This window comes from Mesorhizobium ventifaucium (genome assembly GCF_935822925.1).
GTDB lineage: Bacteria > Pseudomonadota > Alphaproteobacteria > Rhizobiales > Rhizobiaceae > Mesorhizobium > Mesorhizobium ventifaucium.
This window is the reverse complement of sequence record NZ_CAKXZS010000029.1, coordinates 1-54,674: the sequence shown is the minus strand read 5'-3', so window position 1 is coordinate 54,674 and position 54,674 is coordinate 1. Positions and strand designations below refer to the sequence as shown.

The following is a 54,674-nucleotide window of genomic DNA, read 5'->3' as shown; positions in this document are numbered from 1 at the left end:
CAAGCGGCAACTGGGCGATGCTCGGCAAGGGCGTCTGCGATACCCAGACAGTGATCGATATCGCCAGCACGGCGCCACGCTTCAACGGCTGGCTGGTGCTGGAAGAGGAATCCGAGACCGCCGCCGCCGACCCGGCAGCCGCGGTCAAGACCAACCGCCAGACCATGCGCGGCTACGGCGCGTGAGGAAGAGACCATGATCCGCAAGCAAGACCGTCGTCTTCGTGTCGGTGTCCTCGGCTGCGGGCCGATCGCGCAATTCGCCCATCTGGAATCCTGCGTGAAAGCCAGCAACGCCGACCTCTATGCGATCTGCGATGCCGCCCCCGATCTCCTGGCCCGCATGGGCGCAACCTATGAGCCTGAGAAAATGTATGGCGACTACGACGCCATGCTGGCCGATCCGCAGTTGGAGGCGGTGATCGTCGCCACCTCGGACGCCTATCACGTTCCGATGTCGATCAAGGCACTGGAGGCCGGCAAGCACGTGCTGTGCGAAAAGCCGATCGGCGTCTCGGTCGAAGAGGGTCAGAAACTCGCCGATGCCGTCAAGCGCTCCGGCAAGGTGCTGCAGGTCGGCCATATGAAGCGCTTCGACCCGGCGCTGGAAGCGGCGCGCGATTTCGTCCGCGACGAGATGGGCGAGATCCTGGCGCTAAAAGCCTGGTATTGCGATTCCACCCATCGCTATACCAACACCGACGCCATCCAGCCTCTGCCTGTCACCAGCAAGCTGGCACGGAAGCCGACCGGCAATCCGAAGGCCGATCTAAGACAGTATTTCATGCTGGCGCACGGCTCGCACCTCGTCGACACCGCGCGCTTCCTGTGCGGCGAGATCGTTGCGGTGCGCGCCCGTCTCAACGAGAAGTTCGGCGCCTACTGCTGGTTCGTCGAAACGGAATTCGCCAATGGGGCCTTGGGCCATCTCGACCTGACGGTGGCCGTCCGCATGGACTGGCATGAGGGCTTCCAGCTCTATGGCGAAAACGGCTCTGTCATCGCGAAGACCTTCAATCCCTGGTACTTCCGGGCGAGCGAGGTCGACATCTTCCACGAGAAAGACGCGACGTCGCGAAAGCCGCTTGGCGCCGACGGCCACTTCTTCAGGCGCCAGCTCGAAGGCCTCGCCGATACGGTGCTTGACGGCGCGCCGATGCGCGGCGCCGACGTCGAGGACGGCATCGCCTCGATCCGGGCCATGGTGGCGATTGCCCGCTCGGTCGAGACCGGGCAGCGTGTCGAAATCGCTGCCGCCACGGGAGCGGTTTGATGCAGATCGGGGTGTTCGCCAAGACCTTCCCGGGCAGCGAGCCGGCAGGCGTGCTGGCGGCGGTTCGCGACGCTGGCTTTGCCGTCACCCAGTTCAACCTTGCCTGCGCCGGGCTGCCGTCGATGCCGGATGCCGTGCAAAAAGACGCCGTTGATGCCATCGCGGCCGCGTCGAATGCTTGCGGTGTCGCCCTGGCAGCGCTCTCGGGCACCTACAACATGGCCCATCCCGTCAGGGCTGTGCGCGACGACGGCCTGCGTCGGCTTGGCGTGGTCATCAAGACCGCGGCAGACCTTTCCGTTCCGCTGGTCACCTTGTGCACGGGAACGCGCAACGCGGACGATCAGTGGGCATATCATCCCGATAATAGCGAGCCCTCGGCATGGGACGACATGGCGGGCGAGATGGAAAAGGCGCTTCAACTCGCCGAGCGTCACGGCGTTGATCTCGGCATCGAACCCGAACAGGCCAACATCGTCACCTCGGCGTCGGACGCGATGCGCCTGATCGCCGAGATGGGCTCGACACGGCTGCGCGTCGTGCTCGATCCGGCCAACCTGTTCGAGCGGGCGAGCCCGGCCGAAGCACGCGCCATCGTCGCCGCCGCCGTCGAACGCACCGCGGGCCACGTCGCCATGGCCCATGCCAAGGACCGTTTCGCTGACGGCCGCTTTACCACCGCCGGTCGGGGTGTCGTCGACTTTGCGGATTTCGTCGCCAGGCTGAAAGCATCGGGCTTTGATGGGCCGCTGGTCACGCATGGCCTCTCGGCCGAAGAGGCACCCAGCGTTGCCCGATTCCTCAAAGGGCTGGTGTGATGGCGCGCCTGACCACGCTGCTTCGCGATGACGCCGCGCTTCAAGTCTGCGACCATGGCGACGGGCTTGCGGTCGTCTTTCAGCATGGGCTGGGCGGTGGCGAGGCGCAGGTCGCCCAGGCTTTCCCTTCCGGGCCGGGGTTGCGGCGCATCACGCTGGAATGCCGCGGACACGGCGCGTCCGGACTGGGCAGCCGCCGACCGTTTTCCCTGAGCATGTTCGCGGACGATGTTGTTGCCGCCGCCGATCAGGCCGGTCTCGATCGTTTCGTCGCCGGCGGCATTTCCATGGGCGCCGCGATCGCCATGCGCCTGGCCTGCCGTCATCCGGACCGCGTCGCGGGTCTTCTCCTGGTGCGGCCGGCCTGGATTTTCGACGACGCGCCGGTGAACCTGCGGCCGATCGCCGAGGTTGCCAAGCTTATCCTGGACCACGGCCCCGACAAGGCGAGGGCGATCTTCGCGCATTCGGAAACCACCGCGCGCCTGCAGCGTGAAGCACCCGACAACCTTGCCTCGCTGTTCGGCTATTTCGACCGGCCGGACGCCGCGCCATTCGCGCAGGTCCTCGCCGACATTGCCGCCGACGGCCCGGGCGTTTCGGCGCGTGACGCCGCGGTGCTTGGCATTGCCACGCTGGTCATCGGCAATGCCATGGATGCGGTGCATCCGCTCTCGGCGGCCCATACGCTCGCCGCAGCCATTCCCGGCGCGACCTGTGCCGAAATCCATCCCAAGGCGCTCGACAGCGTCAGGCATTTCGCCGAGCTGCAGGCTGAGATCACGACCTTCCTTCAGGCCTACTCGAACTTCCGGAGCCTCGTTCCGTCATGACGACCAAATCCCTGTCCGGCCCCGCTGCCATCGCCGCCCTGCCGCGCAACCGGCTGCTCGGCGAGTTTTCACTGTGGTCGGCCGACCTTGCCAATATGGAGCGCGACCTGAAGCGCATAGAACCTCATGTCGACCTCCACCACATCGATGTCGCGGACGCCCGCTTCACTCCGGGCTTCCTGTTCTTCCCGGACCTGGTAGCGCGGATCGCCAGGCTGACGGCAAGGCCTATCCATGTGCACCTGATGGTCGAAGCCGAGATCGTCGAGGAGCAGACGCGTCAGTTCATCGAGGCCGGCGCCGATCTGGTCAGTGTCCACGCCGAAAACGGCGAAGCCGGCCTGCGCGCCGTGCGGCTGGCGCATGCGCTCGGCGCCGAGGCCGGCGTGGTGCTCAGGCTGGAAACGCCGGTGGCCGCGGTCACGCCTTTCCTGTCGCAAGTGGCGTTTGTGACGCTTCTCGGCACATCGATCGGCGTCAAGGGCCAGAGCCTTTCCGAGCAGGCCTGCCCACGTTTGATCGAAGCGCGCGCACTGATGAGAAAAGCCGGTCGCGAAACCGACATCATCCTGGCTGCCGACGGCGGCATCCGCCACGAGACGGTGCCCCGCCTGCGCGCCGTTGGCGCCGAGACGGTGGTGCTCGGATCGCTGGCGTTCGGCGACCCCGACCTTGCGCAGCGCATGGCCTGGCTGCATGGGCTGAAGGTCGCCGCCTGATGACAAGACTGGCCCTCGCCTTCGATCTCGGCGGAACGGAGCTGCGCGGTGCGCTGGTCGAGAGCGGCGGCCGCGTCGTCACGCAGGTTTCGGCGCCGACGATGGCGATCGCGGGATCGGATGCGGTGATCGGCCAGATCATCGCACTGGCCGGGGATCTTCTGGCACAGCGCCCACAAGCGGATGTCGTCGGCATCGGCATCGGCGCGCCGGGACCGCTCGATCCCAAGGCCGGGATCGTGATTGCCCCGCCGACGCTGGCCGGCTGGCACGACGTGCCGTTGATCGACATTCTCGGCAAGCATTTCGGCCTGCCGGTGCGTCTGGAAAACGACGCCAATGCGGCCGCGCTAGGCGAATGGCGCTTCGGCGCCGGCAAAGATACCGGATCCCTGGTGTTCGTCACCGTATCGACCGGCATTGGCGGCGGCGTCGTTGCCGACGGCCACCTCTATCACGGCCGGCGCGGGCTTGCCGCCGAGATCGGCCATATGACCATCACCGGCGAGGGCGACCGCTGCTTCTGCGGCGCCGTCGGCTGTTTCGAGGCGGTCGCCTCCGGAACCGCTCTCGGGCGGCGTGCCACGGCGCTGACAGCGCCGGGCGACGGCTCCCTGCTCAGGCGCCTTTCGGCCAACGGCGCCGTTTCGGCCAGGCACGTCGTCGAGGCCGCGCGTGCCGGCGATATCAGCGCGCTCGAATTGATCGAGGCGGAGGCGAAATGGCTCGGCATCGGCTTCACCAACCTGCTTCACCTCTATTCGCCGGACCTGATCGTTATGGGCGGCGGCCTCGCCAACGGTTTCGACTTGTTGGCTCCGACCATCAGGGCAACCGTCGAGCAGCGGGCGATGCCGGCCTACCGGGATGTGCCAATCGTGCCGGCACAGCTTGGCGACCGCGCAGGACTGGTCGGCGCGGCCAGCCTGATTCTGTGGGAAGGCGAACCGGGCGCGCCATTGGCGATGGCACAGGACAAGGATAGCAAAGACGGTCCGACCGAACGTGCCGCCGGCAGGGAGGCAAGCCATCGCTGAGCCAAGCTGCGCGGCGCGCGCAAGTCCTACGGATCCATCGAGATCATCGAGGCCTTGACGTCGAGGACCGCGAATTCGTCGTCTTCGTTGGCCCGTCGGGCTGCGGCAAGTCCACGCTGCTGCGCATGATTGCCGGGCTGGAAAAGATCACCGCCGGCGACCTGCTGATCGATGGCGTGCGCGCCAACGAGATCGATCCGTCCGAGCGTGGGCTCGCCATGGTGTTCCAGTCCGACGCGCTCTATCCGCACATGACGGTGGCCGAGAGTATGGGCTTTGCGCTAAAAAATCGCCGGCGTTTCCGCCGCCGAAAAGGAGCGCAAGGTGCGAGAGGCAGCCGAGGTGCTGTAGCTTTCGCATCTACTCGACCGGCGGCCGAAGGCGCTGCCGGACGGCCAGCGCCAGCGTGTCGCTATCGGCCCCGCCATCGTGCGCAATCCCAAAGTGTTCCTGTTCGATGAGCCGCTGTCCGATCTCGACGCCGCCTTGCGGGTCAGCATGCGGCTCGAGCTGATGCGCCTGCATGAACATCTTGCTGCGACGATGATCTATGTCCACCCACGACCAGACCGAGGCCATGACTATGGCCGACAAGATCGTGGAGCTGAACGGCGGCTCGATCGAGCAGGTCGGCTCGCCGCTCGATCTCTGTATCAGGCCTGCAAATATCTTCGTTGCCGGCTTCATCGGTTCGCCGAAGATGAACCTGCTGGAGCTGAAGGTGGCCTCGACTGGCGCCGCAGGCGTCACCGTGACCTTGCCGGACGGCGAGGCGTTGACCTTGCCGGTCGCGGCCGGTGCAAGCAAATCCGGCGACGAACTGCTGCTCGGCATGCGGCCGGAACATCTCCGCGTCTCGACCAACGGACGATTCAAGGGGCAAGCCGTGCTGGCGGAGCGGCTTGGCAGCCTGACCATCCTGCATGTCGAGATCGCGCCTGACATCACGCTGGTCGTCCAGGCCGAAGGCGGCGACAGGACGCCGTTGCACAGACCGATCGCGCTCGACATCTCGCCATCGGCTTGCCACCTGTTTCGCACCAACAGCCCAGCGCTAACGCCTCTGCAACCGGCTTGACAACGTGCACTTACAGTTTGACCCGGACCACTGACGACGCCGCATCGATCCTGCTTCGACTTCCCAGCAGTGTCGATTTCTGCTGCATCGCAGCACATCGAAAAACCATTGCACACCATTTTAAAACTTGACGCGTGTCAAATTTTTCGAAAACATGCGGAAATGCTGACAGGCATCGGTCAGCGCTCTGGGAGGAGAAATGCCTGACACGAAAAGCCGCCCGAACCGGGCGCGGAACCCGCAAGCCGTTTGGCAATCGCTGATCGATCGGCAGTGTGTTATCGCAAGCGCCGGGCTGGCCTTCGCCGGCACAGCCATTCCGTTTGCCGGGCAACGGTTCGATTGCGACACAACCAACAATTAAGAGGAGGAAGAGCATGCGTATGTTCAATTGCCTGACGCTCGGCGCAGGACTGTTTGCAACCGCTATTTCAATGCCGGCCCAAGCCCAGGACGCAGCCCGAGTTGCGGCTATCGTCAAGGGTCTCGACAATCCCTTCTTCCAGTACATGCATCAGGGAATCGAAGAGCAGGCCAAGGCCGACGGCGTGGCCGTCACTATCCAGGCAGCCGCCAATATGGGCGATGCTACCGGCCAGGCCGATCGGTTGACCGCCATGGCCATGCAGGATTTCGATTGCTATCTGGTCAATCCGATCAGCGTCAGCAACCTCGTCCAGGCACTTGTGCCTGTCGCCCAGAAGAACAAGCCGATCGTAAACATCGACAGCACCATCGACGCCGAGCAGGCCAAGGCCGCGGGCTTCACCATCTCAACCTATATCGGCACAGACAACGTTGCCGCCGGCGTGCTGGCAGGCGAAGAGATGCTGAAGCTGGTTCCTGCAGGCTCCAAGGTCGCGCTGGTGGCCGGCATTGTCGGCGATGTCGGCAGCAACGCCCGCATCAAGGGCTTCAAGCAGGCTGTCGAAGGCAAGCTCGAAGTCGTGGTGATGGTCAGTGCCGACTGGGATCGCGAGAAGGCGCTCACCGCGGCCACCGACATCCTAGCCGCACATCCCGATCTCGCCGGCTTCTTCGCCGCCAACGACATCATGGCGCTCGGCGTTCAGCGCGCCGTCCAGACCTCGGGCAAGGATGTCAAGGTGATCGGCCTCGACGGCATCGTCGACGCGTTGAAATCGGTGGCGGCTGGCGAACTCGCCGCGACCGTCGCGCAATATCCCTATGTCGTCGGTGCCATGGGCGTGGAAGCCTGCAAGGCAGCGGCCATGGGCAAGGAACTGCCCGCCAACGTGCCGGCGCCGGTTCTATTGATCAACAAGGACAATGCCGAAGCCTCGCTGAAGAACTTCCCGCGTCCGGGCGGCGACTATCCCGATCCCTTCCGCGAGATGTTGAAGTGACCATTCCTGAACAAAACGCGCCCGTGCATACCGCGGGCGCGGCGGAGGAGAGCCGCCCCTCCCTGTCGGCTCTCCTCCTGGATCCTTCCTTCTGGGCCGACTGGGCATCGGTCGTCGGCCTTGTCGGCCTCGTCATCGTCTTCGGCATTAGTCAGCCGGTCTTTCTCAGCATCGCCAATTTGCAGGCCCTGCTGCTGGCCGCGGCGATCCTGGTCGTGCTGTCGATCGGCCAGACCTTCGTCGTCGCGACCGCCGGCATCGATCTCTCCTTGGCGGCAGCCGTCATGCTGGGCGCCATCATCCTCGGCCTCGTCGATGCCGCGGGCTATGGCATCTTTCTCGCCTGCGTGCTCGCCGTAGCTGCCACGAGCGCGGTCGGTTTCCTTAACGGCGCGCTCATCACAGCCGGGCGAATACCCGACTTCGTGGTAACGCTCGGCACGCTTTCGGGCGTCACCGGGCTCGGCCTGATCTTGTCGGGCGGCGAGCCGATAATGGTCGGCTCGACTTTCCTGCTGCGGCTGGCCTCGGGCTCCTTTGGACCGTTCGGCTATCCCGTCTGGGTGGCGATATCAGCCGTTCTGGTGGCGCATATCGCGCTCTACCACACCCGCTTCGGCGTGCATCTGCTGGCGACCGGCGGCCAGGTCGAAAGCGCCAGCGCGCTCGGCATCCGCACCAACCGGGTCAAGATCGCCGCCTATACGATTTCGGGCTTCTGCGCCGGCATCGCCGCACTGCTTCTGGTCGCGCGCATCGGCTCGGCCGAACCGCAGATCAATACCAGCCTTCTGCTCAATTCGGTGGCGGCAGTCGTCTTGGGAGGCGTCAGCCTGTTTGGTGGACGCGCCAGCATTCTCGGCCCGGCGATCGGAGCGCTGATGCTCACCGCTCTCGTCAACGGGCTGACGCTGCTCAGCGTTTCGGCCTTCTACCAGCCCTTGGCCGTTGGCGCCATCGTGGTGCTGGCGGCACTGATCATGCGGTATCAGAAATGAGCGCCGTCAGTCACTCCCCGTCGGCCGACGCGATCCTCGCCTGCGAAGGACTGAGCAAGCATTTCGGCGGCATCCGCGCCTTCACCGATGTCGCCTTCCAGGCCCGCCGCGGCGAGGTCACCGCGGTGATCGGCGACAATGGCGCCGGCAAGTCGACGCTGATACGCTGCCTGGTCGGCGTGCATGTGCCGGATGCGGGAGAGATCTTCTTCGACGGCCGGCTGCACCCCTTCGCCAATCCCGACGAGGCGCGCAAGGCCGGCATCGAGACGGTGCACCAGAACCTCGCGCTGATCGACGAATTGACAGTCGCTCAGAACCTGTTCCTCAACCGTGAGATCGTGCACCGGATCGGCCCGCTCGCCCTGCTCGACCGCAAGGCGATGAAGCAGCAGGCGCGCGCCATGCTGTCGCGCCTGTCGATCAACATGCCTTCGGTCAGCCAGCGCGTGCGGCGCCTGTCGGGCGGACAGCGACAGGCGATCTCGATCTGCCGCGCCGCAGGTTCCGGCGCCAAGCTGGTGGTGATGGACGAGCCAACCGCAGCGCTCGGCGTGCAGGAGACGGCCAATGTCGAAGCCCTGATCCGGCGGCTGCGCGAACAGGCCGTCAGCGTCATCCTGGTCAGCCATAATTTCGATCAGGTGCGCCGCCTGTCCGACCAGATCTGGGTGATGCGAGCGGGACGGATGGTGGCGACCGTCCGTTCATCCGAGACCACCGGCAACGAACTCGTCGCGCTCGTCACCGGCGCTGCATGACGGACGGCCGGGTCGAGCCGCACCTGTAGCTATAGCGAGTTGTTGGCTGAAACAATTGGATTGCAAAGGGAGTCTGCCGTGGCGGTGATCCGTGTCGGGCTAGTGGGTCTTGGAGAGGTCGCGCAATCGATCCATCTGCCGGTGCTGAGCGATCAGCGCGACAGCTGGCTGGTATCAGGCATCTATGATGTGTCGCCGAGCCTAATGGCGCTGTGCACATCCGAATACCCGACCGCCAAAGCCTTCGAAACGGCAGAGGCGCTAATCGATTCGCCGGATATCGACGCGGTTTTCATCCTCTCGTCAGACGAGACCCACAGCCGTTTCGTCCAAGCCGCCGTCCAGGCGAACAAGCATGTCCTCTTGGAAAAGCCCGCCTGCCTGACGGTGCGCGAGATCGACGAGCTTCTGGCGCTGACGCCAAACTACGCCAAAACGATCTTCGTCGGCTACATGCGCCGCTACGCTCCGGCCTATCTGGCAGCGATAGAGGAACTGCCTGACTTCGCCGACATCACCCATGTCCGCATCTTCGACCTGATCTCCGAGGGCCGGCATTTCCTGAAGAAGAGCCAGAACGTCCTCTATCCCACCGACATCGATCCGACCCTTTTGGCACGCGGCGCCGGGGAGCGCGAGGCGCTGATTCGCGAAGTGGTGGGCAGCGATGCGCCCGCCGATCTCGTACGCGCCTATCGCGGCCTGACGGCGCTGAGCTCGCACCATATTTCGGCGATGCGCGGGCTGCTCGGCGAACCGGCCCGCGTGCTGGCGGCGCACCGCACCAATGGCGGCGCCAACACCAGCGTGACCTTCGACTACGGCCACTTCGCCTGCTGCTACGATGCGGTCGTCGACGATCTCGGCCTATTCGATGCCATGATCGAGGTGCGCTCGAACACCAAACGGGTCCGCATCATTTACGACACGCCCTACATCCGCAGCCTACCGACGCGGCTCGAAGTGACGGAAGCCGGAGCAGCCGGCCCAGTGACGCGGACATTCGGGCCACTGTATGGCGACGCCTTCTCCAACGAACTGGAAACCTTCCACCGCCACATCACCGACGGGACGAAGCCGCTGACCGACCTAGCGGACTCCCGCCGCGACCTGGCGCTGATGGCAGAGATCATCGAGCAGATGAAGAAGACTGTCAGGCGCTGAAGCCTGCCTACTTCCCGCAATGGTGATCGTTGATCTTGTTCAACGCATTCGCGTCGTAGGAGCAGGCTCCTGCGGCTGTCGTGAACAACTGCTGGTCATAGTAGCGCGGGCCGCCGAACAGAATGTCGATGATGTTGCCTTCGGCGGGAACGTAGCGCTCGGAATCAGCCCGTTGGTCGCGATTTCCAGCGAAGGCCATGCTGCAGCCCATCGCGAAAGCGAGAGCAAGAATCGCAAAGCGTTTCGTTGTCATTGGCAATCCCCTTCTGGCCGTTCGGCTTCTCACCATACATCCAAAATCGCGAGGCGGACAAAAGTTCCTCACCCTGGCCAGATCAGCTCAACCATATGGCCTGTCACAATAGCTTTATCCTGCAGCGCTGCGCGGCATCTATCCCGCAATCTCCAACAAGGAGGATACCAGCAACCGACGTTCGTCCTGTGAGAGGACGTCCGAGTCGAAGAGATTCATGCTGCGAAGTCCTTCGATGGCGAGGTAGCAGACCAGCAGCGCCTTGAGGTCCGGCGTCTCTCCCTTGAGGCGCTCGAAAACCTGCCGCCTGAACGCTTTTATCGGCGTCAGGAAATCGGGATCCTCGGCGATTGCCGAAAATATCCAGGAAGCTGACGGTTTCGATTCCGCGGCATGTTCGGCTGAAAGCTTGATGTAGGTCGCAAGCGGGCTCTCGCCGCCGACGCCGGCAGTGCGGGCCGCGTCCAGCGCCTGCTCGAAGGCGCGCAGGTAATCCTCTACCAGCGCCTGCATCAGTTTCGCCTTGGTCGGGAAATTGTACAGCAAGCCGCCTTTCGACACGCCGGCACGGCTGGCGACGGCGTCCAGCGACAGGCTGCCGGGCCCTGTCTCGCGTGCCACATCGGCGGCGGCGGCGAGAATTTTATCACGCGAATTTGTTCGGCGGGCCTTCATCAGTCGCTCCCCATACATTAGCCTACGCGGAATTGACAAGACCGTCCAGACGGTACAGTAAGGTCGCCGTCATTTGAAATCGGGACCAGTCACAGGTATGTGTTTGGGTCATCCGACTGTTGTGCCGGGCCATGGCCAAGGGGACTGTTCGTGATCAAGCGCTTCATCATCGCCTTCGTTCTGCTCGTGCTGGTCTGCGGCGGCATCGTCGGCTTCAATTTGTTCCGGGACAATGCGATGCAGCAGTTCTTCGCCACGATGAAGCCCCCTGCCGCGACCGTGTCGACGATGATCGTCAAGCCGACGGAATGGACGCCGGGCGTCGAGGCGATCGGCACTGTCAGTGCGGTCCGCGGCGTCGATCTAACCGTCGAAACCGCCGGCATCGTCAAGGACATCCTGTTTCACGCCAATCAGAAGGTTGAAGCCAACGCGGGTCTCCTTCAGCTCGACGATGCCGCCGAACGCGCCGATCTCGAGGCGACGAAGGCGCAAGCAGCGCTCGACCAGACGGCGTTGACACGCGCCCTTGAATTGCAGAAACGCGATGTCGGCTCGGAATCGACGCTCGATACGGCGCGGGCAGCCGCATTGGCTTCCGCTTCGCGGGTCAACAGGCTGCAGGCGGTGCTCGAGCAGAAGCTGCTGACCGCGCCCTTCAGCGGTACCGTGGGTATCCCCAGGATTGACCTCGGCCAGTATCTCTCACCCGGCACTTCCGTAGCCACCCTGCAGGATCTGGAGACGATGCGGGCCGATTTCTCGGTTCCCGAACAGCAGCTTCCGCTGCTCAAGATCGGCCAGAAGGTACGGCTTGGCGTTGGTGACGGCGAGCTGCCGTTCGCTGGCACCATCCGCGGTATCGACCCGAAGATCGACCCGACCAGCCGGCTGGTGATGGTCAGAGCCGAGGTCGCCAACCCCGAAGGCAAGCTGACCCCTGGCCAGTTCGTGCAGGTGCGCGTCGAACTGCCCGAGGAAAACAACGTGCTGACGGTGCCGCAGACCGCGCTGACCTCCAGCCTCTACGGCGACTTCGTCTTTGTCGTGCGTCCGGCGAAGCCAGCCGCGGCCAATGGCGCCGCCCCTGCCGCCGCGGCCAACGCGGAAGAAAAGCCGGCCACGGATAGTGCGAAATCCGCGGCCGAGGCGCGCGCGGCAAAACCCGAGGAAGAACCGGCGGCAACGCCGGCCGCACCGACGGCGGAAGAACAGAAGCCGCAGCTCGTGCTTGCCCAGGTGTTCGTCAAGCCAGGCCGCCGTAATGCCGGCCTGGTCGAGATCCTGGAAGGCATCGCGCCCGGCGACGAAGTCGTTACCGCCGGCCAGAACCGCCTTTCCAACGGCATGTCCGTTGCCGTCGACAACACCATCGATCCGACCAAGCCGGCAAACCAGCAGGCAGCCCAGAAATGAGCTTCTCCGACATCTTCATTCGCCGTCCGGTCCTTTCGACCGTGCTCGCCTTGATGATCCTGCTTCTGGGTTTCCAGGGCATCTTCAGCCTCTCGATCCGGCAGTATCCGGAGGTCGAAGAAACGGCCATCACGATCACCACGGCCTATCCCGGCGCCAGCGCCGACCTGATCCAGGGGTTCATTTCCGCGCCGATCGCCCGTGCCGTCGCTTCGACCGAAAACATCGACTATGTCACGTCGGCAAGCCGGGCCTCCTCCAGCACCGTGACGGTGCAGATGAAACTCGGCTCCAACCCCGACGTCGCGCTGAACGAAGTCCTCTCGAAGGTGCAAGGCGTGCGCGGCGACCTGCCGGACGAGTCCGAAGACCCGGTGATCGTCAAGGGCACCGGCGAGCAGTTCGCGATGATGTATATCTCGATGCAGAATCCGAACATGACGCCGGAACAGCTCACCGAATATATCGAGCGCGTGGTGCGGCCGCGCATGTCGACGGTCGAGGGTGTCGCCGACGTGCAGATCTTCGGGGCCGCCGAATATTCGATGCGCGTCTGGATCGACCCGATCAAACTGGCGGCGCGCGGCGTGACGGCATCGGAAGTGCTGACCGCCATCAACGAATCGAATTTCCTGTCAGCACCCGGCAACACCGAAAACGAATATGTCGCCTCCTCCATCACCGTCCGTTCGACGCTGCAGACGCCGGAGGCTTTCGCCGCTCTTCCGCTCCGTTCGAAAGACGGCAATGTGGTGAGGCTGCGCGACGTGGCACGCGTCGAGCTCGCCGCAGCGAACACCGACACAAGGGTCAGCTTCAACGGCAAGCCCGGCATCTTCCTCGCCATCTTCCCGACGCCGGCCGCCAATCCGCTGACGACGGCGGGGGCGATCCACGACATTGTGCCAACGATCCAGGAGACGCTGCCGCAAGGCATGACGATCGAGATCGTCTACGATTCGACCGAGCAGATCAGCGCCTCGATCGAGGAGGTGTTCAAGACCATCGGCGAAGCGGTCGCCATCGTCATCGTCGTCATCCTGCTCTTCCTCGGCTCGTTCCGCTCGGTGCTGATGCCGATCGTGACCATTCCGCTGTCGCTGATCGGCGTCTGCTTCCTGCTGTTTTCGCTGGGCTATTCGATCAACCTTTTGTCGTTGCTGGCCATGGTGCTGGCGATCGGCCTCGTCGTCGACGATGCCATCGTGGTGGTGGAAAACATTCATCGCCACATGGAGGAAGAAGGTTTGTCACCGATGCAGGCGGCCTTCAACGGCATGCGGGAGATCTCGTCCGCCGTCATCGCCATGACGATAACGCTGGCCGCTGTGTTCGCGCCACTGGCCTTCACCGGCGGCCTGACCGGCGCACTGTTTCGCGAATTCGCGGTGACGCTTGCCGGCTCGGTGGTGCTTTCGGGTGTCGTTGCCCTCACCGTCACGCCGATGATGTCGGCACGCATCCTGAGGGCCGGCTCGCACAGCCGCTTCCAGCGTATTGTCGATAACACGTTCGGGCGCGTCGAAAACATCTACGAGCGGCTGGTCAGCGGCTCGTTGAAATACCGCCCGGTGACGCTGATGATCGTCATCGCACTGGTCGCCACGACCGGCTTCATGTTCACCAAGACCGCGAGCGAATTGGCGCCGGAAGAAGACCAAGGTTTCCTGCTGTCTATTGTGAATGCGCCGCGCTATGCCACGTCGGACTACACCGAGACCTATGTGAACCAGATTCTCGGGCTGATGAACGACATCCCCGAAACCAGGGCGCGGTTCTCCGCCGTCGCGTTCCAAGGCCCGACGAACAACGCCTTCGTCGGCTTCGCATTCAAGGACTGGGCCGAGCGCGAGCGCAGCTCGAAGGAACTTCAGGAAGACATCACCGCCCGCCTTGCCAAGGTGGCGGGCGTCGAGGCTTTCGTCTTCGCCCCGCCGACGCTGCCCGGCTCCGGCGGCGGCCTGCCGGTCACCATGGTGGTGCGCTCGACCGGCGATGCCTCCCAGGTGTTCGAGGCGGCCGAGGACATCAAGAACAAGGCGCAGGCCTCCGGTCGCTTCCTCGCCGTGCAGAATTCGATGTCCTTCGATGCGCCGCAAGTGACGGTGACGATCGACCGCGATCGCGCCGCGGCGCTCAACCTGCCGATCGCCGACATCGGCCGGACGCTGACCCTCCTGGTCGGCGGCGCCGAAGTGGCGCAATTCGACCGCGAATCCAACAGCTACGACATCATCCCGCAGGTGCCGCAGAACTTCCGCGACAACCCTGAAAAGCTGGCCGAGTATTTCGTGCGCAGCGCGTCGGGCGAGATGGTGCCGCTCTCGGCGGTGGTGAAGATCTCGACCAACGCCTCGCCGGCCGTGATCGAGCAGTTCAACCAATTGAACTCCGCCACGATTTCCGCTCTGCCATTGCCTACCCTAACCACCGGTGACGGGCTGAGGACCATCGAGGACATCGCCAGGGAAAGCCTGCCCGACACGTTCTTCATCGACTATACCGGCCAGTCGCGGCAGGAGAAGGAACAGGGCTACACGATCATCATCGCCTTCGCGGCAGCCGTTCTCGTCATCTATCTGGTGCTGGCGGCGCAGTTCGAAAGCTTCCGCGATCCGCTGATCATCATGATGTCGGTGCCGCTGTCGATCTTCGGCGCGATCGTGCCGCTCAATCTGGGGCTGGGAACGCTTAACATCTACACGCAGGTCGGGCTGATCACGCTGATCGGTCTGATCACCAAGCACGGCATTCTTCTGGTCGAGTTCGCCAACCAGCAGCGCGAGCTCCATGGGATGCGGCGGCGGGATGCGATCGTCGCCTCGGCCAGAGTGCGGCTAAGGCCGATCCTGATGACGACCGCTGCGATGGCGCTCGGCGTGGTGCCGCTGATCATCTCCAGCGGCGCCGGCGCGGCGGCGCGCTATTCGATGGGCCTGGTGATCTTCACCGGCATTCTGGTGGGGACCATGTTCACCCTGTTCGTGGTGCCGATGTTCTACACCTTCATTGCCAGCAAGGACCTGCCGCATCACGCCGAGAAGCCGGACCCGAAGCTGATGCCGGCACCGGTTGATTGATTGACAAAAGGCCGGAAATTTCCGGCCTTTTTCTTGGGCAGTGATGTCCGACCACAACGTATTTATAAAAGCGGATCGTCTTGGCTATCTATTTGATGATGACGATCCGGGTGTTGGCCGGACCGAAAATCTCGACAAGCTGGTAGAAATCGGCGGCGTTGTCCGGATGCAGCCGCACGCAGCCATGCGAGGCCGGCTGTCCCAGGCGCTTGACGAAATTGGTCGCATGCACGGCGTAGCCACCCTTGAAGAAGACCGAATGCGGCATCGGCGCGCTGTCGTATTTCCTCGAATACCACATCTGGTGCATGCGCGTCGGCTTGAACGAGCCGGTCGGAGTGACATGCCCCTTGCCGCCGGTCGAGACTTTCCACGCGAAGGTCGGCCGCCCGTCGACGAGGACTTCCATCGTCTGCTGCGAAAGCGAAATCCGCGCCACGATCTGATTGGCGGCCCGATTGGCGGCATGGGCAACGCCGTTGCCGGCGCCGAACAGAAGAACCGTGCCCGCGGTGACGGCGGCGGCGATGTTGATGAGCTTGGCGGAAATGGCAGTGTACATGTTATCCCCCTGTCTGCCGGGCATGGCCGGCCCCAATTCGATGACTGGCTTGTCGTTGGGTCACGTTTCGAATTGATTTCGCACGGCGGACGTTTCTGTTTCGAATCTGTTTCCTCTGGTTAACGGCCGGAGGCCGATCCGAGGCGTTTGCAGGGGTGAAAGCAAGGACAGGACGGTTTGCCTGGTCGAGCCCGAACCCGCGAAAGCTACTGCCATCTCCGGGGAAAGTGCGGTCTTCCCTCACATGAAAGCACAGTGACTTGGCTCGAAACCAATCGGCAACAAAGCGCGGACTCGAGCGGCATGATCTGGATACAGGCCACCCGCAAAGTTGACCCAACGAAAACAGCCGGCACAAACGAAGATGACCATGCAGTCGAACGCGATCTCCTGGCTATTCAGGATAAGCGTAGCCGCAGCGTTGATTGGCGGCGTCGGCACCTTCGCCGGCAGCCAGACGACGAAGCTTGCGGGGATGACTCTAGGCGAAGTTTCGACGCTGCATGCCGCACTGTTTTTCGCCACGGTCTAGATCGTGTCCAGCCTGCGCATAACCGGCTCAAGGCCCTCTGGCGGGTCGGTTTTGGGCTGAAGAAGATGCGCGGCACCTCCGGCAACTTGCAGCCGAGAGGACCGAAGTGCCCGCGCCGCAACGGGGGGCTCCGCTGGCGGCGCGGGCACTTCGGGGGTTTCCCTGAAGCGAACCTAAACCAAATATGGGGACGAAAACGATGAACACGAAATTTGCAGCTTCGGTGCTTTCCGCACTCCTCTACGCACAGGGCCTGCTCGGCTTTGCCGGCCTCGCCACCGTGCTTCTTAGGGATCGTGCTCATGCGAGCGAACTCGTCACGGCCAGCGAAATGCCGTCAGGTCCATCGCTTCTTGTCGTGCGCTGAGCGCCTGGGCCTGTGGACAATACGGTGAGGGGCTCGGCCTCAGTCGGCGAACTGCGTCGGCGGATCGAACCGGTAGCCGGCACCCCTTATCGTGGTGATGGTTTCGGTGTCGAGCTTGCGGCGCAGTCGCACGATGCGCGAATCGATCGAGCGATCGAAGGCATCGGCATTTTCGGCGGGCGCGGCGGCAATGATGTCGTCGCGCGTCAAGACCTTGCGCGGACTGGCCAGGAACAATCTGAGCAGCGCCACCTGACCCGGCGACAATTGTTCTTCCGTGCCGGAGCGATGCATGACCATGGCCGACCGGAGGTCGACCGTCGCGTTCTCCAGCACGACCAATTCCCCGGCGTTCCTGCCGCGCCGTGCCAGCAAGCCGCCGATACGGGCGGCGAGTTCCCTGACATTGAGCGGACTCTCGACGACGTCGGCGGCGCCGAGTTCGAGCGCCAGCACCTTGTCGACGAGATCGGCTGGCCGGCAGATCAGGATGAAATCTGGCCCGCCCTCGCCGCCATGGCGCTTGAGCAGATCACGCCCTTCCGCCTGGCTGAGGCTATCGCCGACGACGACGACATCGATGCCGTTTCCGGAAAGCAAGGATTCGGCCTCCCACGGCTGCCGCACCGTGCGCACGTCATGACCGCGCCGTTCGAGATGGTCGGCGAGATCGCTTGCGACCACTTCGGCGACAGAAACAAGCGCGATGATGGATCGTGCGGCCATTTTTTTCCACCCTGCAACCGGCAACCCAAGATGAGTGCTGGACATGATGTTTATACCCAATCTACTTTCCTCTGAAAGTGGGAGCGAGAGCATCGTGCGGGCACGAATTGTCGTTGTCGAGGACGAGCCGGATCTGAGGGACGCGGTCGCCGAGTATCTCGGCGCCAGCGGCTACGAAGTCGCTACGGCCGAGAGTGCCAGCGCTGCGCGAACCTTGCTGGAAACGCAGTCGTTTCACCTGGCCATCCTCGACATCGCCATGCCGGGCGAGGACGGCCTGTCGCTTGGCCGCTGGATGCGCTCGAAAATGCCGATCGGCATCATCTATGCCACTGCCGCCGGCACCGCGCTCGACCGCATCGTTGGGCTGGAACTCGGCGCCGACGACTACATCGTCAAGCCTTACGAATTGCGCGAGGTGCTGGCGAGGGTCCGCAGCGTGCTGCGCCGCGTGCCGCAGCCGGTCGAGCCGCAGGTCGCCAAGGCCGAAACAACTGCCAACCGCCGTTTCATGAACTTCGGCCCTTTCCATGCCGATCTTGACGGCCGGTTCGTCACCGGCGCCAATGGGACGGTCATCGACATGGCCAAGAGCGAGTTCGACGTGCTGGAGGTCTTCCTGACGCGTGCCAACCGCTTGCTGACGCGTGCGGCGATCTCCGAGGCGATCGGCTTCGTGGAAGATCCTGACTCCTCACGTGCGGTCGATATCCGCATCATGCGGCTGAGAAAGAAGATCGAGGCGGACCCGGCCAATCCGAAGTTCCTGCGCACGGTCCGCGGCGAAGGCTATATCTTCTCGCTGCCGACCGGCGAAGGCAACTGAGCGGCGCGACCACTGGTAACCACTCTCGGTGGCGACCACTGAAATGACGGCTGACCATGACGGCTGAAGCAGCACGCAGCGATACGCACGGCGTCAGGCAGGGCGCGGCGATGGCCGCTGTTCACGTCGTGCGCCGGCTTCGCGAAGCTGGCGACTGGCAGCGCGAGATGGGCAGCATCCTTGAAACGCTCTGCGCGGCCATGGATTGCCAGCGCGGCATTCTGTTTCGGCTACGTGAGCTGCCCGGCCAGGGCTTTGCCCAGTCGGTGGCGGCCTATTGGATCGATCCCCGATTCGGTGGCGAACTGGCATCGCCCACGGTGATTTTGCAGTCGGTTGTCAATTCGGACCCACTGCTGGAACGGTTGGCGGAGGACGAGCGGCAAGGCAAGATCTTCGCGGGACACACGCGCGACCTCGAAGGCTTTCTGAGAACCGACTTCGAAAAGCAGCACATCAAGTCGTTCCTGTCGGTGTCGGTCTTTGCGCATGGCCATTTGTGGGGCACGCTCGCAGTCAACGACTGCGTGAACGAGCGCGAATGGACCGACGAGGAAGAGGCAACGCTGCACATCGTGGCACTGGCCATCGGCGACGCCATCGAACGATCGCTTTCCGATGCCCACGCCAGCGAAGTCATCCGCCGCACCATGCTGCAAGCCTCGCTCGACGCCATCATCGTCATCGACGAGACCGGTTCGATCATCGAATTCAATCCCGCCGCCGAAAAGATGTTCGGCTATCAGCGCAGCGACATCCTCGGCAAGGACCTGCTCGACACCGTCGTTCCGGACTATTATCGCAAGGGCTATGTGTCGGGCGCCGAATACATGTCGGGCCGCGGCGCGCCGATGGTCGGCCAGCGGATCGAGACCGTCACCCAGAACGCGGCCGGCGAGGTCTTTCCGATCGAACTGACGGCGACCGAGATGCGGGTCGCCGACCGCCGCCTGATCTTCGGCTCGATCCGCGACCTGCGCGACAAATTGCGCGCCGAGGAGGAGATCGGCCGCCAGCGTGAAAAGCTGCACCAGAACGAGAAGATGGCGGCGATGGGCTCGCTGCTTGCCGGCGTGTCACACGAGCTCAATAACCCGCTTGCCGTGGTCGTCGCCCAATCGACTTTGTTGCACGAGTTCGCTTCAGACCCGCAGACCAAGGTGCGCGCCGAAAAGGTGCGCGCCGCCGCAGAGCGCTGCGGCCGCATCGTCAAGAGCTTCCTCTCCATGGTTCGCCTGCATCCGGCGTCTCAGGCCGAGACCGACCTCAACCAGGTGGTCCGTGCGGCACTCGAAGTGACCGCCTACGGCGCTAGGTCGACCGGCATCATTATCGATACCGATTTCGCCAGCGGTCCGCTGCTGGCCATGGCCGACGCCGACCATGTGACGCAAGTGGCCGCCAATTTCCTCATCAACAGCCAGCACGCGCTGGCCGGCATCGGCGGCGACCGGCTGATCAAGGTTCGCACGTTTCGCAGCGATCGCGGCAATCCCTGTTTCTCGGTCGAGGATAACGGGCCGGGCGTGCCGGAAGCGATACGCTCTCGCATCTTCGAATCGTATTTCACCACCAAGCCGGTCGGCGTCGGCACCGGCATCGGCCTGTCGATCTCGAAGTCGATCATCGAACGGCACAATGGCAATGTCTGGTTCGAGGAAGTTCTGCCGAGAGGCGCCCGATTCGTCGTCCAGTTGCCGGCGATCGCCGGCGGCGCGGCCGCCGCCGGCGAAAGCCCGTCGCGCTCGAGCGGTTTGCGTCACGCGCTGATCATCGATGACGAGCCGGATGTCGCCGCCTCGCTGTCCGACATTCTGGAGTTGATGGGCATCAAGTCGCGGATCGTGCCGGCCTGGGCGTCGGCCGCCGTGACCTTGTCCGGCCATATGCCGCCAGACATCGTCTTTTCCGATCTGCGCATGCCCGGCACCAGCGGCATATCAATCTATCGCGAACTGCTCGCCGAAAAGCCTGATCTGGCGCGGCGCTTCGTTCTGGTCACCGGCGACCTGATCGGCGCGAAGGCCGAAATCGAGGCATTGCCGGCGCCGCAGCGGCCGCAGATCCTGGAAAAGCCGTTCAGCACGCTGGACGTGCGCGGCGTGCTGTCGGCCATCGCCGAGCAGGCCGCATTGGGCAGCTAGACTAGAACTTCGGACTGGTGGAAATCGGTTTTTGAAAAAATCCGATGCTTAAACAAAGGGCCAGGTCCAGAGAAAAAAGACTCCCGACCGATGCGGCGGGAGCCTGCCTGAGCACTGGAGGGTCGCTCGGAGCATCAAAAAACGTTCGGGGTATCGGTCAGCGGCGCGGCATTGGCGATCACGCGGACCGCGCGCGCCTTGTGAATGCCGGATTGCTCGGCAATGACGCGCAGGCAGTCCGCGCTCTCGGCGCCCCAGGCCTGCCCCTTGCAGACAAAATCGATCTCTGGCATCGGCAGGCGCGCGGTCTTGGTCGTGGTCGGCGCGCCTTTGACGATGTTTGCCGGCGGGTTCAGTGAAGCAAAGGCGGGACCAACCGTCGGCGCGAATGCCATGCCGGCGAACGCGGCGGCGCCCAGCACCACGAACAGCGCCATCGGATGGTCGTTGGCGCGCTGGCGCAGCGCCAGCTTCGGCCGCCGATCGTTGCGCTCCGGCGCTTGCAGGCGGCGGTCATTGCAGGCAGTCCGGATTTTCGTATACATCGCGCTTCCCTTCGTCGATCTTCTTTTTCTGTGGAAACGAACATAGTCGCACCTTGTAACGGACGAACGACGCACGCAAACTGGCCGTGTAACAGCTTTGAAACGGGAATTCGGCGGGCACATCCGGTCATGCAGGGGCGAGGGAGTTCGTTGCCGAACTGTTTTCATCCAGTCGCATGTTCACGAGATCAAATCGCGCCGCCGCTCTGGCCCGGCGACGTCCGGTCGCCACCTTGAGACGCCCTCGCCTGCGACCATGAGGCGCTTGTGATTACTGCGGATTAAGTTCCGAGAGGATTTTCTGTGCCGCAATGCGCCCAGCCACGATTGCGCCTTCGACATAGCCCGGAAACGACGGCGACAATTCCGAAGATGCGAAATACACTGGCGGCGCGCCGGCCAGGATGATTTGTTCGGCCTCCGTGGCACTTGTATCGATGATGAGATCGCCGTAGCCACCACCGCTCCAGCGATCATCGGTCCAGTCGCGATAGCTAAAATCGATGAAGTCGTCTGCGCCCGTGCCGAGCGCCTGCTGCAGCCGCGCCGTAACCTCGGCGCGCAACGCGGCATCTCTCAGTTCCCGCCAGCGGAGGGCAAGCGGCCCGCCTACGAAGACGACCAACGCAGGGTGGCCGCAATCCTTGCTGACGTCACAGGCAAAAAGTGCCGGCGGATCGCGCCACATCACCATACCGCTCAAGCCCTTGGCGCGCCAAAAGGCTGTGGCATAGCGCACCTGTATTTTGATCACCGCGCCGCTTTGCCAAACGCCGAGGGCCTTTTGCAAGGCAGCCGGCAGCGGCGGCGCGAAATCCAGCTTCGAAGTCATCATCGGCGGCATCGCGATCAGCGCAATTCGCGCCGTGATCGAGCCCGTCGTCGACGCGAGACGAACGCCTCCCGGTCTGCGCCCGATCGTTCTGACCGGCGCGTTCAATCGCAGGCGGTCGCCGAGATCGCCGGCCAGATCATCCGCCAGAGACTGCATGGTCTCGTGCACGAAATACTGCAGCTCCGAGACCTCATTGGTGATACGGCGGTCATTGTCGATGAGGTGCCAAAGCGGCAGTTTTTCGAGCGCTTGGCACCACAGGCCCTCGATCATCGAGCGGAAAGCCGCCTTGGCCTCGCCGGGATCGTTCTGGGGATCGAGCCATGCGGCGACGGTCAAGCCGGCGATAGCCGGATCACCCGGTGCGATCGCGTTCATGCGGTCGCGGATCGACCTCGATGCGTGGTAGATTCGCTCGGCTTCCTTTGCGCCGGTCAGCGGCTGGGCAACGAACTCGCCCTTAGCATAGGTCTCGACCAACGTCTTGCCGCGCGTTCGCACCAGGGCCATCAGTTCCGGCATGTCCTCGCACAGGAACTGACCGCCGCTGTCGATCCGCTCGCCAAGCCCGTTCCACTTGGACTCGACCCGCCCGCCAACCCGGTGGCGCGCCTCGAACAGCGCAAAATCGATGCCGGCCTTGCTCAATTCATGCGCGGCTGACAGGCCGGTAAAGCCGGCGCCAACGATGGCGACATCGGTTCGTGCGGTCTGGCGCTTCAAGAGGCGGCCTTGAAGTTCTCGAAGCCCGCGATCATCCGCGGCTTGAGCTCCGGAGACAACGGTCCTGTCGAGATCATCACCCCGCCCGATCGACATATTGCAGGTCGCTCGCTGCTCTGCCGGGCGACCCTTTAGCCAATGGATTTTTCCAGCATGCTGATCCAGTTGCGGTAGGCGATTTTCTCGATCAGCGCGCGACCGAATCCGCGCGCGGCGAACGCATCGAGCAGTTTTGGCAGGCCGGTGACGTCACCGATCACAGCCGGGATCATGGCGCCGTCGAAGTCGGACCCGAGTCCGACGCCGTCTTCGCCCAGCGCCCGCAGCAGTGAATCGACATGGCGCACCATGATGTCGAGACTGGTATCGGCATTCATCCTGCCGTCTTCGCGCAAAAACCCGGTGGCGAAATTCAGCCCGACCATGCCGCCCGAGTCGCGGATCGCGCCGAGCTGCCATTCGGTGAGGTTACGCGAATGGCCGCAGATCGCATGGACATTGGAATGGGTCGCGACCAGCGGTGCGTCGCTGATCTCGGCAACGTCGCGAAATCCCTTTTCGTTGAGGTGCGAAAGATCCACTATGATGCGGAGCTGGTTGCAGGCCTTGACCAGCGCCTTGCCGGCATCGGTCAGGCCAAGTCCGGTGTCGGGCGTCGACGGGAAACGGAACGGCACTCCATAACCGAAAGCGTTCGGGCGGCTCCAAACGATGCCGAGCGAGCGCAAGCCTGCGGCATGCAGCACGTCCAGCATGGTCAGTTCGGGGTCGATCGCCTCGACGCCTTCTATATGGAACACCGCTGCGATCGACCCTTGCGCCATCGCGTTTCGCACGTCGCCGGCGCTGCGGCAGACGGTGAGTGCCGACGCTCGTTCCAGCCTGAACAGGATCGAGGCCATGGCGATGGTGGAAGAAAGCGCGTCGGCGCGCGCAATTTCGGGCGGCAAGGGCTCGATATCGCTCGGCGCGGGAGGAACCGCACTGCGCTTGGATTTCTCGACCGGCGGCGGAAAAATCGCGAACATGCCGCCGGCAAAGCCGCCCTTTTTCGCTCGCGGCAGGTCGATGTGGCCACCCGATGTTCCCTCGATGAACAGCTTTTCGACATCCGCGTCTTTCGACTGATGGAGCCTGAGCAGCGTATCGTTGTGGCCGTCGAAGACGGGAACAAGATCGGTTTCGGTCATCAAAGGATCATTTCGGTTCGATTGGTCGGGCGGGCAATACTTAGGCAAGGCAATACCCACTAGGCAAGACGACCCACTGGGCAAGACGACCACTGGGCAAGACTGGCCACTGGGCAAGACTGGCCACTGGGCAAGACTGGCCACTGGGCAAGACTGGCCACTGGGCAAGACTGGCCACTGGGCAAGACTGCAACCTGCGCAAATGAAGCGATGCGCTTGTAGCTGCCCGCCCTCAACGGTCACCGGGCGCCGAGGCCTGGCGCTGGGATCGAAGCTATTGCTTCAGCACGTCGGCCCATTCCTGGTGACGTCGGAACTGGGCGTTGGCGAACGGGCACAGGGGAATGATCTTCTTGCCAGCCGCGCGCGCGTCCTCGACGGCGCGGGTAACGAGCCTAAGCCCCGCGCCCTGGCCGCGAAACGCATCCGGCACTTCGGTGTGGTCGATGATGATCTGGTGCTCGCCGATCTTGGTGAACGTCATCTCCGCCTCGGCGCCATCAGGCCCGCGCAACAGATAACGGCCCTTGGAACCGCGATCCTCCAGTTCGATCTCCGGCAATTGGTCAGGCATTGCTTACGCTCCTTCTGCCGGCGTAGCGGACAGGAACCGCTGCGCCGCCTCGATCTCGTTCGACTGCACCTCATGGCCGCCGTCGTGCCACTCCACTGTGACATCGGCGCCATCGGCGCGCAAATAGGCTTCGAGCCGAGCGGTCAGGTTCGGCGGGCAGATCGGATCGCGTTTGCCTGCCGTGACCAGGATGCGGCGGCCGGCCAGGCTGCCCTTCACCTCCGGCTCGAATGGAATCAGCGGATGCATCAGAACCGCCGCATCGAACAAAGAGGGCGCCGCGAACATCGCCGAGGCCAGGATGTTGGCGCCGTTGGAATAGCCGAGGCCAAGCACCGACGAGGGCTTTGCCGCCTCGACATGTGCCTTGACGAAGCCAACCATCTTGTCCGTCGCCCGCGCCAGGTCGTCCATGTCGTAGACGCCCTCGCCGGTGCGGCGAAAGAAGCGCGCGGCACCGTATTCCGAGACATCGCCGCGCGGCGAGACGATGGTCGCCTGCGGCGCGAGATCGCGCCCGAACGACAGAAGCTGGCTCTCGTCGGCCCCGGTGCCGTGGAAGACGAAGAGCAGCGATCCATCAGGCGAACCTGGCAGTGTCTTGTAGATGTAGGCGTCCTTGCTCATGGGCTTGTCCTCAGTCTTCCAGCTTTTGCAGATGCTGCTCGAGATAGGGCCGCAGATGCTGGTGCTGCGACGGCAGCTTCAGCGCCTCGCCGAGATGGGCGGTGTCCTCGTCGCGGTCGAAGCCCGGCTCGTTGGTGGCGACTTCGAACAGCACGCCGCCCGGCGTGCGGAAATAGATCGCCCAAAAATAGTCGCGGTCGATCACCGGCGTCACCTGGTAGCCGGTGTCGATCAGCGCCTTGCGCACTTCGAGCTGCTTGGCGCGGTCTTCGACAGCGAAGGCGACGTGGTGGACCGAGCCGGCGCCGAGATCGGCAAAAGCGGCGCCCGGCAGCGATTCGATATCGACGATGTTGGCGCCGTTGCCGTCCTTCACCGCCAGCCTTTTTACAGTGCCGGACGTGTCGACTTCCTCATAGCCCATGAATCTCAGCAGCTCTTCTGTGGCGCCGCCATCCTTCAGCCTGAGCGACACCGAGTGAAAGCCGCGGATCGCCTCGTCGGAGGGAACATCGCCCTTCGCCCACGGCGTACGGATGTCGGCCTTGTTCTCGACCAGCGCAAACCCGTCGCCATCGGGACCGGCGAAGCCAAGGCGCTTCTCGCCGAAGCTCTCTTGGCGCGACAGCCCAGCGACGCCCTCATCGGCAAAACGCTTTTCCCAATAGGCAAGCGTGCCTTCGGGCACCGAATAGACCGTGGTGCCGACCTCGCCGACGCCGTGGCGGCCCTTGCCGATGTTGGGGAACGGAAAATAGGTCATCACCGAACCGGGCGTGCCGAACTCGTCGGCATAATAGAGATGGTAGACATCCGGCGCGTCGAAATTGACGGTTTTCTTGACCCGGCGCAGGCCGAGCTTTTTGGTGAAGAACTCGTTGTTCTGGCGCGCATCCCTGGCCATCGAGGTGACGTGATGCAGTCCCTTGATCTGATCGAGCATTTTCCTGCTCCTTCCCTTGTCCTGTGCGGCCCATGCCGCGGTCCACGTCAATATGAGGAGCCGCCAGCCTGCGGCAAAGGCCCCAAACACAGATGGACTGTGCTCTATAAGTGAACAATGACACGCCATTTGTTCACCATTTAGCGAATACCTGAGGCTTGTTTCGCCACAAAAATTCGGCTCCATGAGCGGCGGGTATTCGCGGCAGGTTTTCAATGAAGGAGACAGCATTGGTCAGAAAAGACAGACGCCCGAATGTTCTCCTGATCACCTGCGACCAGTGGCGCGGCGACTGCCTGTCGGCGGCAAGCCACAAGGTGGTGCGAACGCCGAATGCCGACGCGCTCGCCGCCGAGGGTGTGCTGTTTCGACAGCACTTTGGCGGGGCGGCGCCCTGCTCGCCGGCACGCGCCTGCCTCTACACCGGCCTTTACCAGATGAACAACCGCGTCTGCCGCAACGGCACGCCGCTCGACGCCCGCCATGGCAACATCGCGCTCTCGGCACGCAGTCTCGGCTATGATCCGACGCTGTTCGGCTATACCGACGTATCGCCCGATCCACGCACGCTGGCGCCAGGCGACCCGCGGCTGAAAAGCTATGAAGGCGTGCTGCCCGGCTTCACCGTGCGCCAACTCCTGCCGGAGCACCAGAAACCCTGGCTGTCATGGCTCAAGGCGCGCGGCATCGATAGCAGCGCCGGTTTTCCCGATATTCATCGCCCAGCGGTCGAAATCGTCGGTGCTACGACGGACGGCGCCGTGACCACCTCACCGCCCGTCTACTCGAAGGACGAGACCCCAGCCGCCTTCCTGACCGGCGAATTCGTCCGCTGGCTTGGCGAACAGGAGCGCGATACACCGTGGTTCGCGCACCTTTCCTTCCTCAGCCCGCATCCGCCATTCATCGTGCCGGAGCCTTACAACAGCATGTATGACCCGGCCGACGGCACAGCCTTCCTCCGCGCCGCGAACTGGCAGGCCGAGGCGCAGAGCCACCCCTACCTCGCCTATGAACTTGACCAGCAGCAGCGGGCAAATTTCCGCCCCGGCGCCGAGGGCAAGGTGCGCGACTGGGGCGATGACAATTTTGCCCAAATCCGCGCGCTCTATTACGGCATGATCTCGGAAGTCGACGCGCAGCTTGGCCGGATCTGGCAGGCGGTCAAGGCGGTCGATGCCTGGGACGACACCATCATCGTGCTGACCTCTGACCATGCCGAGATGATGGGCGACCATTTCATGCTGGGCAAGGGCGGCTTCTTCGACGGCAGTTTTCATATTCCGCTGATCATCCGCGACCCGCGTCGCCGCAAGGCAGCCGGCGCCAGTGTCGACCGCTTCACCGAAGCGGTGGACATAGCGCCGACATTGCTCGATCTGCTTGGCGAGGTATCCCCGCCGCACCTCGACGGACAATCGCTGAAGCCATTCCTGGATGCCGGGGAGCCGGGCAACTGGCGCGAGGCCGCGCATTGGGAGTTCGATTTCCGCTCGGTCGCCGACGGCGATGCCGAACGCCATTTCGGCATCGGTCCGCGCCAGTGCAACCTGGCCGTCATCCGCACGCAACAGTTCAAATATGTGCATTTCGGCAGCGGCCTGCCGCCGCTGCTGTTCGACCTGGAGCAGGATCGAGACGAATTGACCAATGTCGCTGCCGATCCCGCCTATCTGCCGGTCCGGCTGGAGCTTGCCGAAAGGCTGCTTGCCTGGCGGGCCGAACATCTCGATCAGTCGCTGGCGCTTGCCGAACTGACCGAGGACGGCGTTGTTGGCCACGTCGCAGGCCTGCCATTTTTCCAGTCATAAAAAAGGCCCGCGCCTTTGCCGGCACGGGCCTCCTTCGTCGCTGGAGTAAACTACCGCATCATCATGCGCTGGGTGTCGCGGTTTTGCGTATATGTGGCCTTGTCATAGGGGGCCTGCGCCTCGAGCTGCTCCTTGGTGAAGCTCGTGTAGAGATAGCGGTTGCCATCCTTGTCGGTCATGAACTTAAGATTGTCCATGCCGATTGCCACTTCCTTCTCGCCAACGCCGAGGAAACCGCCGACGTCGATGATGACGGCGTCGACCTTCTTGTCGCCCGTCAGCACGACGTCACCAATCTCGCCGAGGTTGACATCATTGGCGCCATAGACGGTGGTTCCAACCAAATCCTCGGAACGGATTTTGTCGACCGGCATTTCAGTCAGCGCCGACTTGTCGATCGCTGCGGTCTGCGTCTGGTCGGGGGTGGCGTCAGGCGTTGCTGCAGCCGGAGCCTCGGCCGTCTTGTCCGTTGGAGCCGGAGCAGCGGGTTCAGGCGTTGCCGCCGGGGCCTGCGCCGTCTTGTCCGCCGGTGCCGGAGCAGCGGGGTCAGGCGTTGTCGCCGGAGCTTCCGCGGTCTTCTCCGCCGGAGCTGGGTCCGGAGTGACGGCAGGGGTGGTGGTCACCGGCGCCGGCGTCGCCGCGTCAGTCGATGCGGTTGTCGCCGGGGCGGGATCATAGGCCTCGCGGTCGAACTCCGGCAGCGCCTCCAGGTCTTCCTTCGTGGTTTCGGCGACCAGCCAGCGATCGCCGTCCCTCTCCGCCCACTTGGCCATGTCGAACTGATAGGCGACATTCTTTTCGCCAACCTCAAGGAAGCCGCCGACGCCGATGATCAGGGACTCGGCCTTGCCATTCTTGGCCAGGACGATGTCGTTCACGTCGCCGATGTTTTGAGCGTCGTCGCCGGTGCCGTTGTAGACGGTTTCGCCGATGATATTGGTGGCAAGGTTGCCGTCGGCACGCTCCACAGGTTCGGCCGGAGCTGCGGCGCTATCGGCTGGAGCCGCCGGCGCGTTCTGCGCGGTCGTATCCGTCGAGGTCGATGGAGCGGGAGCCGTAGCCGTAGTGTCACTGCCTGCAGGAGCCGGGGCCGCAGGAGCCGGATCGTAAGGCCTGCGGTCGAAGTCCGGCTGAGCCGTCAGCTCGTCCTTGGTGGTTTCGGCAATCAGCCAGCGGTCGCCGTTCCGTTCGGCCCATTGCAGCTTGTTGTAGTCGAAAGCGACGTTCTTGGCGCCAACGCCAAGAAAACCGCCGACGCCGATGACGACGGATTTCGCCTGACCGTTTTCATCGAAGACGACATCACTGACTTCACCGATGTTCTCGGCATCGTCGCCTGGGCCGTTATAGACCGATTCACCAATGATATTGGTCACCAGACTGCCGTCGGCGCGGGCAACGGGAGCCGCCGGAGCGGTTTCCTGGACCGCCGGGTCCTGGGTCGGCGCCGGGGTTGTGGCCTCCTGCGCATACGCACCGGTCGCAATCAACGCTGCCAGTGCGGTGGTGGATAAAAGGGTGCGGATCATCGTAGTCCTCCTCGTGCGTTATCTCGCGCCGCGAGCATGGGAGATCGGTCGCGGCGTTACACATTCACAACGTCGTGACCGCGCCGTTGTTCCGACACCATCGCGAGCGGTGTGAAAAAACCACCCGAATCGCGCTCAATCGTGCGTTTAGCCGGGCGAGATTGGCTCCTGTATTTTCGTTAGAGCTGCGGAACTTTTTTTCAACCGCCCCGTTTCGGCCCATGGCTCGGTCTGTTGCGGCCGATGATTATCCAATGGTTGCCAAGATAAATCGGAGCGGGGGAATGCGATTTGCGGCGGTGCTGAACCAGGAGGGCGGCACCCTGCGCACGATTGATCTCTCCACCTTCACCGACCGAATGCGCCAGACATTGGAGGCAGCAGGTCACTGCATCGATATCGAAATCGTTGCCGGCAAGGACATCGTCGCAACGCTGGACCGCATCGCTTCCAGGCACAGTGTCGACATTGGGCTGGCCGGTGGCGGCGACGGCACCATTTCGGCCGCGGCGGCTCGGTTGATGGGCGGCAAGAAAGCACTTGCCATTTTACCTGCTGGCACGATGAACCTGTTTGCACGCGGGCTCGGCGTCCCACAGACCCTTGACGCAGCCGTGAAATCCTTTGCCGACGGCGAGGTGATTGCAGTCGATGTGGCGACCGCCAACGGCCAGCCGTTCGTGCATCAGTTCTCGATCGGCATGCATGCCAGGATGGTTCAGCTTCGCCAGACCATGGAATTTGGCTCGCGGCTGGGAAAGATGCGGGCTTCGGTGAAGGCTGCCTGGGCGGCGATCAACAACCCGTCGGCAATGGAGGTGACGCTGATCATCGGCGAAGCCGAGATCGTGACGCGCACCACCGGAATCGGCATCACCAACAATCTGATCGGCGAGGGTCATCTGCCTTATGCCGACAATCCCGCCGGCGGCGTGCTTGGCATCTACGTCACGGTGGCGCGGCGGCGTGGCGAACTGGTCAGGTTCCTCTTCGACATGGCGCGCGGCAAATGGCGCGATAGTGAGCACGTCGAAATCCATCAGGCCGATCGGGTCGTTTTGAAAGTCCACTCGGCCGCCAGGAAGCTTCGCGCCGTCATGGATGGCGAGCTGGTCAGGCTTGACCGCGAAACCACGATCCAAATCCATCCTGGCGCGCTGAATGTTCTGGTTCCGGCGCGCGCCGTCCAGGCGAAGGCCGCGTGATGCGTCCCGGCATAGTCGATCGGAAGCCTTCAGCCCTTGGGAATCTCGCCCTGTTCGTTCCTGGGGAGTTCGCCCTGTTCGGTTGTCGGCGTCCTGTCTATCATGTTGCCGTAGATCTCCGCGATGCCCCAGGCGATAAACGCCAAAAGCAGTGCAGCGATCAGGATGCGAAAAGTGTGCCACCCCCAGCGTCCTTGGCGGGCTTTGTCTTCAGGAACGATCCTGGGCATGATCGGCCTCCATTTCGGTTGTCGCTGGCATTTCGGTTGGCCCGGCGGGCGCGGCTGGCAAAATGTGGTTGGGTAACGGTTCCTCAAGGCGAAGGTTCCGGTTTCGGAGCCAGGGGGGAGCCGTGTGGATAGCAGGGTAGAGATGAAGCCGAATCTGCCGGTCGATGTCCTTGGCGTGGTAAGGGCGCAGGACAGGCTTGCCGTACTCCACAGTCTCGATGCAATCGACACGGCCGCCGATCCTGACTTCGACCATATCAGCGGTCTTGCCGCCGCGGTGATGCAAGCGCCTATCGCGCTGGTGACGCTGCTCGATGTCGAACGGCAATGGTACAAATCCCATGTCGGCCTGGATGAGACCGAGGCCGCGGCCGACACATCCTTCTGCGCCCATACCATTGCCGCCGGCGACGAGCCGATGGTGGTGACCGATGCGACCAAGGATTCACGCTTCAACGCCAGCCCGCTGGTCACTGGCGAGCATCATGTCCGTTTCTATGCGGGTGCGGCGATTGTGGTGGCCGGCGCCCGCATCGGCACACTCTGCGTGTTCGACCGGAAGCCGCGCGGGTCCCCGTCTGCCGCCCAGCTCGAACAATTGACGGCGCTCGCCAGCCTCGCCGCCAGCCTGTTCGCATTGAAGGACGCCACCCGCAACGGCGCCAGCGCCGCAGCGGCGCTGGCGCGCGAGGAAAAGCGGCGCGGCATTGCGCTCGATGCCGCATCGCTCGCGAGCTGGGCATGGGATATCCATACCGATATGATCGAATGCGATGCCCGGTTATCGGAGCTGTTCGACCTGCCGCGCTCGACCCGGCTGAGGGCGCGCGATATCCTTGCCGCCATCGACCCGCGTGACGTCTACCAGACCGAGACGCGCTTTCGCGACGCACTGAGCGGCGGCGACGATTATTTTGGCGAATACCGCGTCAAGGGCATCAGTCCGCCGCGCTGGCTCGCTACGCGCGGCCGTGTCATCGAGCGCGACGGCGACGGCAAGCCGACGCTGATCTTCGGCGTCAACTACGACGTCACCGAACGCAAGCTCGGAGATGAGCGGCAGCGGCTGTTGCTGCGCGAGCTGAACCATCGCGTCAAGAACACGCTGGCGACCGTGCAGGCGCTGGCGACGCAGACAGTTCGCCATGCCCGCCAGCCGAGGGATTTCCTCGACGCCTTCAGCGCCAGGCTTCAGGCGCTGGGCGCCGCCCACAGCCTGCTGTCCGACCGCGAGTGGCGCGGCATCGGCCTTCGCGAACTCGTGCAAATCGAGGTCAAGCCGTTCGACACCGCCGAACAGCCGCGCATGACGATCTCAGGCGCCGATCTGCTGCTTTCGCCCGACCAGGCAGTCGGGCTCGGCCTGATCCTGCATGAACTGGCCAGCAACGCGCTGCAACACGGAGCGCTGTCGGCAGCTTCGGGCAAGGTCGATCTCGACTGGAAGGCGCAGGGGCGGAAAGGCGCTCGGCGCCTGGTGCTGACCTGGCGCGAAAGCGGCGGGCCTGAAGTTGCCTCGCCCGAACGCCAAGGCTTCGGCTCGATCCTGATCCGCCGCAGCCTGGCCAAGGTCATCTCCAGTGAAGTGACCCACGAATTCCGGCCGGAAGGCGTGTTCGCCGAAATATCGATGCCGCTGGAGGATCTGCCGAAGTGACGGCTCGAGCATTGATCCCAACCGAAGGTCCGCGTCAGGGAAAGTGGAACCCGGATTTCGGATCATTGCCAACAGGAGAAGAGCCGCTTCGAGCTATTTCGCTTCGCCGGCATCCGGATCGTCGACATCGGGCTTTGCGTTCTCGCGGTAGATGGCGTAGGCGGCGAGTGCAATTGCCGGGGCGAGTATGGTGCCGAGGCCGCCTTTCCCCTTGAGTAGCGCCGGCAGCACGGCGAGCGCCGCCGTGATGCCGACCGCCTTCATATCGGCATTGCGCCTCCGCACCCGGCGTCGGGCGCGCGCGCCGGCCGACAGCTGATGGACGAGCAGGAGGAGCCCTGCGATCACCAGAAAGCCGACCCCGAATCCAAGGCAGGCTGCCATCGGCCCGTAGCGACCCGCCACCCAGACGTAGGCCGCTCCGACGAGGAAACCGAGGCCGCACAGTGCTGCAAGTGCTGCGAGCGCATAGACGATTGCAGCCGTGCGCGCGCGACGCAGGGCTGCGAGGGCTTCACCCGAGGCGAGGCCCGAGATCAACGATGCCAGCATCCCCATCTGGGCTGAGACTAGCGGCGAGCGAGAAGCGCAAACAGAAAGCCCACGCCTGCCGCGATTGCCAGCGACGTCACCGGCTTTTCGCGCACGCTCGCCACCACTTGAGCTTCGATATCCTTGGCGTTGCTGCGCACATTTTCAAATGCTGCTTCGCCTTGGGCGCGCAATTGCTCAACCCCTTCCGCAGCAACGCGACGAGCAGCCCCGTAACCATGTTGGCCGGTCTCGGCCAGCTGTTCGGTGAGTTTCTGGATGTCGACTTTCAGTTGCCTGATGTCGTCTTCAAGGTCCGAATTCGGCCGGCTTTCGTTCGGGGACTTTCCTGCGGCAGTCGCCATTGCTTGACTCCTTGCGTTTGCTCGGGTCGAAACGTTCGACCCACCCCAAGGTTCCGAAATCGGAACAACTCCCATGAAAGGGTGTTTAAGCAGCCGAGTCCAGCCCGGCACGTCTCCGGTAGCCGCTCAGATCAGCGGTCGGCGACCTTCGCTCAACCCTTCCCAGCGGGCGAGTTCCTTGAGCCTTTCGTTGTCGACCACCTCGCAGCCGCCGTCGCGCCAGAAGATAAGCTTGCGGTCCATCAGCTTGCGGATTGTCTTGTTGGTGTGGACCAGCGACAGGCCGAGCGTATCGGCGAGGTGCTGCTGTGTGATCGGAATCTGCACGGGCGTCCTGCCGTTCAGCCCGACCACCCTGGCGCGACTGGAGATGAAGGCGATGAGATAGGCAGCACGCTCCAGCGCGGTGCGTCTGCCGACACTGAGCAGGTTCTCGTCCAGCATGCGCTCCTCTCGCGAGGCAATCCAGGTGATGTCGTAGGCGAGGCCCGGATGGCTGCGGTAGAGTTCGGGGAGGGCCTCCCGCTCGAAGAGGCAGAGCAGCATTGGCGACAGCGCTTCTACGGAGTGCTGCATTTCGCCCATCAGACTGCCTTGCAGACCGACGAGATCACCTGGCATGGAATAGTTCAGAATCTGCCGGCGGCCATCCGACAGCAATTTGTAGCGAAAAGCCCAACCCGACAGCACGGTATACAGATGGGCACTGTGGCTTCCCTCAACCAGAACCGTGTCGCCCTTGTCGACGGCCAGTTCGCCCTTCTTGAACCCATTGACGAAGACGAGTTCCTGCTTCTCGAACGCCCGGAACGCCGGCAACGGCCGCAGTGGGCAGTTCTCACATGAATAGCGGCGGGCGGACAAGGAACGGCCGTTCTGGCCAGACATTTCAATCCCTCTTCAAAGCTGGCCCTCTTGTGGAGGGCGCTAGCAAACGCCCTGCAGGCGTCGAGGTTCCGCCATCTGCGGCGGCATGTCTTTTTTAAATGACAGGATGCGAAATAACTTTAAATGACAGGAAGCCAAATAGAGATCATGACTCCTCTATCCCTTGCGCTCCCAGTTCCCTGCGCCCCACGGAGACATTGCCACGTGCCCCGATTGCTGGACGGATTGCGGATTCTTGTTCTGGAGGATGAATTCCTGATCGCCATGGATGTCGAGCAGCTTTGCCGCGACTATGGCGCCGACGATGTGGTCATCGCCCGCGATCTGGCTGAGATCGATCGGCAGAGCGTTGCCTCGCGTTTCGACGCGGCCATCGTCGACCTCATGCTGGGCGGCACTTCGACACTCGATTTCGCTTCGCGGCTGCGCGAATCGGGCGTGCCTTTCGTCTTCGCCTCGGGCTATTCCGACATGGACGAAATCAAGGTGGCGTTTCCGGATGTCAGACTGGTCACCAAGCCCTATTCGGGGGGCGATCTCGTGGAGGCAGTGGCGTCGGCGTGCGGGCGCGGACCTGTTATTTGATGTCCTGAAACCGAAGCCCGACTACAGGGTCCCACATTACCGGTGATCCGTATTCAGGCGGCGTTCGACCCCGTCACCTGAGCCGAAATCGCATCCGGGCCAAACTCGTCATCGCCGGAAATCTTCAGGATTTCCTGCAGCCTCGTGCGGGCGCGGCTGACGCGGCTCTTGATCGTTCCGACCGCACAGCCGCAAATTTCGGCGGCTTCCTCGTAGGAAAAGCCCGACGCGCCGATGAGGATGATGGCTTCGCGCTGGTCTTCGGGCAATTGCTCGAGCGCGCTCCGAAAATCCTTGAGGTCAAGCTGGCCGTGCTGGGCCGGATGGACGGCTAGCCTGGCGGTCATGATGCCGTCGCTATCCTGCACCTCGCGGCCGCGCTTGCGCATCTGCGAATAGAATTCGTTGCGCAGGATGGTGAACAGCCATGCCTTGAGATTGGTGCCCGGCTCGAAGCTTTCATGCTTGTCCCACGCCTTCACCAGCGTTTCCTGCACCAGATCGTCGGCCTTGTCGGCATTTTGCGTCAATGACACGGCAAACGCCCGCAGGCTCGGAATCGAAGCGAGCAGATCCGTCTTGAAGTTCTGGGAGACGGCCGCCATGCTCAGTCCTTTTTCCGTGCAGGTTGGGCCTGTTCCAACTGGCTGAGCAATTGGGCAAAGCGATCCGGCACGTTGTCGGAGACCAGCTCGTCGTAATATTGTTTGAGTTTGCGGCCGATTTCCGAGTTTGGCCCGAGTGGGTCGCCGGAAGCAGCCCGGCGCCTGTTCGTTGCAGCGCCAGCCGTGTTGTCTTTCCTCATGTCGTCATTTCGCCCTTCGTTCCCAGTACCCTGCCGCCCTTCGATATACACGCCGCAAAAAGCAGGCGGCCCCCCTCGTCTGGTTGCCCGTCCCGATCTCAAACGCCTTCCTCCTGTATTAGTTCCAAGCCTCGGAACTTTTTCGGAAAGCCGGCGTTTATGTTTTCAGGGTTTGTTTTCGGGGCTTGTCATCAGCTTGGCCTGCAATCTATGCAATTACGTCAGAGGGAGACGTCCATCATGAGCCTATCCGCAACCATCGCTCCACACCTGCCGTTCCTGCGCCGCTTTTCGCGGGCCGTCTCCGGATCGCAGGAGAGTGGCGACGCGCTGGTCGCTGCGATGCTCGAAGCAATCATCGCCGACATCGACATCTTTCCGAACGCGTCGAACGACCGCATCGCGCTCTACAAGGTCTTCGCCAGGCTGTTCACCTCGGTCGCCATCCGCGTTCCGCAAGAACACCCGCAGTCGGCGTGGGAACAGCGCGCCGCCGCCAATCTGAACGCGATCTCACCCCGTCCCCGCCAGGCTTTCCTGCTGGTCGCCGTCGAAGGTTTCAGCGAAGACGAGGCGGCGGAGATTCTCGACGTCGACGATCAGGAGTTCTCCGAGCTTCTTGCCGAGGCCAGCAACGAGATTTCCCGCCAAGTGGCAACCGATGTGCTGATCATCGAGGACGAGCCGCTGATCGCCATGGACATCGAGCAAATGGTCGAGAGCCTGGGCCATCGCGTTGTCGGAACGGCGCGTACTCATGCCGAGGCGGTGGCGATGTTCGCAAAGACGCGGCCGAAGATGGTGCTGGCCGACATCCAGCTTGCCGACGGCAGCTCGGGCATCGAAGCGGTCAACGAGATCCTGTCGTCCACCCCGGTGCCGGTGATCTTCATCACCGCTTTTCCCGAGCGCCTCCTCACCGGCGAGCGGCCGGAGCCGGCCTTCCTCGTCACCAAGCCGTTCAATCCGGAGATGGTCAAGGCCCTGATCAGCCAGGCACTGTTCTTCGACCGGCATGCGAAAGCCGCTGCATAGGACCGGGCAGCCCAGCGTTGAGCGCTTTCCTCTGATCGCCCGTTTTCCAACAGATGGATAGAACTGGCCGCTTGCGGCGGCGACCGTCACTTGCAACTCCCTGCGCATGACGATCCAAGTCGAGTTAATTCGAGCCGGAAAGCTTTCCAGGGATCGTCTTTTTCGGGAAAGGTTGGAACAAACGGCAGCGAAAGACGTTTTTGCCATACTATTTGAAGGAGATGGACCATGCTTTACTGGGCGCTCGTATTTCTCGTCGTTGCGATCATTGCAGGCGCACTTGGTTTCGGCGGAATCGCCGGCACCTCGGCTGGTATAGCGCAGATATTGTTTTTCATCTTCCTCGCTTTCCTGATCATTTCGCTTATTGCAGGCTTGTTCAAGCGCGCGTCGTGAACTGCGATTTCAAGCGCGCGTCGTGAACTGCGATCGAACACTGGGAGCCGCACCCCTCAAGCGGTTTCCAGCTACCGCCGGGCGGTGTCCTTAGCCGGACGTCGCTCGGCGGACGTCTTTTTGGGAACCCAATTTTCCGTCAGCCGTTTTTCCGTCAGCCGTTCAGCACGGACGCGGCGGGTGAAGTATCCGATGCAATCCAGAACCGGAGACATGAAAGACAGCGGACGGAGCGATGAGATCATCGCTTTGCAGTCCGCTGATAGTGGGATGCAGCTTGGCCGGGCCCTTCTCCATGCGCTCCACAATGCCGGTATTTCGGTTCTCTATCAGGATCGCGAGATGAAAACCGTCTGGGCCCGCAACATGCGCCCGCCCTGGGTTTCCGACACGGGGGTTTCCGATACGGGCGGCGACAGCATCCTGCCACATGCGCAGGCGGAGCGCATCGGCGCGGCCAAACGCAACGTCGTCGCGTCCGGCAATCCCGAACATCTTGAGCTCAGCATTCCCGCCGACGATGGCGTTCGCTGGTTCCAGATATGGGTAGACGCGGATCATAACGACGGCGGCGCCGTGCAGGGCGTCGTCACCACCATGGTCGAAACGACCGAGCAGAAACGTCGCGAGCAAACCCTGAAGACGCTGCTGCGCGAGGTCAGCCACCGTTCGAAGAACCTTTTGGCCATCATCCAGAGCATCGCCACCCAGACCAGCCGTTATTCGGACACGCTCAGTGATTTCCTGACACGCTTTCGCGGCCGGCTGCAGTCGCTTGCCTCATCCCAGGACCTGGTGACGTCGTCCAACTGGCGGGGAGCGGCATTGCGCGAACTGGTGTCCGGCCAGGTCGGCCGCTATGGAGCCGACCCTGTGCGTAGCCTGCGTTTTCGCGGTGCAAACCCATACCTCAATCCCAATGCCGCCCTGCATATCGGCTTGGCCATGCACGAGCTTGCCGTCAATTCTGTCAGCTACGGCGCTCTGTCGCGAGCCGACGGATTCGTCGAGGTGACGGCCGATCTGACCGCGGCTTCCGCTGGCGAGACCGCGCTGTCGCTGACATGGGCCGAGGCCATCGGAGCCAATGACAATCAGCCCAGCGAGAAGCGCTTTGGCAGCGTCGCGCTCGAGCGCGTCGTGCCTGCGTCGTTGAACGGCACGGCGAAACTTGAAATCAGCGGGGATCGTCTCGAATATCATCTTGTCGTTCCTCGCGGTAATTTCGAGACGGATTGAACGGACAACAGCCGAGCCCAAGGGGGCTGGGCAATGAGGGCTGGGGCCAAGAGCTGGGGCCAAGAACTGGGATTGATATCGGCCGCGCCGGCTTAACCACCTGTTCACCATAAAGTTCGATGCTGTTCTTCTCAGACACCACTCCGCATGACGTTTTCTATCGCAGTTGCACGCGATACGGGAGGAATGGCTTTGACGGCTGCCGACATCAACAGGCTGGAACAGGCCGCACGCGTTTCGATGAGCGGGTTTCAGGATCTCGAAGCCGCCGCGATGCCGTCGCCCCGTGTTTCCCTCCCGGCCCCCGGCCTCGCTGCAATCGGCCTGGCTGCAGTGGTCGTCCTGGCCGCCGCGTTCCAGTTGGTCTAGAGCGTCAGAGGCAAAGTGGCCGGCTTGTGCCTGGCTCATGTCGGCCTGTTCTCCAATGCCAACCTGCATCGCAGGAACTTTGGCGGTTGTGGCCCGTTCTATGGCGGGAGGAGCGCCGCCATGGAACATATCGCTGCCGTGCTGCTGGTCATCGGCTGCTCGAACATGATGACCGAGTGTCGCGAACTACCCGTATCGGTGAGCGTTTTCGAAACCGCTCAGGAATGCACCGCCGCGCGGCCGTTTGCCTTGCACGATGTGCAGGGTCAGGCTCCGCGCATCATTGCCAAATGCCTTTCCGTCGATCCGGCACTTGAGGATGATTACAACCAGATCGTCTGGAACGTGCGCCCGGACGGCACGCTCGATGCTTCCGTGGAGATTTCCAATCTTGAGCTTGCCTCGAGCGGCGCGCGCCACGAAAAAGATTCTCTTAGCCAACAATGAAATCGAGCAGGCAAAACCCTTTTTCACATGATAAGTGACGGGTAGAGCTACAAGTGAGGACAAAAAGCGAGGATGACCCTATGCGGAAGATGATTATTGCCATGGTTGCCGTGATCGCGGTCAGCGGTTGCAGCACCACGGAGCAGGATGTCGGCGTCGGCGCCGGTGTCGGCGCTCTGGCCGGCGGCCTGATTGACGGCGGCAAGGGTGCGCTGGTGGGCGCAGCCATCGGTGCCGGTACCGGCCTGCTGGTGCGCAACCTGCGCAATGGCTATTGCCAGTACCGCGACAACCGTGGCCGTCTGTTTACGGCTCGCTGCTGATCCGTTTCAAACGCAAGAGGCAATAGAAGCGGAGACCGGACGAGCCGGTCTCTGTTTACTTGGGTGCTTTATTTGGGGCGCTGTATTTGGGCGCCTCCGAAAACGGTCGGTTTGCGGCAGCGTTTCAGCCCGACAGCGGAATCCTGATTTCCACGCTCAACCCGCCATTATGAAAATCGCGATTGATCGTACCGCGCAATTCGCGCGTGACGTTCAGATCGATCAGCTTGGTGCCAAAACCGGTTTTGACAGGTGGTTCGAGTTTCTTCTGGCCGGCTTCGCGCCAGTTGAGAACCAGGGTCCGGTCGCTCCTGTGGCCTTCGACCGACCAGTCGACCTTGAGCGACCAGTCGCCGTTCCTGGTATTAGCCGAATTGCCGGTTTCGCCATATTTCAGCGCGTTCGTCGCCAGTTCGTGAAAAGTCAGGCCGAGCGCCTGCGTCGTCGTCTCGTCGAGCAACACCTCTGGCCCCGACAAGATTCCGTCGGGAAGCTCCTTGCCGAACACCTGGCCAAGCTCGATGCGCAAGAGATCGCCGAGATCGGCCTTCTGCCAGCGTGAGCGCGTCAGCATGTCCTGGGAAGCCGCCATCGCTTGCAGCCGGGCCGAAAAAGAGGACGAGAACTCATGGACGTCGGTGGCGTGCGAGGCCGTTTGGCGCGCGATCGCCAGCACCCGCGTGATCGAGTTCTTGATGCGGTGCTTCATCTCCTGCAGCATCAGGTCTTTTTCGAGCAGGCTTTTTTCCGTCGTCTCATGAAGCAGCGAGACCGCGTCATAGGCCCGCTCCTGATAGCGCGCCACCAGCGCGATGGTTCCGGCGAGCAGCAGCCCGAACAGGCCGAGCATCACCGGAATGGCGCGTGAGGAGGGTTGCGAAAAGGCGCTTGTCGGCCTGAACAGGACCGTCCATGGACGTCCGGCGATGGTGATCTCGCGAGAAACCAGCAACCTGTCGCCGAAGCTCGACGCCGGCGGCGTTTCCGACTGGAACAAAAGATGGTCGGCGTCCACCTTGCCGTCGTAGATTTCGATGTTGACCGGCAGCAGCGGCGTCCGGCTGAGCGCGGTCTGGAACAGATCGCGGGCGCGGAAGGCCGCATAAAGAAAGCCTGACGTTGAGGATCTGGACGCATCGATGCCGTCCGTCGCGGTTTCGATATTGAGCCGCACGAAGACCAGGAAACCGGTGAAGGTCTGCGCAGCACCTGTTTCCTGGCCTAGCTGCACGGGCCCGCTCGCATGCTGCTGGTTGTCGGCCATCGCCTTTTCGATCGCCTCGCGCCGCACCGGTTCAGTGAACATGTCGTAGCCGATGCTGGATTGATTGAACGGGCCGAGCGGCTCGAACAGCGTGATGGGCGCACGCCATGGCAGCGTCGTCGTAGCCGGATAGATCGGATAGCTGGCGCCATAATCGCGCAGGATGGCACGCTCGACCGCTGTCTCGTCGCCGGCTCTCACCAGGGGAAGAAAGCCGATGCCGCGCAGGCCGGCGAAATTGTCGTTAATACCCAACGCATCGAAGAACGCCTTGAACTCGCCCCGCGAAATGTCACCATTGCGAGCCTCGAACAGCGCATGTGTCGATCGCAGCAGCGACAGGTACAGGTCGATGCGGCTATCGATCCGGTTGAGGGCGTCGTCCGCCGTCGCCTCGAATTTGATGCGCGCCGCTTCCTGCGTGGCGAAATAGGCGAATCCCGCCATTGTCAGGCTGATCAGCGCGACGGCAATGAAAGCGACGATCGGGAAGAACTTCTTCAAGTTGCTGCTGCGACCCATGGTTCCCCATCTTATGGGCAAGTCCCCGTGGCAACACAATGGCGCGGCCAAACCATCATGACGGCTGGCATATCACATGACAGGTATTTGACGCTTCAGGCGGCGATCTTCAGCGCGCCTGGTCCCGGAATGGCGCCGGGCGGACACTTGCCCAGGATGATCATGCCGAGCACCTCGTCCTGGGTCACGTCGCCGGTGCGCGCCGTGCCGACGACCCGGCCATTCTTCATGACGCAGACGCGGTCGGCAAGCTCGAACACATCGTGGATGTCGTGGCTGATCAGGAAGATGCCGATGCCGTCGGCCTTGAGTTGCATGACCAGTTCACCGACCTGCGCCGTTTCCTGCGGTCCCAGTGCCGCCGTCGGCTCATCCATGATCAGGATGCGGGCGTTGAACAGGATGGCGCGCGCGATCGCCACCGACTGCCGCTGGCCGCCCGAAAGCTTGACCACCGGCTCCTTGAACCGCTGGAAGCGGGGATTGAGCCTGCCCATCACCTTGCGCGCCTCGGCCTCCATGGCGCCATCGTCGAGCGTGCCCCAGCCGGTCATCAGTTCGCGGCCGAGGAAGAGGTTGGCGGCGGCGTCGACATTGTCGGCGAGCGCCAGCGTCTGGTAGATCGTCTCGATGCCGTATTTCTTGGCGTCGCGCGGATTGGAGATCGAAGCCTCCTCGCCATTGACGAAGATCTGGCCCGAATCGCGCTTGTAGGCGCCGGACAGGATCTTGATCAGCGTCGACTTTCCCGCACCGTTGTGGCCGAGCAGCGCCACAACCTCGCCCGGGAAAAGGTCGATCGACGCATCGTCGACGGCGCGAATGCCGCCGAAGGCAATCGAGATGTTGCGCATATCGATCAGTGGCGTGGGAGCAGTCGTGTCAGCCATGATCGTTCCTCTCCATGATTTGGCCGAGCATGATGTCGAACCGAAACGGATATCCATTTTTCGCTGACGCGGAGCTTCGGCTCGGGATCATGCTCAGACCCGCTTGCGGTAGACGGTGTCGAGCCAGACGGCGACGACCAGCACGGCGCCGACAACGACGCTCTGAAGTGGTGAATCGATGCCGAGCAACACCATGCCGGACTGCAGCGACTGCATCAGAAGTGCCCCCAGCATGGCGCCGAGCACCGTGCCGGAGCCGCCGGCCAGCGATGTGCCTCCAATGACCGCAGCCGCGATGACCAAGAGCTCGTCCAGCGTCCCCAGCGCATTGGTCGCCGCATTGAGGCGGGCCGACGCAATCGCCGCGCTGATCGCGGCCAGCACGCCCATGATCATGAACACTTTCATGGTCACCCAGCGCGTGTTGATGCCGGCGAGTTCCGCCGCTTCCGGATTGCCGCCAATGGCGAAGACATAGCGGCCGAAACGGGTGCGCCTGGTGATGAAGGTCATAACGATGCCGACTGCGACCGCGATCAGCACCGGTATGGCGATGCCATGGGCGATGAACAGCCCGCCTTCGGGGATGGTGATGCCGTTCCGCTGGGCGTACTGGCGAACGATGCCGATCGGCCAGGGATAGGAATTGGCAATCCAGACGGCGCCAAGGATGGCGGCACAGGCGACAACACCAAGCAAGCTCTCCGCCCAGACCGGGCGCAGCGGAAACTTGAAGCGCTTGCGCTGCGACCGCCCGTTGAGCTGCATCAAGGCGACGGCCACACAGGCGAGAATGCCGACGATCCAGCTTGCGGTCGCCCCGATCGAGCCACGCGGCCCGCCACCCATGAGCTGGAAGGTGGCATCGAGCGGCGCGACGGTGCGCCCGCTCGTCATCAGCCACGCCATGCCGCGCCAGATCAGCAGGCCGCCCAGCGTCACGATGAAGGCCGGAACCTCGAGATAGGCGATGATGAAGCCCTGAAGCCCGCCGATCATCAGGCCGAGCGCCACGCCGGCAGCCAATGCGATGACCCATATCCAGGGATTTCCAAGCTGGAATCCCATGACGCGGATGAGGAATTCTGCCTGCGCAACGCCCATCACCATGCCGATCACGCCTTCGACGGAGCCGACCGAAAGATCGATGTTGCGCATCACGATGACCAGCACCATGCCGGTCGCCATGATCGCGACCGAGGAAGTCTGCACCGACAGGTTCCAGAGATTGCGCGGGGTGAGGAACAGCCCGCCCGACAGGATGTGGATTCCAACCCAGATGACCAGCAGCGCGCCGACCATGCCGAGCATGCGTATGTCGAGCTCGGTTGCTTTAAGGAAGCGGCCGACCGGGCTGAGCTCGGATTCACGCGCCCGATCGGCAGCCGGCGTGTTGGAAGTCGCGTCGGTCATGATGTCCTCCCACCGGGTTGCCGTCTGCCGCGGATGCCGGAAGCAGCTTAGAAGTTACCCGCGAGAAGCGGAAAAACAATTTTTTTGAAAAAGCGCCGCGGCGAGAGGCCGCGGCGTTTCAGGTTTTTTGGCGAAGGCGGATCAGTTGCAGACCGGGACAGTGCCCGCCGCCACGCCGGCGCAGACCTCTTCCTTCTTGATCCAGCCAGCGTCGATGACGACGTTGAGATTGTCCTTGGTGATGGCAATCGGCGTCAGGAACAGCGACTTGACGACATTGCCGCGCGGCGTGGTGAAGTCCTTGACGCCGGCAACGTCTGTCATCTGCTTGCCGTCGGCCAGCTGCGAGGCGATCTCGGCGGCGTTCTTGCCGAGCTCGCGCGCGTCTTTCCACACCGATACGGTCTGCGTGCCGAGCGCGATGCGGTTCAGCGCGGCATGGTCGCCGTCCTGGCCCGAAACCGGGACGGATCCGGCCAGGCCTTGCGCCGTCAGCGCCGCGACGACGCCCCCGGCGGTGCCGTCATTGGCGGCAACCACCGCATCGACCTTGTTGTCGTTGGCGGTCAGGAACTGTTCCATGTTCTTCTGGGCGTTGGCGGGAAGCCAGCCGTCCGTATAAGCCTCACCGACATTCTTGATCTTGCCGCTGTCGATGGCATCCTTGAGCACCTCCATGGAGCCGGCAAACAGGAAATCGGCATTCGGGTCGGCGCCCGAGCCCTTGATGAAGACGTAATTGCCTTCCGGCGCCACCTTGAACACTTCGTGGGCCTGCATGCGGCCGACTTCCTGGTTGTCGAAGGTTAGATAGAACACGCCCTTGTTCTCGATCAGCCGATCATAGCCGACGACCGGAATGCCTTCGTCCAGCGCTTTCTGCACCGCCGGACCGATGGCCGAGGCATCCTGCGCAAGAATGATCAGCGCGTTGGCGCCTTGCGAGATCAGGCTCTCGACGTCGGTCAGCTGCTTGCCGGGATTGGACTGCGCGTCAGCGGAAATATATTTGTCGCCGGCGGCCTCGATCGCCGCCTTCATGGCGGCTTCGTCGGTCTTCCAACGCTCTTCCTGGAAGTTCGACCACGAAACGCCAATGACCTTGTCCTTGGCCTGTGCGGCCGACGCGAGCGTCAGCGACATGGCGACCCCCGCCAGAATAGCGGCTGCGAATCTCTTCATGATATTCCTCCCTGCGCCGCGTAGGGCGCGACAAAACTGACCCGAAGGCCGGTAAAAGGCTCTATTTTTTCGAGAACCGAAAAAATACTGGTCCAACGCTGAAGCGCTGTCAACATCAATCCTGAGGGATTTTGATGCGTCTGCCGACTTTTTTCGAGCCTCGGAATAAATAATGACAGGGCCCGCTGCTTCTGCCAGTATTTGTCGGACATTATCGACGGCTTCCGATTCATGAGCGGCCGCGGCGATGAGGAGGAAGCAAAAATGTCGGTGGGAATCCGTCATGACGATTTGCGCCGGCGCAACCGGGCGATGGTAATTTCCGCCGTGCGCCGGGCAGGCCAGCCGTCGCGGACCGAGATCGCCGCAACCACCGGCCTCAGCCATTCGACCATATCGGCGATCTCTTCCGACCTGATCCAGGAAGGCATCCTGGCCGAGAGCAAGTCGAGCGAGACCGTTTCGATGAAACGCGGCCGACCGCAGGTCGGCCTCAGCCTCAATCCGCAAGCCGCTGCGGTGTTGGCCGTCGTGTTGTCGCTGAATTTCCTGTCGGTCGCCGTCATCGATTATGCCGGACAAGTGGTCGCCGAGGAACAGCGCCGGCTGGACACGCTGACCATGTCGCGCGACGAGCTGATCGGCGAATGTGTCGCCATCGTCCGGCGCCGGCTCGAAGATCCCGACCTCGATGTCCAAAGCGTCGCCCGCATCGCGCTGGCGATCCAGGGCATCACCGATTCCCATGCGCGCGCGCTGTTGTGGTCGCCGATCACGCCGCAGACGAACATTGCCTTCGCCGACATTCTGGAACGCGAGTTCGGCATCCCGGCCATCATGGAGAATGACTGCAACATGATGGCCGTGGCGCTGCGCTGGCGCGACCCGCATCGCTATCGCGACGATTTCATCGCCATCCTGCTCTCGCACGGCATCGGTATGGGGCTGGTGCTGAAAGGCGAGCTGTTCACTGGCACTCATTCCTCAGGCGGCGAATTCGGCCACATGATCCATCGGCCGGGCGGCGCGCTTTGCCGCTGCGGGCGCCGCGGCTGCGTCGAGGCTTATGCCGGCAACTACGCTATCTGGCGCAACGCCAGGCAATTGAGCGAGAACGCCGAGCCGGTCGCCGATGTCAGCGACGCCGAGATGCGGGCACTGGCGGACAGGGCGCGCGAGATGGACGGACCGGAGCGCGAAGCCTACCGCAAGGCCGGCGAAGCGCTCGGCTTCGGGCTCGGCAGCCTGTTCGCGCTGATCGATCCGGCGCCGGTGGCCATGGTCGGCGCCAGCGCTGCCGCCTTCGACCTGATTGAGCCGGCCCTGCGCGAGGCCATCGCCCAGACCGCCGGCGGCCAGCATTCGGGTTCGATTTCCTTCGACACCGAGCCGAACGAGCTGCCACTGATCCGCGAAGGCTGCGCCATGCGGGCGCTGAGCTTCGTCGACCAGGAGATTTTTGCCCCCGGCGCGCAAGGCAAGCCCGGCACGACCAGGAGAGACGTGGCCTGAGTCCGAACGGCAAGGAACAAAGGCGGATTGCGGCTTGGGGATGCCTTGAGATTCGAGGTCAGGCCGCGCCGGGTCGAAGACCGGCGCGAAGCGACCAGACTGGGCGGGTTCCGAGAACCGGAACGGAGCGTACTTTTGGGTACGCCAGAAGCGCAGCTATCAGCCATTCGCAGGCCGGCATCACCTGAACATCAGCTAGTCTTCCCTGATCGCATAGCCGGCGCCGCGGATGGTGCGGATGACATCGGGCATGCGACCATTGTTGACCGCCTTCCGCAACCGGCCGACATGGACGTCCACCGTGCGCTCGTCGATGTAGATCGTCTCGCCCCAGACATTGTCGAGCAACTGACTGCGCGAGAAGACCCGACCCGGATGCCGCATCATGAATTCGAGCAGCCGGAATTCGGTCGGCCCGAGCCGGATCTCGCTCTTTTTGCGATAGACCCTGTGCGATTCGCGGTCGAGCACGATGTCGCCGACCTTCAGCACGCTGGACAGCACTTCGGGCTTGGCGCGGCGCAGCAGCGCCTTGACCCTGGCCATGAATTCCGGTGTCGAGAACGGCTTGACCAGATAGTCGTCGGCTCCGGTCGAAAGGCCGCGCACCCGGTCGCTCTCCTCGCCGCGCGCGGTCAGCATGATGATCGGCAGCCGCTCGGTTTCGGGACGCACCCGAAGGCGCCGGCAAAGCTCGATGCCGGAAACCGCCGGCACCATCCAGTCGAGCACCAAAAGATCGGGCACGTTTTCCTGCAGCCGGATTTCGGCCTCGTCGCCGCGCGTCACCACCTCGACCTGATAGCCTTCGGACTCCAGATTGTAACGGAGGAGGACGCCCAGCGGCTCTTCGTCCTCCACCACCATGATGCGCGGCGCGATCATCGGCCGGTCACTCCTGTCATGTCGCCGGCGCCGACATCGTCGTTTCGTCCAGCTTCGGGCGATCCGCCGGCAATTGCTGCCCGGTCACGACAAAGTAGGCGTTTTCGGCGATGTTGGTGACATGATCGCCGATACGCTCGAGATTCTTGGCGCAGAACAGAAGATGCGTGCAGGCGGTTATGTTGCGCGGATCCTCCATCATGTAGGTCAGGAGCTCGCGAAAGACCGCCGTGTATTTCACGTCGATCTTCTGGTCGTCGGTGCGCAGTTCCTTCAACGCGCCGGCATCGCGCGACACATAGTGCTCGACCACGCCGCGGAGCTGCACAAGAACGAGATCCGCCATCGCATCGATACCGTGCGACAGATTCCGCGGCGTCGCGCTCTGCCCGACTGCGCTGACCCGCTTGGCTATGTTCTTGGCCAGGTCGCCGATGCGCTCGAGATCGCCGGCCATGCGGATTGCGCCAACCACGGCGCGCAGATCCTGCGCCATCGGTTGCCGCTTGGCGATCAGCGTGATCGCGCTGTCGTCGAGCTCGCGCTGCCGTGCATCCATGATGGCGTCGTCCGAGACGACGCGCTGCGCCATCGCATTGTCCGACGCAAGCAACGCGCGGATCGAGGCTGCGACCATTGCGGCGGCGAGCTCGTCCATGTCGCGGATCAGCCGGTCGATGTGCTCCAGTTCCTCGTCGAAAGATGCGACGGTGTGTTCACCCATGGTGCTGTCCTCGTGTTCGAAATTCGCCGGACCGCTCAGCCGAACCGGCCGGTGATGTAGTCCTGGGTGCGCTTGTCGTCGGGGTTGGTGAACATCTTGTCGGTCGCGCCCTCCTCGACCAGATAGCCGAGATGGAACATCGCCGTGCGTTGCGACACGCGCGCGGCCTGCTGCATCGAATGGGTGACGATGACGATCGTATAATTCTGGCGCAGTTCGTCGATCAGTTCCTCGACGCGGGCGGTGGCGATCGGATCGAGCGCCGAACAGGGCTCGTCCATCAGGATCACTTCCGGCGACACGGCGATGGCGCGCGCGATGCACAGGCGCTGCTGCTGTCCGCCGGACAGGCCGGTACCCGACTCGAGCAGGCGATCCTTGACCTCGTTGAACAGGCCGGCCTTCTTCAGGCTCGATTCGACGATGCCGTCCAACTCGGCCTTGCTCCTGGCCAGGCCGTGAATGCGCGGACCGTAGGCGACGTTTTCGTAGATCGACTTCGGAAACGGGTTCGGCTTCTGGAATACCATGCCGACGCGAGCTCGCAGTTCGACGACATCGATTTTCGGATCGTAGACGTCCTCGCCGTCGAGCGTGATCTTGCCGCTCACCCGCGCGATATCGATCGTGTCGTTCATTCGGTTCAGGCAACGCAGGAACGTCGACTTGCCACAGCCCGATGGCCCGATCAACGCCGTCACCTGATGCTCGCGGACATCGAGATCGACGTCGAACAGAGCTCGCTTCTCGCCGTAGTGAACAGAGACCTTTTCGCCCTTCATCTTGATCAGAGGGGCGTTGGTTGCGCTGCTCAGTTTCTGCTCGACGCCGGCTTCCGTCATGATGTTCATATCCTCTACTCCTTACCAGCGCCGCTCGAAGCGCCTGCGCAGTATCACCGCGATGGCATTCATGATGACCAAAAACACCAGCAAAATCAAAATCGCCGCCGAAGTCTTCTGCTGGAACCCGGCTTCCGGGAAATCCGCCCACATGAATATCTGCACCGGCAGGATCGTCGCGGGATCGGTGAAGCCGCCGGGAATGTCGACGATGAAGGCGACCATGCCGATCATCAGCAGCGGCGCGGTTTCGCCCAGCGCATGCGCCATTCCGAGGATGGTGCCGGTCATGATGCCCGGCATCGCCAGCGGCAGGACGTGATGGAACACCGTCTGGACCTTGGACGCTCCGATGCCAAGCGCCGCCTCGCGGATCGACGGCGGCACGGCGCGCAGCGAAGCGCGCGAGGCGATAATGATGATCGGCAGGGTCATCAGTGCCAGCACCATGCCGCCGACCACCGGGGCGGAGCGCGGCATGCCGAAGAAATTCAGGAATACGGCAAGTCCGAGCAGGCCGAAGACGATCGAAGGCACCGCCGCCAGATTGTTGATGTTCACTTCGATCATCGTCGTCAGCCGGTTCCTGGGCGCAAATTCCTCAAGATAGATCGCCGCTGAAACGCCGATCGGGAAGGCAATGGCCAGCGTTACGATCATGGTCAGGAACGATCCGACGACCGCGCCCCAGACACCGGCCAATTCCGGCTCGCGGCTTGCGCCGGTGAAGAAGAAGATCGAGTTGAACCGGCTTTCGATCAGGCCGGCGCTGTTCAGCGTGTCGAGCCAGACGATCATCTTGTCCGAAATCTTTCGCGATGCTTCCGGCGTCTCGATGACGCGCAGGAATGCCTGGCCGCTCGCGGCGGGCGCCGTGCTGTCCAGCGCCTCGATCACCGTGCCCTTTGCGATCACGGTGCCGTTGGCCGCAGGCGACAGCGCGGTCAGCTTGACCGTGCCGCCATTGAACGCGACCAGCAGCGACGACGCGCCGCTCGTCAGCGTGAGCATGCCGTTTTCGCCCTCGGTCGCACCATGGCCGCGCGCCAGCGCCTGCATGGCATCGTCGCCGAAGGTCAGATCGATGTCGCCGCTGGTTTGCGAAGGCGTGACGCTTGTCGAAATCGCTTCGTCCGAACCGACGTCGGCAAGCAGACCCTTGAGATAGAGGTCGGCAAAATCGTCAAGTGGAACCGCATAGTCCACCGTTCCTCCGAGCATCCCCGGATCAGCCGCAATATCCTTGCGCAGGAAGACGCCTGTGCCGGTGGAAATCAGTCCGCGCAGCAGGCGCTTGTCCTGGCGGCTCGTCACATCCGGAAATTTTGCCGTAAGCGCTTCCTGAGCGATGGCGTCGTAGTTCACTTCATCGAGTTTCGCCGGGTCGACCTTGGCCGCTGAAAGATCGATCGGCAGCGTCACATAGTTCTGCCGCAGCGCCGGAATTGCCTGCGTGACGATCGTCGACAGGAGCAGCACAAGGAACAAGCCGGCCAACGCAACAGCTGCGGCGCCAAGCCATTTGAACCAGGTTTCCGTGCGGTAGCGGCCCTTCAGCCGCGCCTTCGCGGCATCGTCGGTATGAATGCTGACCGGCCGTCCGACGGCGCCCAATGACGAGATCGCATCAGTCATATTGCTCTCGGTATTTCTGGACGACGCGCAAAGCGACGATGTTGAGGGAAAGCGTGATGCAGAACAGCACCAGGCCGAGTGCGAAGGCTGCAAGCGTCTTGGCGCTGTCGAACTCCTGATCGCCCACCAGCAGCGTCACGATCTGCACGGTCACGGTGGTGACCGCTTCGAGCGGGTTGGCCGTGAGGTTTGCCGCCAGCCCCGCCGCCATGACCACGATCATTGTTTCGCCGATTGCGCGGCTGACGGCAAGCAGCATCGCCGAAACGATGCCCGGAAGGGCCGCGGGAAGGACCACTTTGCGGATGGTTTCCGACTTGGTCGCGCCGAGGCCGGCGGAACCGTCTCTCAGGGATTGCGGAACGGCGTTGATCACATCGTCGGAAAGCGAGGAAACGAAGGGAATGATCATGATACCCATGACCACGCCTGCGGCGAGCGCGGATTCAGACGCGACGTTGAGGCCCAGGCTTTCGCCGATACCGCGGAAGTAGGGCGCAACCGTCAGCGCGGCGAAGAAGCCGTAGACGACGGTCGGAATGCCGGCGAGGATTTCCAGAACCGGCTTTGCGACGGCGCGGACGCTTTTGGAGGCGTAATCCGAAAGGTAGATCGCAGCCATCAGCCCGATAGGCGCAGCCACCAGCATGGCGATGAAGGTGATGAGCAACGTGCCGGCAAACAGCGGCACCATGCCAAAAATGTCCTCGTTGACCGCCCCGGCCTCCGCTCCCGCGCCGGTGAAGGCGCTCTGCGGCGACCAATGCGTGCCGAACAGGAACTTGTAGAACGGCACCTGTTGGAAGAACCGCAGGGACTCGAAGATAAGCGACAGGACGATGCCGATCGTCGTCAGGATCGCGACCACCGAACAGGCGATCAAGAATGCGCGAAGAATGCGCTCGACCACGTGGCGCGCCCGGTAGGCCTGTGCGATGCGCGAATAGGCCCAGTAAAATCCGGACGCAGAAAGCACGAGCGCGACGGCCCAGATGATCCAGGTGCTGGTCGTATGGATCGATTTGTAGACGGCGGCGGCCGCCTCTTTCGTGGGATCGGCGAAGCCGACAAGCCCGCCAAAGGCCATCGCGCGAGCATCGCGGATGAAAGCTTCGACCTGCGGGACGCCCATTCCCGACAACTCGGAGGAGAAGCGGTCGGCAATGATCGACGATTCTATTCCCGGCGTCACCAGCGACCACACCACGATCGCAAGCAGCGCCGGACCGGCAGCAAAAAGCGCCAGAAACATGCCATGCTGGCCAGGCAGCGAATGCAGTCGCGCGACGTCGCCATTGACACTGGCAATGGCACGGGTCCGGCCGATCCAATAGGCCGCCGCTGCCAGAACCAACAGAAGAACAACGAGATAACCGACCATGATTCGGGACGTCCCCTCGACCGCCGGTCATTCACCGGCTCAAAGCACGGGACCTGTGATCCCGCGCTTTGTGCTTTAGGATATGAGGGGTCAGAGCGGTACGCTCGGACCCCCGAAACATCAGGAGCCCATGCCCTTCAGGGCCTTGGCGTTTTCGGCCGACTTGGCGCGCTCGGCGTCCGGCAGCGGGATCAGGCCCTTGTCGGCCAGATAACCATCAGGACCCCATGCAGCATCCGAGGTGTACTCGGCGATGAACTCCTGCATGCCGGGGATGACGCCGACATGCTCTTTTTTGGCATAGACAAAGAGCGAGCGGGAAACGCCGTAATCGCCGGATGCGATGTTCTCGAAAGTCGGCTCGACGCCGTCGACCTTGTGGCCCTGCAGCTTGTCGGCGTTCTGGTCGAGGAACGAGAAGCCAAAGACGCCGAAGGCATTGGGGTTGGCTTCCAGCTTCTGGACGATCAGATTGTCGTTTTCGCCGGCCTCGACGAAAGCGCCGTCTTCGCGGATCTCGCCGCAGCCCTTTTCATTAGCCGCCTTCACTTCTTCCTGACAGGCCGCATCCATGACGAGCTCGACGAATGCATCGCGCGTGCCAGATGTCGGCGGCGGGCCAAGCACCTCGATCTTTGTCGCGGGAAGCGATGCATCGACATCCGACCAGTTCTTGTAGGGGTTGGGGACGACCTTGCCGTCAACAGCGACGTTCTTGGCGAGCGCCTTGAAAATCTGTTCCTTGGTCAGATCAACGACAGTCCCTGCCTTCGAGTTGGCCAGTACGATGCCGTCGAAGCCGACCTTGATCTCGACCGGCGTCACGCCGTTTGCCTTGCAGGTTTTAAGCTCGCCATCCTTGATGGCGCGCGAGGCATTGGTGAAGTCGGCGGTATTTTCGCCGACGCCCTGGCAAAACAGCTTCATGCCGCCGCCGGTGCCAGTCGACTCGACGACCGGGGTCTTGATCTTTCCGCTCTGGCCAAGCTTTTCAGCGACAGCCGTCGTAAAGGGGAACACTGTGGACGAACCGACGATTTGAATCTGGTCGCGCGCGGCGGCATAACCAGCCGACGCGGCGAGCGCAAGCGCCGCGGCCGACGCCGTAAGGAGGAATTTTTTCATGTGGCCTGCTCCTGTTCGGAAAATGGTCTATCGGCGCCATTCCTTCGGCGCCCGCTGAGGCCATAGCCCCCGATTATTACAGTCACATGACAGTTTGATGTCAGCCCGGTAACCGCCGTACAGCCCTGTCGAAAAGGAAGGCCCGGGGTCTCGCCGCTACAGCCGTGGTTTGCCGCTGGAATCAGCAGCTTGCGCGATTTGCGGCCGGCATTGCCCTCGACAGGCGAACAATTGGCGCCGAAAAGAAAATCCGGGCGGGAGCGCGTTGCATGCGGCCAAGGAGGTCATGGCCGCGCCATCGCCGAAGCAGGTCCGTTGGGGTAAATCTGACCCTGCTTCTTGCCGGCGGTCGCTGCTCCCGCCCGTAACTGGAGGAGCGGAACTCGAATGCGCTTATTGTTTCAACCGGACGCATGCTTTGATATGGTGCGATCGCACCATAGGCTTGTCACAACGCGTCGCCGAATCGGTTGACGCTATGGGCTGAAGTGGCTATCGCGCGTTGCGCTGGACTTCTCCCTCCGCGCCGAGCTTTTCGAGCAAGGCGCCCCCTGGTTGATGGGCTTGGGGCCGACGGGCTTGCGGCTGACGACGTGGGCTGGCAATCGCCCATGCCCGACCCCAGTCGCGCCAAAGTCGCGCCAGGGACGCTGCGACACTTCGATTTTGCGCACGGTCCCCAGCGAAATCGATTCCGATTCTCCGGGTCATGCGCTAGCTTGCCCGCAGTGTATTCCGACGGTTGTTGGTAGAACCGAAGCCGCGTTATAAATCCCGCTAGGGTGTTGCCGATGTTGGGACGGATCCTGCCGTTTTTCGTGTGCCCAATGCTGCTGTTAGGGGGCGGCTGCTCGCGCAGCTACGACGGCACCGTCGTCATTCCAAGGCCGCTTGATGTCCGGCGGATCTGGGACAGGCCGCCGCAGCAGGCGCAAGCCGAACAGCCGCAGTTGCTGCAGACCAATGTCTTTCCTGCGGCACCCGAAACGCCGGAAACAGCGGCGGCCCGCAAAATCGACACCTCCGCGGCGCCGAGAAGGAAAATCGCCAGGATTGCCAAACAACCGCCGACGCCGTCATCCGAGCCGGCGAAACCGCTCACCTGCAGGAATGTCAGCCAACCCGGAAAACGGGTCCGCATGGTCTGCGAATAGCCAGCCGGTATTCAAGCGGAGCCAGCTAAAAAGATGCGCCGCCCTGAAAACGTTGCTGCGCACCTGACGCAGCGGCTCGGTCAGACGCGCAGGCCGAGAGCATGCCGACCGTTGGGTTTCGGGCTGCCTGATCGGCGTTGCCGCCAGCCACGTTGAACCTTATCCGGCCTTCGACGTTAAACAGCTATTGCAGCGCCGCGCGTCTCTTTGGACGCACAAAGCACGCTGTGCCGTTTTGATTTGGCGCATGGTCCTTTCCGAACCGAAGGGCAGCGGAGCAGAGATCGATCCCGATCCCTTGGGTGATGCGCTGGATGGTCAAAGGAGACCGAACACATGTCAATTCACTTCACCGTCTCGGACCTCACCAGAAATCTGTTTCACTCGCCCAGAAATCTGTTTCACGCGCTGCATGAGCGCGCGCCGAGACCTCTCAGCCCTGAGCAACGTCTTTTGCTGGAATGTTATCTGGCCGGTCAGATTCCGGAATCGGCCTGGAGCGACTACGTCTTCGAGACGCCGGAACTGGCACGGCATGTCAATGCGAGACGCGGGCAACACTGATATCCGGGAACCGGTCCTATCGCTCGAGGTGACGACAATTGCCAGGTCTGGCCGCGGCTTCCCGGGACAATAGCCTTGGATCGGGTAGGAGGGAGCCTTGC

The 54,674-nt window shown here is 62.9% G+C and carries 57 protein-coding genes and 1 pseudogene (1 of these 58 running past the window's edge); 30 read left to right on the top strand and 28 right to left on the bottom strand.

Annotated features, from left to right (window positions below; genetic code table 11):
* From NMG70_RS24005 to NMG70_RS23955, 11 genes and pseudogenes are all read left to right on the top strand, one after another.
* Positions 1-185: the end of a sugar phosphate isomerase/epimerase family protein gene (locus tag NMG70_RS24005; protein WP_254026820.1), read on the top strand. It extends 637 nt beyond the left edge of the window; the window shows 185 of its 822 coding nt (coding positions 638-822); its start codon lies beyond the left edge, outside the window; it ends in the stop codon at positions 183-185.
* 10 nt (positions 186-195) lie between these two features.
* The gene (locus NMG70_RS24000; RefSeq protein ID WP_254026819.1) at positions 196-1,272 is read left to right on the top strand and encodes a Gfo/Idh/MocA family protein; all 1,077 of its coding nucleotides are present in this window, start codon (positions 196-198) and stop codon (positions 1,270-1,272) included.
* Positions 1,272-2,090: a sugar phosphate isomerase/epimerase family protein gene (locus NMG70_RS23995; RefSeq protein ID WP_254026818.1), complete on the top strand. Its 819-nt coding sequence runs from the start codon at positions 1,272-1,274 to the stop codon at positions 2,088-2,090. The genes NMG70_RS24000 and NMG70_RS23995 overlap by 1 nt, the downstream gene beginning before the upstream one ends.
* The gene (locus NMG70_RS23990; protein WP_254026817.1) at positions 2,090-2,923 is read left to right on the top strand and encodes an alpha/beta fold hydrolase; all 834 of its coding nucleotides are present in this window, start codon (positions 2,090-2,092) and stop codon (positions 2,921-2,923) included. Before NMG70_RS23995 ends, NMG70_RS23990 begins: the two co-directional genes overlap by 1 nt.
* Positions 2,920-3,642, top strand: a complete 723-nt coding sequence (locus NMG70_RS23985) for a ribulose-phosphate 3-epimerase (protein WP_254026816.1) — start codon at positions 2,920-2,922, stop codon at positions 3,640-3,642. The genes NMG70_RS23990 and NMG70_RS23985 overlap by 4 nt, the downstream gene beginning before the upstream one ends.
* On the top strand, positions 3,642-4,679 hold the full coding sequence (locus tag NMG70_RS23980; protein WP_254026815.1) for an ROK family protein: 1,038 nt from the start codon (positions 3,642-3,644) through the stop codon (positions 4,677-4,679). The genes NMG70_RS23985 and NMG70_RS23980 overlap by 1 nt, the downstream gene beginning before the upstream one ends.
* Positions 4,680-4,685: 6 nt before the next feature.
* Positions 4,686-5,757, top strand: a pseudogene (locus NMG70_RS23975) (ABC transporter ATP-binding protein).
* Positions 5,758-6,134: 377 nt separating this feature from the next.
* Entirely contained in the window at positions 6,135-7,124 is a 990-nt protein-coding gene (locus NMG70_RS23970) for a sugar ABC transporter substrate-binding protein (protein WP_254026814.1), read from the top strand.
* Entirely contained in the window at positions 7,121-8,122 is a 1,002-nt protein-coding gene (locus tag NMG70_RS23965; RefSeq protein WP_077373163.1) for an ABC transporter permease, read from the top strand. The genes NMG70_RS23970 and NMG70_RS23965 overlap by 4 nt, the downstream gene beginning before the upstream one ends.
* The gene (locus NMG70_RS23960) at positions 8,119-8,883 is read left to right on the top strand and encodes an ATP-binding cassette domain-containing protein (protein WP_254026813.1); all 765 of its coding nucleotides are present in this window, start codon (positions 8,119-8,121) and stop codon (positions 8,881-8,883) included. The genes NMG70_RS23965 and NMG70_RS23960 overlap by 4 nt, the downstream gene beginning before the upstream one ends.
* A 78-nt stretch (positions 8,884-8,961) precedes the next feature.
* Positions 8,962-10,047: a Gfo/Idh/MocA family protein gene (locus NMG70_RS23955; RefSeq protein WP_254026812.1), complete on the top strand. Its 1,086-nt coding sequence runs from the start codon at positions 8,962-8,964 to the stop codon at positions 10,045-10,047.
* 7 nt (positions 10,048-10,054) lie between these two features.
* Here NMG70_RS23955 and NMG70_RS23950 read toward each other — a convergent pair whose 3' ends face one another.
* Entirely contained in the window at positions 10,055-10,300 is a 246-nt protein-coding gene (locus tag NMG70_RS23950) for a hypothetical protein (RefSeq protein ID WP_254026811.1), read from the bottom strand.
* 138 nt (positions 10,301-10,438) lie between these two features.
* A complete protein-coding gene (locus NMG70_RS23945; RefSeq protein WP_254026810.1) occupies positions 10,439-10,975 on the bottom strand; it encodes a TetR/AcrR family transcriptional regulator in 537 nt (178 codons plus the stop codon).
* A gap of 150 nt (positions 10,976-11,125) precedes the next feature.
* On the opposite strand from NMG70_RS23945, the gene NMG70_RS23940 reads away from it, so the two are divergent.
* Positions 11,126-12,391: an efflux RND transporter periplasmic adaptor subunit gene (locus NMG70_RS23940; RefSeq protein ID WP_436798449.1), complete on the top strand. Its 1,266-nt coding sequence runs from the start codon at positions 11,126-11,128 to the stop codon at positions 12,389-12,391.
* The gene (locus NMG70_RS23935) at positions 12,388-15,471 is read left to right on the top strand and encodes an efflux RND transporter permease subunit (protein ID WP_254026809.1); all 3,084 of its coding nucleotides are present in this window, start codon (positions 12,388-12,390) and stop codon (positions 15,469-15,471) included. The genes NMG70_RS23940 and NMG70_RS23935 overlap by 4 nt, the downstream gene beginning before the upstream one ends.
* A gap of 88 nt (positions 15,472-15,559) precedes the next feature.
* Here NMG70_RS23935 and NMG70_RS23930 read toward each other — a convergent pair whose 3' ends face one another.
* Complete coding sequence (locus NMG70_RS23930) at positions 15,560-16,033, bottom strand: L,D-transpeptidase (RefSeq protein ID WP_254026808.1); 474 nt, start codon at positions 16,031-16,033, stop codon at positions 15,560-15,562.
* A 370-nt stretch (positions 16,034-16,403) separates the two neighbouring features.
* Between NMG70_RS23930 and NMG70_RS23925 the strand changes: the two genes are divergently transcribed.
* Together NMG70_RS23925 and NMG70_RS23920 are read left to right on the top strand one after the other, a co-directional pair.
* Positions 16,404-16,565, top strand: a complete 162-nt coding sequence (locus tag NMG70_RS23925) for a hypothetical protein (RefSeq protein WP_254026807.1) — start codon at positions 16,404-16,406, stop codon at positions 16,563-16,565.
* Between the two features lie 199 nt (positions 16,566-16,764).
* Positions 16,765-16,932 carry a hypothetical protein gene (locus NMG70_RS23920; RefSeq protein WP_254026806.1) on the top strand — a complete coding sequence of 56 codons (168 nt, stop codon included), beginning with the start codon at positions 16,765-16,767 and terminating at the stop codon, positions 16,930-16,932.
* A 39-nt stretch (positions 16,933-16,971) separates the two neighbouring features.
* Here NMG70_RS23920 and NMG70_RS23915 read toward each other — a convergent pair whose 3' ends face one another.
* A complete protein-coding gene (locus NMG70_RS23915; RefSeq protein ID WP_254026805.1) occupies positions 16,972-17,658 on the bottom strand; it encodes a response regulator transcription factor in 687 nt (228 codons plus the stop codon).
* Between the two features lie 46 nt (positions 17,659-17,704).
* Between NMG70_RS23915 and NMG70_RS23910 the strand changes: the two genes are divergently transcribed.
* Both NMG70_RS23910 and NMG70_RS23905 read left to right on the top strand, forming a co-directional pair.
* Entirely contained in the window at positions 17,705-18,484 is a 780-nt protein-coding gene (locus tag NMG70_RS23910) for a response regulator (protein WP_254026833.1), read from the top strand.
* 56 nt (positions 18,485-18,540) lie between these two features.
* Complete coding sequence (locus NMG70_RS23905) at positions 18,541-20,628, top strand: PAS domain S-box protein (protein WP_254026804.1); 2,088 nt, start codon at positions 18,541-18,543, stop codon at positions 20,626-20,628.
* Positions 20,629-20,762: 134 nt separating this feature from the next.
* On the opposite strand, the gene NMG70_RS23900 is transcribed toward NMG70_RS23905, so the two are convergent.
* From NMG70_RS23900 to NMG70_RS23875, 6 genes are all read right to left on the bottom strand, one after another.
* Positions 20,763-21,173 (bottom strand): hypothetical protein, encoded by a 411-nt coding sequence (locus NMG70_RS23900; RefSeq protein WP_254026803.1) that lies wholly within the window; start codon positions 21,171-21,173, stop codon positions 20,763-20,765.
* 271 nt (positions 21,174-21,444) lie between these two features.
* The gene (locus NMG70_RS23895; RefSeq protein WP_254026802.1) at positions 21,445-22,731 is read right to left on the bottom strand and encodes a flavin monoamine oxidase family protein; all 1,287 of its coding nucleotides are present in this window, start codon (positions 22,729-22,731) and stop codon (positions 21,445-21,447) included.
* A gap of 131 nt (positions 22,732-22,862) precedes the next feature.
* Positions 22,863-23,921: a dipeptidase gene (locus tag NMG70_RS23890; RefSeq protein ID WP_254026801.1), complete on the bottom strand. Its 1,059-nt coding sequence runs from the start codon at positions 23,919-23,921 to the stop codon at positions 22,863-22,865.
* A 274-nt stretch (positions 23,922-24,195) separates the two neighbouring features.
* Positions 24,196-24,495: a GNAT family N-acetyltransferase gene (locus NMG70_RS23885; RefSeq protein ID WP_077373222.1), complete on the bottom strand. Its 300-nt coding sequence runs from the start codon at positions 24,493-24,495 to the stop codon at positions 24,196-24,198.
* A gap of 3 nt (positions 24,496-24,498) precedes the next feature.
* Positions 24,499-25,122: an alpha/beta hydrolase gene (locus NMG70_RS23880; RefSeq protein ID WP_254026800.1), complete on the bottom strand. Its 624-nt coding sequence runs from the start codon at positions 25,120-25,122 to the stop codon at positions 24,499-24,501.
* Positions 25,123-25,132: 10 nt separating this feature from the next.
* Positions 25,133-26,065, bottom strand: a complete 933-nt coding sequence (locus NMG70_RS23875; protein WP_254026799.1) for a VOC family protein — start codon at positions 26,063-26,065, stop codon at positions 25,133-25,135.
* Positions 26,066-26,295: 230 nt separating this feature from the next.
* On the opposite strand from NMG70_RS23875, the gene NMG70_RS23870 reads away from it, so the two are divergent.
* Entirely contained in the window at positions 26,296-27,876 is a 1,581-nt protein-coding gene (locus tag NMG70_RS23870; RefSeq protein ID WP_254026798.1) for an alkaline phosphatase family protein, read from the top strand.
* Positions 27,877-27,926: 50 nt separating this feature from the next.
* On the opposite strand, the gene NMG70_RS23865 is transcribed toward NMG70_RS23870, so the two are convergent.
* On the bottom strand, positions 27,927-29,405 hold the full coding sequence (locus NMG70_RS23865) for a PRC-barrel domain-containing protein (protein WP_254026797.1): 1,479 nt from the start codon (positions 29,403-29,405) through the stop codon (positions 27,927-27,929).
* A 284-nt stretch (positions 29,406-29,689) separates the two neighbouring features.
* On the opposite strand from NMG70_RS23865, the gene NMG70_RS23860 reads away from it, so the two are divergent.
* Complete coding sequence (locus NMG70_RS23860) at positions 29,690-30,610, top strand: diacylglycerol/lipid kinase family protein (protein ID WP_254026796.1); 921 nt, start codon at positions 29,690-29,692, stop codon at positions 30,608-30,610.
* 29 nt (positions 30,611-30,639) lie between these two features.
* On the opposite strand, the gene NMG70_RS23855 is transcribed toward NMG70_RS23860, so the two are convergent.
* Positions 30,640-30,840 (bottom strand): hypothetical protein, encoded by a 201-nt coding sequence (locus NMG70_RS23855; protein ID WP_254026795.1) that lies wholly within the window; start codon positions 30,838-30,840, stop codon positions 30,640-30,642.
* A 142-nt stretch (positions 30,841-30,982) separates the two neighbouring features.
* Between NMG70_RS23855 and NMG70_RS23850 the strand changes: the two genes are divergently transcribed.
* Positions 30,983-32,497 (top strand): sensor histidine kinase, encoded by a 1,515-nt coding sequence (locus NMG70_RS23850; protein WP_254026794.1) that lies wholly within the window; start codon positions 30,983-30,985, stop codon positions 32,495-32,497.
* A 93-nt stretch (positions 32,498-32,590) separates the two neighbouring features.
* Here NMG70_RS23850 and NMG70_RS23845 read toward each other — a convergent pair whose 3' ends face one another.
* The 3 genes from NMG70_RS23845 to NMG70_RS23835 form a co-directional block, all read right to left on the bottom strand.
* Positions 32,591-33,055: a hypothetical protein gene (locus tag NMG70_RS23845; RefSeq protein ID WP_254026793.1), complete on the bottom strand. Its 465-nt coding sequence runs from the start codon at positions 33,053-33,055 to the stop codon at positions 32,591-32,593.
* A gap of 11 nt (positions 33,056-33,066) precedes the next feature.
* A complete protein-coding gene (locus tag NMG70_RS23840; protein ID WP_254026792.1) occupies positions 33,067-33,393 on the bottom strand; it encodes an ElaB/YgaM/YqjD family protein in 327 nt (108 codons plus the stop codon).
* Positions 33,394-33,519: 126 nt separating this feature from the next.
* Entirely contained in the window at positions 33,520-34,281 is a 762-nt protein-coding gene (locus NMG70_RS23835) for a Crp/Fnr family transcriptional regulator (protein ID WP_254026791.1), read from the bottom strand.
* Positions 34,282-34,545: 264 nt separating this feature from the next.
* Between NMG70_RS23835 and NMG70_RS23830 the strand changes: the two genes are divergently transcribed.
* Positions 34,546-34,866, top strand: coding sequence for a response regulator (locus NMG70_RS23830; RefSeq protein ID WP_436798450.1), 321 nt, complete (start codon positions 34,546-34,548; stop codon positions 34,864-34,866).
* 53 nt (positions 34,867-34,919) lie between these two features.
* Here the strand turns inward: NMG70_RS23830 and NMG70_RS23825 are convergent, their stop codons facing one another.
* Together NMG70_RS23825 and NMG70_RS23820 are read right to left on the bottom strand one after the other, a co-directional pair.
* Positions 34,920-35,471 (bottom strand): RNA polymerase sigma factor, encoded by a 552-nt coding sequence (locus tag NMG70_RS23825; protein ID WP_254026789.1) that lies wholly within the window; start codon positions 35,469-35,471, stop codon positions 34,920-34,922.
* A 2-nt stretch (positions 35,472-35,473) separates the two neighbouring features.
* Positions 35,474-35,671, bottom strand: coding sequence for a NepR family anti-sigma factor (locus NMG70_RS23820; RefSeq protein ID WP_254026788.1), 198 nt, complete (start codon positions 35,669-35,671; stop codon positions 35,474-35,476).
* 240 nt (positions 35,672-35,911) lie between these two features.
* Between NMG70_RS23820 and NMG70_RS23815 the strand changes: the two genes are divergently transcribed.
* The 6 genes from NMG70_RS23815 to NMG70_RS23790 all read left to right on the top strand — a co-directional run bounded on the left by NMG70_RS23815 (position 35,912) and on the right by NMG70_RS23790 (position 39,480).
* Entirely contained in the window at positions 35,912-36,706 is a 795-nt protein-coding gene (locus tag NMG70_RS23815; protein ID WP_254026787.1) for a response regulator, read from the top strand.
* A 228-nt stretch (positions 36,707-36,934) separates the two neighbouring features.
* Positions 36,935-37,102, top strand: a complete 168-nt coding sequence (locus NMG70_RS23810; protein WP_023797107.1) for a DUF1328 domain-containing protein — start codon at positions 36,935-36,937, stop codon at positions 37,100-37,102.
* Positions 37,103-37,294: 192 nt separating this feature from the next.
* Positions 37,295-38,341 (top strand): sensor histidine kinase, encoded by a 1,047-nt coding sequence (locus NMG70_RS23805; protein WP_254026786.1) that lies wholly within the window; start codon positions 37,295-37,297, stop codon positions 38,339-38,341.
* A gap of 186 nt (positions 38,342-38,527) precedes the next feature.
* Positions 38,528-38,710 (top strand): hypothetical protein, encoded by a 183-nt coding sequence (locus NMG70_RS23800; RefSeq protein ID WP_254026785.1) that lies wholly within the window; start codon positions 38,528-38,530, stop codon positions 38,708-38,710.
* Positions 38,711-38,830: 120 nt separating this feature from the next.
* Positions 38,831-39,157, top strand: a complete 327-nt coding sequence (locus tag NMG70_RS23795; protein WP_254026784.1) for a hypothetical protein — start codon at positions 38,831-38,833, stop codon at positions 39,155-39,157.
* Between the two features lie 80 nt (positions 39,158-39,237).
* Positions 39,238-39,480, top strand: coding sequence for a YMGG-like glycine zipper-containing protein (locus tag NMG70_RS23790; RefSeq protein ID WP_254026783.1), 243 nt, complete (start codon positions 39,238-39,240; stop codon positions 39,478-39,480).
* 124 nt (positions 39,481-39,604) lie between these two features.
* Here NMG70_RS23790 and NMG70_RS23785 read toward each other — a convergent pair whose 3' ends face one another.
* The 5 genes from NMG70_RS23785 to NMG70_RS23765 form a co-directional block, all read right to left on the bottom strand.
* Positions 39,605-41,248 carry a CHASE domain-containing protein gene (locus NMG70_RS23785; protein WP_254026832.1) on the bottom strand — a complete coding sequence of 548 codons (1,644 nt, stop codon included), beginning with the start codon at positions 41,246-41,248 and terminating at the stop codon, positions 39,605-39,607.
* Between the two features lie 113 nt (positions 41,249-41,361).
* Positions 41,362-42,156, bottom strand: a complete 795-nt coding sequence (locus NMG70_RS23780; protein ID WP_254026782.1) for an ATP-binding cassette domain-containing protein — start codon at positions 42,154-42,156, stop codon at positions 41,362-41,364.
* Positions 42,157-42,249: 93 nt separating this feature from the next.
* Positions 42,250-43,569 (bottom strand): sugar ABC transporter permease, encoded by a 1,320-nt coding sequence (locus tag NMG70_RS23775; RefSeq protein WP_254026781.1) that lies wholly within the window; start codon positions 43,567-43,569, stop codon positions 42,250-42,252.
* Between the two features lie 141 nt (positions 43,570-43,710).
* Entirely contained in the window at positions 43,711-44,751 is a 1,041-nt protein-coding gene (xylF, locus tag NMG70_RS23770) for a D-xylose ABC transporter substrate-binding protein (RefSeq protein WP_254026780.1), read from the bottom strand.
* Positions 44,748-44,963: a hypothetical protein gene (locus tag NMG70_RS23765; RefSeq protein ID WP_254026779.1), complete on the bottom strand. Its 216-nt coding sequence runs from the start codon at positions 44,961-44,963 to the stop codon at positions 44,748-44,750. The genes xylF and NMG70_RS23765 overlap by 4 nt, the downstream gene beginning before the upstream one ends.
* A 52-nt stretch (positions 44,964-45,015) precedes the next feature.
* Between NMG70_RS23765 and NMG70_RS23760 the strand changes: the two genes are divergently transcribed.
* Positions 45,016-46,263 carry an ROK family protein gene (locus tag NMG70_RS23760; protein WP_254026778.1) on the top strand — a complete coding sequence of 416 codons (1,248 nt, stop codon included), beginning with the start codon at positions 45,016-45,018 and terminating at the stop codon, positions 46,261-46,263.
* A gap of 195 nt (positions 46,264-46,458) precedes the next feature.
* On the opposite strand, the gene phoB is transcribed toward NMG70_RS23760, so the two are convergent.
* The 6 genes from phoB to NMG70_RS23730 form a co-directional block, all read right to left on the bottom strand.
* Complete coding sequence (phoB, locus tag NMG70_RS23755; RefSeq protein WP_023822590.1) at positions 46,459-47,148, bottom strand: phosphate regulon transcriptional regulator PhoB; 690 nt, start codon at positions 47,146-47,148, stop codon at positions 46,459-46,461.
* A 16-nt stretch (positions 47,149-47,164) separates the two neighbouring features.
* Positions 47,165-47,872, bottom strand: coding sequence for a phosphate signaling complex protein PhoU (gene phoU, locus NMG70_RS23750; protein WP_254016423.1), 708 nt, complete (start codon positions 47,870-47,872; stop codon positions 47,165-47,167).
* 35 nt (positions 47,873-47,907) lie between these two features.
* The gene (pstB, locus tag NMG70_RS23745) at positions 47,908-48,723 is read right to left on the bottom strand and encodes a phosphate ABC transporter ATP-binding protein PstB (RefSeq protein WP_254026777.1); all 816 of its coding nucleotides are present in this window, start codon (positions 48,721-48,723) and stop codon (positions 47,908-47,910) included.
* Between the two features lie 12 nt (positions 48,724-48,735).
* Positions 48,736-50,349 carry a phosphate ABC transporter permease PstA gene (gene pstA, locus NMG70_RS23740; RefSeq protein WP_254026776.1) on the bottom strand — a complete coding sequence of 538 codons (1,614 nt, stop codon included), beginning with the start codon at positions 50,347-50,349 and terminating at the stop codon, positions 48,736-48,738.
* Positions 50,342-51,730 (bottom strand): phosphate ABC transporter permease subunit PstC, encoded by a 1,389-nt coding sequence (gene pstC / locus NMG70_RS23735; protein WP_254026775.1) that lies wholly within the window; start codon positions 51,728-51,730, stop codon positions 50,342-50,344. Before pstC ends, pstA begins: the two co-directional genes overlap by 8 nt.
* A gap of 120 nt (positions 51,731-51,850) precedes the next feature.
* A complete protein-coding gene (locus NMG70_RS23730; RefSeq protein WP_254026774.1) occupies positions 51,851-52,855 on the bottom strand; it encodes a PstS family phosphate ABC transporter substrate-binding protein in 1,005 nt (334 codons plus the stop codon).
* A 791-nt stretch (positions 52,856-53,646) separates the two neighbouring features.
* Between NMG70_RS23730 and NMG70_RS23725 the strand changes: the two genes are divergently transcribed.
* Both NMG70_RS23725 and NMG70_RS23720 read left to right on the top strand, forming a co-directional pair.
* A complete protein-coding gene (locus NMG70_RS23725) occupies positions 53,647-54,009 on the top strand; it encodes a hypothetical protein (RefSeq protein WP_254026831.1) in 363 nt (120 codons plus the stop codon).
* Between the two features lie 336 nt (positions 54,010-54,345).
* On the top strand, positions 54,346-54,573 hold the full coding sequence (locus tag NMG70_RS23720) for a hypothetical protein (protein WP_254026773.1): 228 nt from the start codon (positions 54,346-54,348) through the stop codon (positions 54,571-54,573).
* Positions 54,574-54,674 lie beyond the last annotated feature (101 nt).

What these genes read in the sequence shown, in the direction of transcription:
- NMG70_RS23780 (WP_254026782.1), bottom strand. Translation starts at nt 42,156, where the DNA reads ATGGCTGACACGACTGCTCCCACGCCACTGATCGATATGCGCAACATC.
- NMG70_RS23905 (WP_254026804.1), top strand. Translation starts at nt 18,541, where the DNA reads ATGACGGCTGAAGCAGCACGCAGCGATACGCACGGCGTCAGGCAGGGC.
- NMG70_RS23760 (WP_254026778.1), top strand. Translation starts at nt 45,016, where the DNA reads ATGTCGGTGGGAATCCGTCATGACGATTTGCGCCGGCGCAACCGGGCG.
- NMG70_RS23995 (WP_254026818.1), top strand. Translation starts at nt 1,272, where the DNA reads ATGCAGATCGGGGTGTTCGCCAAGACCTTCCCGGGCAGCGAGCCGGCA.
- NMG70_RS23795 (WP_254026784.1), top strand. Translation starts at nt 38,831, where the DNA reads ATGGAACATATCGCTGCCGTGCTGCTGGTCATCGGCTGCTCGAACATG.
- NMG70_RS23775 (WP_254026781.1), bottom strand. Translation starts at nt 43,569, where the DNA reads ATGACCGACGCGACTTCCAACACGCCGGCTGCCGATCGGGCGCGTGAA.
- NMG70_RS23720 (WP_254026773.1), top strand. Translation starts at nt 54,346, where the DNA reads ATGTCAATTCACTTCACCGTCTCGGACCTCACCAGAAATCTGTTTCAC.
- NMG70_RS23850 (WP_254026794.1), top strand. Translation starts at nt 30,983, where the DNA reads ATGAAGCCGAATCTGCCGGTCGATGTCCTTGGCGTGGTAAGGGCGCAG.
- NMG70_RS23865 (WP_254026797.1), bottom strand. Translation starts at nt 29,405, where the DNA reads ATGATCCGCACCCTTTTATCCACCACCGCACTGGCAGCGTTGATTGCG.
- NMG70_RS23900 (WP_254026803.1), bottom strand. Translation starts at nt 21,173, where the DNA reads ATGTATACGAAAATCCGGACTGCCTGCAATGACCGCCGCCTGCAAGCG.
- NMG70_RS23935 (WP_254026809.1), top strand. Translation starts at nt 12,388, where the DNA reads ATGAGCTTCTCCGACATCTTCATTCGCCGTCCGGTCCTTTCGACCGTG.
- NMG70_RS23765 (WP_254026779.1), bottom strand. Translation starts at nt 44,963, where the DNA reads ATGTCCGACAAATACTGGCAGAAGCAGCGGGCCCTGTCATTATTTATT.
- NMG70_RS23860 (WP_254026796.1), top strand. Translation starts at nt 29,690, where the DNA reads ATGCGATTTGCGGCGGTGCTGAACCAGGAGGGCGGCACCCTGCGCACG.
- pstA (WP_254026776.1), bottom strand. Translation starts at nt 50,349, where the DNA reads ATGACTGATGCGATCTCGTCATTGGGCGCCGTCGGACGGCCGGTCAGC.
- NMG70_RS23925 (WP_254026807.1), top strand. Translation starts at nt 16,404, where the DNA reads ATGCAGTCGAACGCGATCTCCTGGCTATTCAGGATAAGCGTAGCCGCA.
- NMG70_RS23840 (WP_254026792.1), bottom strand. Translation starts at nt 33,393, where the DNA reads ATGGCGACTGCCGCAGGAAAGTCCCCGAACGAAAGCCGGCCGAATTCG.
- NMG70_RS23875 (WP_254026799.1), bottom strand. Translation starts at nt 26,065, where the DNA reads ATGCTCGATCAGATCAAGGGACTGCATCACGTCACCTCGATGGCCAGG.
- phoB (WP_023822590.1), bottom strand. Translation starts at nt 47,148, where the DNA reads ATGATCGCGCCGCGCATCATGGTGGTGGAGGACGAAGAGCCGCTGGGC.
- NMG70_RS23920 (WP_254026806.1), top strand. Translation starts at nt 16,765, where the DNA reads ATGAACACGAAATTTGCAGCTTCGGTGCTTTCCGCACTCCTCTACGCA.
- NMG70_RS23845 (WP_254026793.1), bottom strand. Translation starts at nt 33,055, where the DNA reads ATGGGGATGCTGGCATCGTTGATCTCGGGCCTCGCCTCGGGTGAAGCC.
- phoU (WP_254016423.1), bottom strand. Translation starts at nt 47,872, where the DNA reads ATGGGTGAACACACCGTCGCATCTTTCGACGAGGAACTGGAGCACATC.
- NMG70_RS23930 (WP_254026808.1), bottom strand. Translation starts at nt 16,033, where the DNA reads ATGTACACTGCCATTTCCGCCAAGCTCATCAACATCGCCGCCGCCGTC.
- NMG70_RS23945 (WP_254026810.1), bottom strand. Translation starts at nt 10,975, where the DNA reads ATGAAGGCCCGCCGAACAAATTCGCGTGATAAAATTCTCGCCGCCGCC.
- NMG70_RS23815 (WP_254026787.1), top strand. Translation starts at nt 35,912, where the DNA reads ATGAGCCTATCCGCAACCATCGCTCCACACCTGCCGTTCCTGCGCCGC.
- NMG70_RS23970 (WP_254026814.1), top strand. Translation starts at nt 6,135, where the DNA reads ATGCGTATGTTCAATTGCCTGACGCTCGGCGCAGGACTGTTTGCAACC.
- NMG70_RS23820 (WP_254026788.1), bottom strand. Translation starts at nt 35,671, where the DNA reads ATGAGGAAAGACAACACGGCTGGCGCTGCAACGAACAGGCGCCGGGCT.
- NMG70_RS23960 (WP_254026813.1), top strand. Translation starts at nt 8,119, where the DNA reads ATGAGCGCCGTCAGTCACTCCCCGTCGGCCGACGCGATCCTCGCCTGC.
- pstC (WP_254026775.1), bottom strand. Translation starts at nt 51,730, where the DNA reads ATGGTCGGTTATCTCGTTGTTCTTCTGTTGGTTCTGGCAGCGGCGGCC.
- NMG70_RS23950 (WP_254026811.1), bottom strand. Translation starts at nt 10,300, where the DNA reads ATGACAACGAAACGCTTTGCGATTCTTGCTCTCGCTTTCGCGATGGGC.
- NMG70_RS23980 (WP_254026815.1), top strand. Translation starts at nt 3,642, where the DNA reads ATGACAAGACTGGCCCTCGCCTTCGATCTCGGCGGAACGGAGCTGCGC.
- NMG70_RS23855 (WP_254026795.1), bottom strand. Translation starts at nt 30,840, where the DNA reads ATGCCCAGGATCGTTCCTGAAGACAAAGCCCGCCAAGGACGCTGGGGG.
- NMG70_RS23830 (WP_436798450.1), top strand. Translation starts at nt 34,546, where the DNA reads ATGGATGTCGAGCAGCTTTGCCGCGACTATGGCGCCGACGATGTGGTC.
- NMG70_RS23805 (WP_254026786.1), top strand. Translation starts at nt 37,295, where the DNA reads ATGCAATCCAGAACCGGAGACATGAAAGACAGCGGACGGAGCGATGAG.
- NMG70_RS23915 (WP_254026805.1), bottom strand. Translation starts at nt 17,658, where the DNA reads ATGGCCGCACGATCCATCATCGCGCTTGTTTCTGTCGCCGAAGTGGTC.
- NMG70_RS23910 (WP_254026833.1), top strand. Translation starts at nt 17,705, where the DNA reads ATGTTTATACCCAATCTACTTTCCTCTGAAAGTGGGAGCGAGAGCATC.
- NMG70_RS23990 (WP_254026817.1), top strand. Translation starts at nt 2,090, where the DNA reads ATGGCGCGCCTGACCACGCTGCTTCGCGATGACGCCGCGCTTCAAGTC.
- NMG70_RS23885 (WP_077373222.1), bottom strand. Translation starts at nt 24,495, where the DNA reads ATGCCTGACCAATTGCCGGAGATCGAACTGGAGGATCGCGGTTCCAAG.
- NMG70_RS23810 (WP_023797107.1), top strand. Translation starts at nt 36,935, where the DNA reads ATGCTTTACTGGGCGCTCGTATTTCTCGTCGTTGCGATCATTGCAGGC.
- NMG70_RS23725 (WP_254026831.1), top strand. Translation starts at nt 53,647, where the DNA reads ATGTTGGGACGGATCCTGCCGTTTTTCGTGTGCCCAATGCTGCTGTTA.
- NMG70_RS23985 (WP_254026816.1), top strand. Translation starts at nt 2,920, where the DNA reads ATGACGACCAAATCCCTGTCCGGCCCCGCTGCCATCGCCGCCCTGCCG.
- NMG70_RS23800 (WP_254026785.1), top strand. Translation starts at nt 38,528, where the DNA reads ATGGCTTTGACGGCTGCCGACATCAACAGGCTGGAACAGGCCGCACGC.
- NMG70_RS23880 (WP_254026800.1), bottom strand. Translation starts at nt 25,122, where the DNA reads ATGAGCAAGGACGCCTACATCTACAAGACACTGCCAGGTTCGCCTGAT.
- NMG70_RS23790 (WP_254026783.1), top strand. Translation starts at nt 39,238, where the DNA reads ATGCGGAAGATGATTATTGCCATGGTTGCCGTGATCGCGGTCAGCGGT.
- NMG70_RS23825 (WP_254026789.1), bottom strand. Translation starts at nt 35,471, where the DNA reads ATGGCGGCCGTCTCCCAGAACTTCAAGACGGATCTGCTCGCTTCGATT.
- NMG70_RS23835 (WP_254026791.1), bottom strand. Translation starts at nt 34,281, where the DNA reads ATGTCTGGCCAGAACGGCCGTTCCTTGTCCGCCCGCCGCTATTCATGT.
- NMG70_RS24000 (WP_254026819.1), top strand. Translation starts at nt 196, where the DNA reads ATGATCCGCAAGCAAGACCGTCGTCTTCGTGTCGGTGTCCTCGGCTGC.
- pstB (WP_254026777.1), bottom strand. Translation starts at nt 48,723, where the DNA reads ATGAACATCATGACGGAAGCCGGCGTCGAGCAGAAACTGAGCAGCGCA.
- xylF (WP_254026780.1), bottom strand. Translation starts at nt 44,751, where the DNA reads ATGAAGAGATTCGCAGCCGCTATTCTGGCGGGGGTCGCCATGTCGCTG.
- NMG70_RS23730 (WP_254026774.1), bottom strand. Translation starts at nt 52,855, where the DNA reads ATGAAAAAATTCCTCCTTACGGCGTCGGCCGCGGCGCTTGCGCTCGCC.
- NMG70_RS23890 (WP_254026801.1), bottom strand. Translation starts at nt 23,921, where the DNA reads ATGACCGAAACCGATCTTGTTCCCGTCTTCGACGGCCACAACGATACG.